We start from the raw sequence: 57,671 nt of genomic DNA on the forward strand, positions 1-57,671 counted from the left end.
ACCTGGCGGCGGACGGTTCCTGGCGGGTGCGTGCCGTTCCTGTCCGGTCCGGCGGCGCCGTCGCCGTCGCCCGGTCACTGGCCGTGGTCGACGTCCCGGTCGAACGTCTGATCCGGATCGAGCTCGCGGCCGGCGCGATCGTCCTCGTCCTGCTCGGTGTGGCGGCCGCCGCAGTAGTACGTGTCGGCCTGTCCTCCCTGAACCGGATGGAGAAGACCGCGACCGCCATCGCCGCCGGCGACCTGGACCGCCGGGTGACGGGCGCCGATTCGCGTACCGAGACCGGGCGCCTCGCGTACGCCCTCAACACCATGGTGGAACGGCTTTCCGCGGCGCTGGCGCAGCGTGAGGAGTCGGAGAGCCGCCTACGCCGGTTCGTCGCCGACGCGTCCCACGAGCTGCGTACTCCCCTGACTTCCATCCGTGGGTTCGCCGAGCTCTACCGCCGGGGCGGTATGCCCGAGCACACCGACGTCGCCGAGCTGATGCGACGGATGGAGGCCGAGGCGATCCGGATGGGCACCCTCGTCGAGGACCTCCTGCTCCTCGCCCGGCTCGACCGCGAACGTCCGCTCGACCTGGCAGGGCTCGACCTGTGCGTGCTCGCCAGGGACGCCGTTCACGATGTGCGGGTGCGTGATCCGGACCGTCAAGTCCGCCTTGACGGTGCCGTGGAGACGGTGCGGATCGTCGGTGACGAGCACCGGCTCCGGCAGGTGGTGACCAACCTCGTGACGAACGCCGTTCAACACACACCAGCCGGAACACCGATCCGGATGTTCGTGGGCACCGGTCCGTCCGGGTCCTTGTCGGATGCGGCGGCGCGGGTGGAGGTGCCGGCGGCAGCAGCGGGAGAGGCGCTGCCGGGCGGCGTACCGGTCGCGATCTTCGAGGTCCACGACGACGGGCCGGGCATCCCGCCGGACGAGGCGCCGTACGTCTTCGACCGGCTCTACCGCGGCGACTCCGCGCGCTCGCGCGGCCAGAACGGGTCTGGCCTCGGCCTCGCCATCACCGCGGCCATCGTCGCGGCACACCACGGCCGGGTGGAGCTGCACACCGCTCCCGGCCACGGCGCGCGATTCCGGGTAGTCCTCCCGGTCGATCCCCAGCGGGCCGCACCGCACCTAGCGGAGGCGAACCTGGAAGGCGTAGGAGCCTGATCCGATCCTGATCACGGATTCGTTGTCACGTTGCCGACCTGGTACATCGGGCGCATCTGGCACGTCGGGCGCATCCGACACATCCGCCGACGCGATCTCCGGCACGTCGACGAGCGCCCGCCCGCTCTCGGTGACGGTCGCGAGGTCGCTGGTCGGCAACCACACCTCGGCGGTGGCGTTCGGTGGGATCGTCACGTCGACGGCGAAAGCATCGTCGAGGACCCGCCAGTACGTCGAAACCCGGCCATGCACCGTCTCCAGGCTGGCCTGTGCCCACGTGACCCCACCGCCCGGCCTCGGCCGCACCACCACGTGACCGTAGCCCGGAGAGCCTGGCGCGATCGCGCCCAACGTCTGGTACATCCACTCGCCGACCGCGCCGTAGGCGTAGTGGTTGAACGACGTCATGCCGGGATCCTGGAAGCCGCGCGAGTCGCTCCAGGAGTCCCAGCGTTCCCACATGGTCGTCGCGTCACCGTGGACGACGGGATAGAGCCAGGACGGATAGGTGTCCTGGGTGAGCAACGTGAAGGCGACGTCCTCGTAGCCGAACCGGGCAAGGACCGGAAGAAGGTACGGCGTGCCAAGGAACCCGGTGGCGAGGTGCGAGTTGCGGCTGGCGATCTCGTCGACCAGTCGGGCGGCCGCCGCCGGCTCCTCGGCGGGTTCGAGCAGACCGAAGTGCAGCGCCAGTACGTACGACGTTTGAGTTCCCGACGCGACCTTGCCACCACCGCGTACGTAACGGTCGCGGAAGGCGGTCCGGACCTTCGCGTACAGCCCCTCGTACCGGGCGGCGTCGTCGGGCCGGTCGAGTGCCGCGGCGAGCCCGGCCGCGACCTTGGCCGCATAGGCGAAGAACGCCGTCGCCACCAGGTCCCTCGGCGTGTGCACCGGCGCGAGCCAGTCGGCGAACCCCTCGTCGGGGCGGATGAGGTCGGTGCTGTGCTCCTCGAGGTAGCGCAACCAGGCGTTGACAGCATCGAGGCTCTCGGCGACGAGGCGGCGATCGTCGTAGGCCCGAAGGACTTCCCACGGCACGATGGCGATCGCATCACCCCACCCGGCTGCGCCGGTCGTGGACCATCCGCCTCCGCCGAAGTTGTTCCTGGTCAGGATGTCGGGCGCGACGTGGGGCACGCCTCCGTCCGGCTGCTGCGCGTCTCGCAGGTCGCGGAGCCACTTGCGGAAGAACGTGCGTACGTCGTAGTTGAACGCCGCCGTCGAGGCGAAGACCTGAGCGTCGCCGGTCCAGCCCAGGCGTTCGTCCCGCTGCGGGCAGTCCGTCGGCACGGTGAGGAAGTTGCCCCGCTGGCCCCACACGATGTTGCGTTGCAGTTGGTTCAGCCGCGCGTCGGAGCACTGCAGGTCGCCCGCCTGTTCCATGTCGGCGTAGACCACCCGCGCGGTGACATCGGCGGCCTGCAGCTCACCGGGATACCCGACGATCTCGGCGAAGCGGAAACCGTGAACCGTGAAGCGGGGTTCGAAGATCTCACCGTCCGGGTCGCCGCGAAGGATGTACTCGTCGGTCGCCCGCGCTCCGCGCAGTGCCTCGACATAGAGCTCTCCCCTATGGTCGAGGACCTCCGCGTGCCGCAGCAGCAGCCGAGTACCCTGCCCGCCGCGCACCCTCAGGCGTACCCATCCGACGACGTTCTGGCCGAAGTCGATGACATAGCGGCCGGGTCGACGTTCCTCGATGCTCTTCGGCGTGAACTCCCGCTGGATCCGCATCGGTGGGGCGATCTGCGCTTCCAGGGGACCGTGCGCCGGACTGTCGACGCGGGCTTGCGCCCACGCGGAGTCGTCGAATCCGGGCGAGTCCCAACCGGGCTGGTCCGCCCGCGCGTCGACGACCTCGCCGTTCTGCAGGTCGGCGTACCGGATCGTGCCCTCACCCAACCGCCACGAGTCGTCGGTCGTGACCACGGTCCGGGTCCCGTCGGCGTGGTCGATCTCCAGCCGGGCCCGGAACAGCCGCTGGCGTCCATAGGTGTACGGCCCGAACCACCCGATGTTTCCCGCGTACCATCCGTCCGCCAGAACCGCGGCCACGACGTTGGCACCCTCGGTCACCAACGGGGTGACGTCGTAGGTCTGGTACGGAACCCTGCGTTCGTAGTCGGTCCAGCCAGGCGCCAGCCGATGATCGCCGACTCTCGTGCCGTTGATGCGCGCCTCGTAGATGCCGAGGGCGGTCGCGTAGAGCCGCGCCCTGGCGACGGGTGCCGCGAGTGAGAACTCCTTGCGCAGATGGGGACTCGGGCGGTGCGTCAGCGGTGAGCGGCCGTGCGGGGCGGTCCCGTGGGCACCGATCTCCTCGGCCAGCATCCAGGAGGAGTCGTCGAAGTCCGCGTCCTGCCAGCCTTCCTCGGCTGTGCCGCTGGACCGCCATGTTCCCTCGCTCACCACCGCAACCGTGGGTTGGTCGTCCATCTCGACCTGGAACGTCGCGGCCAGTCCCGCCGGCGTCGCGCCGTCGCCCGTACCCTCGCCCGAGGTATCGCCCGGTACGCCGTCCGGTGCGCCGACCGTCGCGGCATCGGACGCATCGACCTCGAACGCCAGGGTGTTCCGACCCGGGCGTGTCGCGGCCGTCGCCTGGTAGGACGTTCCGTCGACAGCGATGACCGCACCGTTGAGGTAGGCCACGACCGTCGCAGCACCCGCGTCGGCGAGCAACCGGGCCCGTGTGACGCGGGCGCCGTCAGGAATGTCGACCGGAGCCCGGAAGTACGCCCGGGAGTGCGCACGGTCGCCGGCACCGGAGAGCCAGACGCGTTCGATGTCTCGATGCGGTCCGAGGGAATCAAGAGACGGTTTGTCGGCAGTGCGGATGTCGTCGCCCGACCCGATCCATTCCGCCGGCACACTCTCGGACCAGTCGGCCGCAGACAAAAGGGCTGTCTCGAATTCAGCCGGCTCACTCCATGCCGATACGTTGCCGGACTCGTCGGTTACCTGAACGGACCAGGCATATCGGGAACGTGGCCGTAACCGTTGTCCGCCATAGGAAATGTCGTGACTCTGTCCGGAACTCACCGTGCCCGAATCCCATACGGGAGTGTCGTCATCGACCGCGACAACCCTGATCCGGTAGGCCGTCTGCGTACGCCCTCGACCGGAACCGGCCAGCTTCCAGGCCAATAGCGGCGACGGTTCGTCGAGTCCGAGCGGAGCGGGTACACGTTCGGTACGGAGGTCAAAGGGTCGAAGAGCCTCAGTGGTTTCTTCCATGGCGCAACCCGCCCATCACATACCGGAAGTGAAACCTTTCAAAAAGTCAGCCGTGACGCTATGGTCAGCGCAAGAGAGGTGTCAAGAGGCATATCCTGACCGCCCTCTCCCACGAAACTGACCGCCTCTCCCATCCGTCTCATTCGCGAGCCCATTCGTCCTTGTCCGGAGGTGCACCGTGGCGGCAACCATCCAGACAGCCGGTCGCCTTGCCCGGGCGGCGGGTCGCAGGCGGAGCATCAGGGATGTCGCCGAACTGGCGGGCGTCTCGGTGGGAACCGTCTCCAACGTGCTCAACAAGCCCTCCCTGGTGGCTCCGGAAACCAGATCCAAGGTCGAGGCTGCCATCACCACGCTCGGCTTCGTTCGCAACGGCTCCGCTCGCCAGCTGCGGGCAGGGACGAGTCGGACGATCGGCGCGATCGTGCTCGACATCTCCAACCCGTTCTTCACCGACGTCGCGCGGGGAATCGAGGACCGGCTCGCCGAGGACGACTTCATCCTCATCCTCGCCAGCTCCGACGAACGCGTCGACAAGGAGCGTCGATACCTCCGCCTGCTCGAAGAGCAAGGCGTTCAGGGCGTCCTGGTGAGCCCTGCGGAGGAAGACCTCGGCTGGCTCGACCAACCTCGCGCGCGCGGCACCGCCATCGTGCTTCTCGACCGTCCGGGTCCGGCCGAGACGATGTGCTCGGTCGCGGTCGACGATGTCCGGGGCGGTGAGCTGGCGGCAGCCCACCTGGTCGCGCTGGGGCACCGCAGGATCGGTTTCGTCAACGGCCCGACGAAGATCCGGCAGTGCGCCGACCGCCGCAAGGGAGTACGCAAGGCACTGCGTGCGGCCAGGCTTCCCGTCGCCCGCTCACTCGTCGAGGTGACGGTCAACTCGCTCAACGCCGACGGTGGTGAGGAAGCCCTCGAACGCCTGCTGCAGCTGGCCGATCCCGTCACGGCCATCGTCTGCGTCAACGACCTGGCCGCTCTTGGCGTCATGCGCGGGTTGCGCCGTGGTGGGGTGAAAGTTCCAGACGAGATGGCGGTGGTCGGTTATGACGACGTCGAATTCGCCGCCGTTCTCACCACCCCGCTGACCTCGATCCGACAGCCGCGCTATCAACTCGGTCGCGCCGCCGCTGAACTCCTGCTCGCCGAAGCGCATTCTCGCGGCCATCAACATGAGCAGATCCTTTTCCAACCCGAACTCATCGTGCGCGAATCCAGCGGCCCCCACCAGCTCGTACCCATGGGATAGATGATGGCTCTGCCATTCTGTGTACTCACGCGGGAGAACGAAAGAATTGCCTGAAGCTCGACCATAGCCTTGGGCGCATGTGGTTCTTCACATTCACCCTGGCGACACTGGTGGTCGGCGCCCTGCTCCACACCCTTCTCGACCGCGAACCCGCACGTCGTACCAGGCGGCGGATGGTCGAGCTGTGGCTACTGTGGTTCGTCGTCGGCGGCGGGGTCTGGGCAATTGTCGGAGGTATCAGCCATATCGGGCCGACATCGGACCAGATCGCGACGAGTATCGGTTATCGCCAGAGCATGTTCCAGTGGGAAGTCGGGTGGGCCGACATCACGGTGGGTGTGCTCGGCGTCATGTGCATTTGGAAACGGGACTCATGGTTGACCGCTGCGGTCGTCGCCATCGCGATTCTGTACTGGGGCGACGCCATCGGCCACATCATGGAGTGGATGGCGCACGACAACACCGCTCCGTCGAACATCGGCGCGATACCGAGTGACATTCTCCAACCGCTCGTCGCGGTCATCCTGCTCATCGCCTACCGTGCGCTTCCCGCCGGTCCGGGCGTACGTCCTCGTGCCACCGCTGAGACCACCTGACACATTGTCGTCCCGGCCGCGGGAGAAACCGTCCGTACGAGATATCTCCCGGAGGTGCGATGGGTCAGCGGCGCAGTGCGATGACCCGCCTGATCGGAATGGCGACCTCCACCCCGTCCGGCCGATTCCTCCCCCGGTCGGCAAGCCACTGCAAGGCAGCATTCCGGCGTTCGTCAGGGACGTCCGGAAGGTAGAGGGCGCGGAACAGCAACTCGGCGTCGCGGCGACCGTGTACACGGAAGACGAAGCGCTCGCGGGCGTCCTCCATCAGGTCGAACCCGGCCTCGGCCAACCCGTCGGTGAGGCCCGCGAGCTCGCCCCCACCCGGAAACTGCGGAGGCGTCCGCAGCCGCGCCGTCAACGGGCCGAGGATCACGAGGTCGCTGGGCCGCAACGGGACCGCCGACGCCACGGTCGCCGCGAGCATCCCGCCAGGCCGGAGCACCCGTGCACATTCGGTGAGAGTCGCCGCGAGCGGCTGCACCACCATCAGGCCCATCGAACACACGGCCGCGTCGAAACTTTCAGGGGCGAACGGAAGGGCGGTGGCGTCGGCGCACACGACCCGGGCTCCGTGCCGTTGGTGGGCGAGCGCCAACTCCGCCATCGACCGGTCGACACCCACCACCCGCGGCCCCGAGGTGCCCACGTCCTCGCGCCCGGACTCGGCGTCGAGGGCCGCCGTCACGGCCCCGCTCCCGCACGCCAGGTCGAGCACCTGCCGACCCCGGCCGGCGACTGGACGGATGATCCAGGCGTACGGCGTGAGTCGACCCGCGGTGCACCTCTTGAGAACCTGTTCGGTGTAGCCCGCGTAGCGTTGGTGAAACTCGTCGAGATAACCCGGCCAGTCCGCTGTCACCTGCGATGCCGGCTCAGATTCGCTTGACGAAGATGTGGCTGGCGAGATCGTCGGAGATCTCCGCGGTACCGCCGCCTTCTGTTGCGTCGACGGCGGTGAGCAGGGCGCCCGCCGGTGTCGGCGCCACGATTACGACATTGCCGGGAAGTGCCCGCGCCCGGTGCAGGACCTCCATCGGCTCCGGTACCACCTGGACGGGCTCGCCGATCCGACGGATGAGGACCTTGGCCTCCTCGTCGGTCCCGCGCAGGCTCGCGACCACGCGGTTGAGCCGCTCGACACCGTCGAGGAAATCCTCGACCGGCCCCTTGCCGCCGAGCTCGTCGAGTCCGGGGATCGGGTTGCCGTACGGGGAGATCAACGGCTGGCCCAGGATCTCCACCAGGCGGCGTTCGACCTCCTCGGAGATGACATGCTCCCACCGGCACGCCTCGATGTGGGCAAGTTCCCAGTCGAGCCCGATCACGTCGACCAGGAGGCGTTCGGCGAGCCGGTGCTTGCGCATCACCCGGGTGGCCATCTGCCGACCCTTCGGCGAGAGCTCGAGGTGCCGGTCACCCTCGACCGTGACCAGGCCGTCGCGCTCCATCCGGGCCACGGTCTGGCTGACGGTGGGGCCGGACTGGTGGAGCCGCTCAGCGATCCGGGCACGAAGAGGGACGATGCCCTCCTCCTCGAGCTCGAAGATGGTCTTGAGATACATCTCGGTGGTGTCGATGAGCTCGCTGTGGCTCACGGCGGCTGTCTCCTCTGCGTCGGTCCCCGCGCGTCCGGTCCGTCTCTCGCGGTCTGCTCGCTCCCGTCACGTGTGCGTACGCCGGGGGTTCGTCTCGTCGCGACGAGGCCCAGGCGTCCGGGGGATCCGCGGGGAGGCGGATCCTACTGGCCAGCCCGACCGGCTCGCCGACCCTGCCAAAAGAATACGCGGCAGCGACCGATGCCGGTCATGACCGAAACGGGCGAAGCTGGACGTTATCGCGCGAGTGGATCGTACGTCGACAGCCGGCCGCACATCCCCCAGCGTTCAGTGGGTGCCGACTTCGCGTGGACTCCCCCCGCCCGCAGATGGGAGGCATCGCTTCCCCGGAGTCCGGCGAGTTGGCGGCCGGTCTCGTGGGCGGCGGCGAGTGGGCCGTCGCTCCACCGCCGCTCCCACGCGTCCAGCCGGGGGCGGACCAGTTGGTGCGCGGCATCGTGGAACTCGGTGAGCGCGTCCGGGCCCTCGTCGGCGACGCGTTCGCGGAGGGCGAGGAACCCTTCGACGGCGAGGTCGCGGCGGCGGCGAGCGGCGTGCCCGTCAGCATCGTCGAGTCGGTCGGGCGCGGCGAGCGCCGTGGCGGCGGCGTAGCGCTCGGGATCAGCGAGGATCTCCGGCGGCAGGGTGAGCACGGCGTCGCCGGCCTCGGGCAGTCCGGCGTTCTGCATCACGACCAGGACCTCGAGTCCGCCGTCGTTGACGGCGCGGTGGATGACGCCTGGCGTGAACCACACGACGTCGCCGACCTGGAGGGGAACCTCGAGATATCCGTCAGGACCGAGCGTCTGCAACCGGCCGACCCCGGCCGCGACGATGTATCCCTCCGTGCACACGAGGTGGATGTGTGGGGACCCACCGCGCAGGCCGTCGAGGGTGGGCCAGTCGTAGATGCGTACGCGCGAGACGGCGGTGCCGCCGGGGAAGTGACCGAGGACAGCGGACGTGGGGGTGTCCACGGGGCGGTGCGGGGAGGACTCGATGGTCATACCTACGCGGCTCCCTTGCGCGCCACGCCCTTCTCCTCGGCCTTGCGCTTGTCGCGGAGACGCTTGCGCCTGGCGCGGTCCTTGTTCCAACGAACTTTCGCTCGAGATCCTCGTCCCATGTCGGCAGCTTAGTCCTGCGGCCGGCCGGGCGCGCAAGGCGCGCATGGCTGGCGGGCACATGGCGGGTGCAGGGCGCACACACTGGCGCCTCTTCCATTGCCGGGATAGCTCGTCAGCCGCGCCGCGAGCGCGGGCGGAGGCCGATGAGCTGGGCCAGCTGCCCCGTCGAGTGCTCGAACAGCGCCCGCTTGTCGTCGAACAGCCCCTCGAGGTGCCCGAAGAGCTCGAAGCTCACCATCCCGTAGAGCTGGGTCCATGCCGTCAGGACGGCGCCAAGCGCTGCCGGTGGGACCCCGCGAAGCTGCAGGTCCTCGACCGTGGTGACCAGCTGGTCGACCTGTCGCGCCGCGGCCCGCGGCAGCCAGGACGGCGGTTCGAGCGCGTCAGCCTCGGCGCAGTCGCGGACGACCGCGAGCAGGACGCGTGGCACCCGAGCGGCCGAGTCCACGGTGTCACGCGGTGCCTGATAGCCGACGATCGGCGAGCCGTAGATCAGTGCGTACTCCCGAGGATGGGCAAGCCCCCAGTCGCGGACGGCGTGGCAACAGGCGCGCCACCGGCCGAGGAAGTCGCCTCGCCTCCGCCGCGCGTCCGCGTCCTCGACCTGCTGACCGATGGCGTCGTACGCATCGATGATCAGCGCGGTCAGCAGGTCGTCACGGCTGGGGAAATAACGGTAGAGCGCCGAGGAGACGACGCCGAGCTCCCGGGCGACCGCTCGGAGCGAGAGGGCTTCGGCGCCGTGTGTCGCGAGCTGACGGCGCGCTTCGTCCTTGATCTCGCGGGTCAGCTCGGACCGGGCGCGCTCCCTCGCGGTTCGAACCTTCGGCATGCCAGCCATCCTGCCACATCTTTGAGAGCGCCGACCACAATCGAGAGCACCGCTCTTGACAGCCTTTCAGCGTGCGTGAACACTGACCTCATTCGAGAGCACTGCTCACACTTTCCTCTGGACTGAAGGGCCGCACCCATGAGTGACCAGCCGACCTTCCGCTATCTCGCTCCCAAGCCGGGAGGCAACTCCGTCCACCGGGCGGCGCGCTGGCTGACCGGCCACGGCGTCAGCCTGTTCGGCTCACGGCTTCTCCGCGTCCGTGGCCGGACCTCTGGCGAATGGCGTACGACGCTGGTCAATCTGCTCGAGGTGGACGGTGTGAGGTACCTCGTCGCGCCGCGCGGGCACACCCAGTGGGTACGCAATCTCCGCGCAGCCGGTTCGGGTGAGCTCGTCCTCGGCCGGCGGGTCACCCCGGTCCGCGCCGAGGAGCTACCGGACGGCGAGAAGATCCCGATCCTGCGGGCCTACCTGAAACGGTTCGGCTGGGAGGTCGGGATGTTCTTCGACAACCTCGACAAGAACTCACCCGATGAGGACCTCCGGGAGGCAGCTCCGGGCTTTCCCGCCTTCCGCCTGTCCGTTCCATGATCATGAAGGGAAAGTCGCGTGTACGCCGCAAATCTTTATGATCACGATCATGATCACGGGGAAGGGGCCGGTTGGCGGGGCAGGACGGCCGCGGCGCTACACGGCGCGACATCGTGAGCCGGCGATGCCACCATGTGTGGCGACGCGCCGACGAAGGGAGCCGACGATGACGGGCACACCGCAGCTCACCTTGGACACGCCGTACGCAGTGGATCCGGCCGACGTCAAGGCCTACGACGAGCAGGGGTTCGTCAAGCTCTCCGGCGTGGCGAGCCGGGGACTGGTCGAGGCGTACGAGCCAGAGGTCACCGCGAAGGTGATCGAGCTCAACACGATGCACCTGCCGCTCGCGGAGCGGTCGACGTACAAGAAGGCGTTCCTGCAGGTCACCAACCTGTGGCGGGAGAGTGCGGCGGTGCGGGAGCTGGTATTTGCGCGGCGGTTCGCCCAGATCGCGGCGGACCTGCTGGGCGTCGACGGCGTACGTCTCTACCACGACCAGGCGCTCTACAAGGAAGCCGGCGGCGGCCTCACGCCCTGGCACGCGGACCAGTACTACTGGCCGCTCTCCACCGACCGTTGCTGCACGCTCTGGCTGCCGCTACAGGAGACGCCGCTCGAGATGGGACCGCTCGCGTTCGCCGCCCGGAGCCACCACTTCTCCTACGGACGGGAGCTGGAGATCAGTGACGAGTCGGAGGCCGCGATCGGCCGAGCCGTTGCCGAGCAGGGGTTCCCGTTCGTGGAGGAGGCGTTCGCGCTCGGAGACGCCAGCTTCCACTCCGGCTGGACGTTCCACCACGCGGGCCCGAACACCACGCAGATCCCACGCCGGGTCATGACGGTCATCTACATCGACGCCGACATGATCATCAGCGAACCGACCAACCGGAACCAGGAGATCGACCTCGAAGCGTGGTTCCCGGGTGCGCGACCTGGCGAGGTTCCTGACACCGAGATGAACCCGGTTCTCTACCGGCGGACCGGTAAATGACCGCCCGCGAACCCGACCGTGCTGGACGATCCCGCCGAGCCGCGGGTCGCGATAGCGTCTGACCATGCTCGCGCGCGACCTCGTTGAGGAGTACCCATCCGTCACCAGCGACGCCGACGCCCTCGAGGCCGCCCAGCTCCTGGGCCACCACAGGTTGCCCGGCCTGCTCGTCACCACCCCGGACGGTCGGCCGATCGCGGTCCTGCCGGCCTCACAGGTGGTGCGGTTCGTCGTCCCGAAGTACATCCAGGACGACCCGTCATTGGCGCGGGTCCTCGGCGAGAAAGCCGCGGACAGCATCGTCAACCAGCTCAGCCCGCTCACCGTCGGTGACATGTTGCCGGAGCGACTGCCCGAACTCCCGATCCTCCACGGTGACGACACCGTGCTCGAGCTGGCCGCCCTGATGGCGCGCCTGCGCTGTCCGCTGGTGGCGATCGTCGACGACGACCACGTGCTCGGCGTCGTCACGGCGTCCCGGCTGCTGTCGCTGGCCCTCCACGCCTCATGAGGAGGTACGAAGGGCGGAGCCGCATCCTGGCCGAGCCGCCGAGGCGGGTCCCCTCGTGAGTCCGTGGATCGCGCTCGCGGTCTTCGTGGCGGCGTACGTCTTCATCGCCACCGAACGTATCCCCCGCCTCGCGGCCGCTCTCGGCGGCGCGGGCCTCGTGCTGGCGTTCGGCGTGGTCGGCGCCCACGACGTGTTCTACTCCGAGGACACCGGCATCGACTGGAACGTCATCTTCCTGCTGCTCGGCATGATGATCATCGTCGGCGTACTCCGGCAGACCGGCATCTTCGAGTTCCTGGCCATCTGGGCGGCGAAGCGGGCGCACGGCGACCCTTTCCGGGTGATGGTGCTGCTGTGCCTGCTCACCGCAGTCGCCTCGGCGTTCCTCGACAACGTCACGACGGTGCTGCTGATCGCTCCGGTGACCCTGCTCGTCTGCCAACGCATAGGCGTACGCCCAGAGCCCTACCTCATCGCCGAGGTGCTCGCCTCCAACATCGGCGGCACCGCCACCCTCATCGGCGATCCACCCAACATCATCATCGCCAGCCGGAGCGGCCTGACGTTCAACGACTTCCTCGTCCACCTCGCGCCGCTCATCGTGGTGCTCCTCGTCGTGTTCGTCGTGCTGTGCCGGGTGTTGTTCCGGCGTGAGTTCGAGGCCGATCCGCGTCAGGTGGCCGAGGTGATGGATCTGGACGAGCGGGAAGCGATCAATGACGTACGCCTGCTGCGGCGCAGCCTGATCGTCCTGGCGGCCGTGCTCGCGGGATTCGTCCTCCACTCGACCCTGCACGTCGAGCCGTCCATCGTGGCGCTGCTGGGGGCGGGCGTGCTGGTCGTGGTGAGCAGGCTCAGCGCCGGGTCCTACCTGGAGGAGGTGGAGTGGGAGACGCTCGTCTTCTTCATGGGGTTGTTCGTCATGGTGGGAGCGCTGGTGAAGGTCGGCGTCATCGACGCGATGGCGCACTGGCTGGCGGGAACGGTACGCGGGGAGGCCGGACTCGCCGTCGTCGTGGTGCTGTTCGGGTCGGCGGTGCTGTCCGCCCTCGTCGACAACATTCCGTACGTCGCGACGATGAGCCCCGTGGTGGCGCAGCTGGTCGCGCCTGACGGTCCGCTCGCCGGGCAGACCGTGCTGTGGTGGGCGCTCGCGCTCGGCGCCGACCTCGGCGGCAACGCGACCGCGGTCGGCGCGAGCGCCAACGTGGTCGTCATCGGGATCGCCCGGCGCAACGGGTACCCCATCAGCTTCTGGGAGTTCACGAAGTACGGTTCGGTGGTGGCCGCTGTGACCGTCGTACTCGCCCTGCCCTATCTCTGGTTGAGGTATCTGTGATGAGCGTCCACCAGGACGGTCGGCGCGCTGCCGGCTACGCCGGGATCATCTGCGACCTCGACGGCACCGTCTACCTGTCCGGGCGGCCGTTGCCCGGTGCGGTCGACGCGTTGAACGCCCTCCGCGCGGCAGGCGTACGGGTGGCGTTCGTGTCCAACAATCCGTTGCGTACCGCCGAGTCCTACGCCGAACGCCTGACCGGGCTCGGCGTCCCGACCGGACGCGAGTCCGTCGTCACCTCGGGTGGGGTGATGGCGTCCTGGCTGCGTACGCAGATGCCGGGCGCGCGGGTCCTCCTCCTCGGCGAGACCAGCCTGCGCGACGAGCTTCGCGCCGCCGGGGCGAAGGTCGTCGAGCGGGGTGGCGAGGCGGAGCTGGTGGTGGCGTCGTTCGACCGGACCTTCCGGTACGAGACGTGGCTGGAGGCGTTCCGGGCGCTGCGGGCGGGTGCGCGGTTCGTCGCGACCAACCCGGACCGGACGTGCCCGGTGGACGGCGGTGAGGTACCTGACGCCGGCGGCATCATCGCGGCACTCGAGACCAGCACCCGTCGCGAGGTGGAGGCGGTGATGGGCAAGCCGTCACCGCTGATGCTGGCCGCGGCGCTCGACTGCCTCGGGCTCGCCGCCGACCAGGTGCTCGTCGTCGGCGACCGGCTGGAGACCGACGTCGAGCTGGGTCACCGGGGCGGACTCGACACCGCGCTGGTGCTGACCGGTGTCACCGACGAGGCGGCGGCCGGGAGCGCCGAACCGCCGCCGACCTACGTACTCCCGTCGCTCGCCGACCTCCCCGCGCTCGCCTTGGGCCCTCGATGACGTGACCGCCGCACGTGATCGGTGCTTGGTGGTCGGTGTGCGGTGTCAGTCGCGGGCGAGTTCGGAGCCGAGGGGCCACGGGTTGGCCTTGCAGCTGCCGACACCCTTGGTCTGCTGCATCATGACCGGCGCCGGTTGCCCGGCCCCCGCGCAGTCCACGTGCCCCTTGCTCAGCCGGTGTCCGACCTCGTGGTTGACGACGTAGTTGCGGTAGTTCACCACGTCCTTGCCGAACGCCTCCGCACCGAACGCCCAGCGCTTCGCGTTGATCACGACCCGGTCCCCGGTGCGGCAGGACAGTTCGCCGTTGGTCTGCAGCGGCGCGCAGAGCCGGTCCACCGTCGCGGGCGTCGCCAGCAGGATGTGCAGGTCGACCGGACCGCTGTCGACGCGCTGGAAGGTCGCCCATCCGGCGGCCGCCCAGCTGCGCGGGTCGCCGAGGATCTTGTCGACGGTCGTCGCGATCTCGGCGGGAGGGTACGGAAGGTCCCTCTCGACATCGACCTGGTACTTGATCAGCGGGCCAGAACCGGTCCGTCCGGTACCTCCGGCCGCGACGCCGAAGTCGCCGGAGCCCTTGGTGACGATGGTCACCGCCTTCGGCGGCCGTGCCCTTGGCGTGGACGAAGCCGACGGCGGCGTGGCGGTGCTCGGGGCGGCAGGACTGGTCGATACCGGGAACGGCCCCCGATCCTTGTTCCTCGACACCGGCGCGTCGTCGGCCGGCGCGGTGACGTCAGGACCCTGCTCGACCTTCCGGTCCATGGCGGTCGGTACTCCGACCAGGGCCTCGGTAGGCAGCCACAGCCCGTACCAGTCGGCGAGAAGTCCGAATCCGAGAATGAACGTCGAGATCAGAGCCACACTCGCACGCCGGATCCTGCGGCGGCGGGTTTGGAGCTGGTGGTCGGTGAGTGTCTGGGTACGGCGTTTCGTGGTCCTCGGCCTTTTCGTCCCGGACGTCTTCGTCCTGGCTGACGTCGTGCGGCGTACCTTCCTGCGGGCGAACATCGGTGGCGAGCCCTCCCCTGGTCGATCCCCCTCACCCCGGGGTCACCCTAGCGGGACCCGAAAACCCCCCTAGTCGACCGGCGCGGCGCCAGTGATCCGATGCAGGGCGAAAGTCCGTGCCTCTCCCGCCGCATGGTCATACGCCGTGAGCCAGCCCCCGTCGATCCGAACCGGGTCAACGATGCGGTCGCGGGCACCCCCCTGCTGGTCTACGTACCCCATCCAGACCGACCATCCACCCGCCAGAGCGGCCCGAAGAACCTCGACAGCTTCGGCCGAGGCGGTACGCCGGAGTTGCCCCACTGCGGCCCCGGCGGGCCGGCTGGCCCGGGCCCGATCGCCGGCCCGGACGGCGCGTACGGCGGCCATCAGCACGTCCGGTTCGGGTTCTCGCGGACCTGTCGTGCCCGCCCGTGCCGGCGCCTCGGCGGTCCTCCCGGCCCGCGTACCGGTGAGCACCAGCGCGCCCTCCGGGGTTTCGGCGACCGGCGAATACCCAAGGGCCCGCAGCTCGTCGACGATCACCTTCACCGGCTGCCGGCCGATGACCACGGTCGGTGCGATCCGGCGCAGGCCGAGGGGTGTGGTCCGGCGGTCGGCCAGCAGCGCGTCGAGCGCGGCCGGGTCGTCGCAGCGGAGGTACGCCGTCGCGGTGCCCGCCCGGAGGTGGCCGTGCCGGCGGGCTATGTCGTCGATGAGGTACGACAGCGGCTGCGGCACCGGCGTGGCCGAGTGGCGGGACACCAGGTCGTGCAGCTCCGCCGCCGTCCGACCCCCGTCGAGGGCGCGACGGACCGACTCCGCACTGAACCGGTAGACGGTGGCACCTCCGTGGGACTCGGCATCGGCCATGCTCGCCAGGGCGCGGGCCAGCTCGGGCCGCAGCGGGCCGGGGGCGACGGCGGTGAGGTCGGCCTGCAGGAGTACGTGGTCGACGGGTTCGGGGAGCAGCGGTAGGAGCGTTGCGGCGGCGGCCTTCTCGCTCTCACGCAGGGCGGCGCCGTGGGCGGCGAGGGCACCGAGGCCGGTGACGCCCAGGACGGCGGCCTCGGTGAGGGTCCAGTCGAGGAGCTGGCGGACGAACGCGGTCATCCGCCGGGGCCGCAACCACTGCGCCCGGGCCGCGACCGCCTCGGCGTCCGGCGCGGTGTTCGCCGGCGCCTCCGCGAGAACCTGGAGTACCAGCTGGCGGACGTCCGGGGCGACGCTGCGTTCGACGTCCAGTGCCAACGCCGGCAGGAGCTTGTCGCGGTCGTCGCGGCTCCCGACGAGCCCCGGCACCCGGGTCGAGTACAGCCAGGCGCCCGCGATCCTGGCCCAGCGGTCGGCGGGTTCAAGCGCGAGCCAGGTGTCGTAGGCGGGGGTGGGAAGCCAGCCGTCGTCGTCGCCGACGGCGACGAGTCCGGCGGCGAACGCGGTCTCGATCACCAGTGCCGCGGTGGGCTCGTCGACGTCGAGACCCGAGGCGGTACGGCGCAGGTCGCGTACGCCCACACCGCCCGCGCGCAGGATCGTCGGAGGCTCGGCACCCCACGCGTCGAGGAGCTGCTCGACCAGGCGTACGACGTCCAGCGTGGTACCGGCGGCGGTCCGGTCGACGAGCGCCTGGTCGCGGGCGGTCCCCGCCAGCGCGGGCGGATCGAGCTCGCCGGCCGGGAGAAGCCGGCCGCCGCGGAGGTGGAGGCCGACCTCCCGGGGCAGCGTCACGGTCCGGGCGTCGCGGGCGACGAGGAGGCCGCGGGCGAGGAGCTGCTCGACCGGGCTGCGGGCGGACTCGACCGTGACGGTCCGGTTGGCGTCGGACACCAGCCCGATGGGTGGCCCGGCGGCCAGGCGTTCGGCGACGGATCGCGCCTCCGCGCCGGCCTCGTCGAGAAGTGCGGCCAGGTGTGCGCTGTCGGCGAGGCGCGGGTCGTCCGCCGGCGGTCCGAGGCCGGCGGGGTGCGGGCCGAGCAGATCGGGGACGACGGCGGCCACGTCCAACGCGTCGTCGGGGCCCCAGACGAGGGCAAGGGAACGCAGCCGGGCCAGGGTCGCGTCCAGTTGTTCGTTCGGGAGGTCGAGAAGTGTCCGAAGGGCGGCCCTGGAGACCTGTGGCGCGGCGACCACCACGGCCTCCACGACCGCGAGCTCGCGCCGGTCGAGACGGTCCAGCGCCCGTGCCAGCGAACTCCTGGTCGTCGCCCTGGCCGCGAGCGCCACGATGTCCGACGGCAACGGGGTGACGAGATCCGGTCGGGCGCGGAACAACCGCACCAGCGCGTCGTCAGCGAGGGTGCGGAGAGCTTCTGCGAGCGTGACCGGCTCGGCAGCCATTCTGGCCATCCCTTCCACGGTAGAGCCCACTCCACCGTAGAGCTCCAGGCCAAGCGCCGGGTGCCTGCGGACTTGTCGAAGGTATCTCGTCATCTATGGCGACATACCTCTGACAGGTGACCGGGGCCGAGCCCGACCGCACGACGACCCTGGCCGACCCTGAGGGGCTTGCCAGGGTGGGCGCGGGCCCTTCCCCGATGTGCGTGGAGGGTCCCGGACGGCACGGTGGATCCATGCCGTTCGCAGGAGAGTTCTGGGGGTACGCATGTCGGTGACGGGGACCCTCGCCGATCTCCATGCCATGGTGACCGCACTGCATCCTGGCGTGCTCGTCGCGCTCACCGTCCTGGCGGTCTCGCTCGAGACGTCGCTGTTCGTCGGGCTGCTGGTTCCCGGGGACGTCGTACTCCTCGTCGCCGGCGCCACCGTGACGACGCCCGGCGAGTTCGTGGCGGTGGTCGTCGCCGGCATCGCCGGTGCCCTCGTGGGGGAGGCGACCGGCTACGCGTTGGGCCGCCGCTACGGGACGCGTCTCCGGCACAGCCGGCTCGGCCAGCGCCTCGGCGAACGCCGCTGGATCCGTACCGGCCGCGCGCTGGACCGTTGGGGTGGACGCGCGATCGTGACCGCCAGGTTCACGCCGGTGGTCCACGCGATGCTGCCGGTCGTCGCGGGAACGCTCGGCTATCCGATCGGACGGTTCCTGCGCTGGTGCGGTGCCGCGGCGGTCATCTGGTCGCTCGTGTACGCCGGTGCCGGCGCGTTGGCGGGCAGCCAGCTCGCGCGGGTGAACGGCTCGCTCGGTCTGTTCGGCTACGGCGTACTCCTCGTTGTCGGCGTCTTGATCGCCCTCAAGTGTGGGAAGGCTGTCAAGACCGCCTTGCGTCGGCGGTCGGCGCCGGTCGCGCCGGTCGGGTCAGCTGCGTTGGCGGGGTCAGGTGGACCGGTCGCATCAGGTGGACCGGTCGGGTCAGGTGAACCGGTCGCGTCAGGTGAACCGGTCGGAATGGTGGACGCGTGCGATCGCGGGAGGTGACAACTGATGAGCCTGGCTCCTGAGGTGACGGCTCGGCTGGAAACGTCTGCCGGGACCACCCATGCGCCTGCTCTGGCGAATCCCCGCTCCCGACACGCATCGACTCCGCCCGTGGCGAAGAACCGCACCGGGCGCGGATCGAGAACCACAGCGGAGGTCGCACGTCGCGACGGGCGTGGGGCACGTCGCGACCGTGACTTCCGGCTGTCGTGGCGTGGCCGCCATGTACTCGTCCTCGCCGCCGTGGTCGGCCTTGTCGGCTGGCTCGCGTACGAGAACCGGGACGCCTTCGACCCCGGGCTGTGGCGCGCGAACCTGCACCTCGGCTGGGCGCTGCTCGCCGTCGCCGGCATGGGGCTCACGCTCGCCGGCAACGCATGGAACCTCTCCGGCGCGAGCCCGACCCGGTTGCGGTTCTGGCCGACGTTCGCCGCACAGGTCGCCGGGTCGCTGCTGCGCATCGTGTCGCCGGCAGCGGTGGGTGCCGCCGCCGTCAACGTGCAGTACCTCCGGCGGGCCGGCGTGAGTGGGACGGCCTCGCTCGGCGCCGTGTCGGTCGCGCAGTCCGTACAACTGCTGCTGGCGCTGTTGTTGCTCCCGCCCGTTGCCATCGCGGCCGGTGCCGAGGCCGAACTGTTGAGCGCCGACGGCCTGTGGATCGCGCTCGCCGCGGTGGCCGGGACAGCGGTGGCCGCGGGTGCCGTCGTCCTCGTCGTACGCAGGTCTCCCCTGGCGGAGGCTCGGGTCCGGATGCTGCTGGGTGAGCTGTCCCGGTCGCTGCGGGCGATGGCGGGCGAGCCGCGGCGGGCGGTCGTGAGCGTCGCCGGCGCGGTCTGCGTCTCGGGCGGGCTCATCCTCGCGCTGTGGTCGTCCGTGCATGCGTTCGGTGGGTCGCTGGCGTTGCTGACGGCGGCGGGCGTTCTCCTGCTCGGAAGTACGGCGGGCAACATCGTCCCGGTGCCTGGTGGACTCGGCTCGGTCGACGCGGCGCTCGTCGCCGCGTTGACGGCGACCGGCACCCCGCTCACCGTGGCGTTGCCGGCGGTGGCGTTGTTCCGGCTGGTGACGCTGTGGCTGCTGCTTCCGGCGGGCCTGGTGAGCCTCGGCCTGCTCCGCAGCCGCGGGCAGCTGTAGGGAGCCCGCGAGCGTGTAAGGCTGGAGCTGTCGGGTAGTCCGACCGACTGGCCCCGACCTCGAGAAGCGAAAGCGGGGAGAACCATGGCAAAGGTCGCATTTGTCGTCGACGAGATCTTCGAGGACTCCGAGTTCCAGGTCCCGTACGACGAGGTACGCAAGGCGGGACACGAGGCCGTCGTCGTCGGCAGGGAGAAGGGCAAGGAAGTCACCGGCAAGAAAGGGACGAAGGTCACGGTCGAGCTCGGATCCGACGACGCGCGGGCGGATGACTTCGATGCCGTCGTCGTGCCGGGTGGCTACTCACCGGACAAGGTGCGTACGGACGCGAAGCTGGTCGACCTGACCCGCCAGGCGTACGAACACGGCAAGCCGGTCGCGGCGATCTGCCACGCCGGCTGGGTACTCGCCGAGGCGGACATCGTGCGCGGCAAGACGGTGACGTCGTACCACTCCATCAGGACCGACCTGGTCAACGCCGGTGCCGAGTGGGTCGACAAGGAAGTCGTGGAGGACGGCAACCTCATCACGTCCCGTACGCCCGCCGACCTGCCGGCGTTCTGCGCCACCCTCCTCCGACAGCTCGGCTCGTAGACCCACCGCAGACCGCGGCGGGGCCGGTGTGGGCCGGAATCCCAGCGGCGCCGGGATCCCGCACACCGCGCCCGCCGCGCCTGCCGCGCCGGGCAACCTCCGGCGACGGCGAACCGTCTGAATGGCTATGAGATCTCGCAGACTGCTCGGATGCCTGGCCCTTCTCCTGGCTGCCGCAGGCACCGGTGGCTGCGGCGGAGGGGTGACAACAGTGGACCCAGGCGCCGGATCCGAGGCGGAGGACCAGCTACGCGGACGTACGTACCTCTCGACCGAGGTCACGGACTCCGGTGCCCCCCGCGCACTCGTCGACGGCACCCGGATCAGCCTGCAGTTCACCGACGACGGCCGGTTGCTCGCCAACGCCGGCTGCAACTCCATGTCCGGTGAGGTCAGCCTCGACGACAGCCGGCTCGACGTGGGCGGCGGCCTCGCGACGACCGAGATGGGCTGCGATCCCGCCCGGCACGAGCAGGACGAATGGCTGGCGAAGCTCTTCGACACCAGCCCGGAATGGCGCGTCGACGGCGACCGGCTGATCCTCACCTCGGGCGAGTCGAGAATCGTCCTCCTCGACCGCAAGGTCGCCCAACCCGACCGCCCGCTGACCGGCACCCGCTGGAAGCTCACGACGATCATCGACGGGGAGGTGGCGTCGTCGGTGCCGAAGCTGGACAAGACGCCGGACCTCACCTTCACCAAGGGCGGAGAGGTCAGGGGCTTCAGCGGTTGCAACGGTTTCGGTGGCGAGGCGACCGTCTCCGGTTCGACCATCGCGTTCGGGTCGTTGCAGGGCACCCTGATCGCCTGCCCGGGCGCTGCGGGCGAGGTCGAGCGGACGGTCCTCGACGTGCTGAAGGGCGACGTCCAGTTCACGATCGACGCGGACCAGCTGCGGCTGCGGCATCCGGACGGCAAGACCCTCGTCTACTCGGCCGCCACCGCCAAGGACCGCTGAGTCGTAGCCCTCACGGCAGCCGCCGCTACGGACAGTGTGCGCCGACCATCGCGTCCAGGACCTCCCGGCCCCAAGGTCGAGGACGCTGGTCCCGCCCTCCAACTCGCACCTCGTCGCACCTCGACGCCCGTCCCGGACCCCGACCGGGACAGGCACATTGCCACGCAACGTAGGGTCGATGCCGTGGCCCCAGATGCGTTAGTCGTCGGTTTCGACCTGGATATGACCCTCATCGACTCCCGTCCCGGCATCGCCGCGGTCTGGGACGCGGTCTCCGCGCGTACCGGCGTCCACGTCGACAGCGCCACCGTCGTGACCCGGCTCGGGCCACCGCTGGACCACGAGGCGGCACAGTGGTTCCCGCCCGCCCAGGTGCCGGCGGCCGTCGCGCTCTACCGCGAGCTCTATCCCGACCTGGCCGTCGAGGCCGCCGCGCTGCTGCCGGGTGCGGCCGAGGCGATCAAAGCCGTACGCCGGCACGGCGGCAAGGTGCTGGTCGTCACCGCCAAGAACGAGCCACACGCCCGCCTGCACCTCGAACACCTCGGGCTCGAGGTCGACGAGATCGCGGGCGACGTCTGGGCGGAGGAGAAGGGCACGGTCCTGCGCGCGCACAACGCCACGATCTACGTCGGTGACCACCACGGTGACATGCTCGGCGCGCGGACGGCGGGGGCCCTGGCGCTGGGCGTCCCGACCGGGCCGCTCTCGGCGGAGGAGCTGCGGGCCGCCGGGGCGGACGTCGTACTCACCGATCTTGCCGACTTTCCGTACTGGCTCGACGAACACATGCTCACCACCCGGCTGGCCGCACTCGAGACGCAGCTGACCGCCCTGGGTTCGCTCGTCGTCGCGTTCTCCGGCGGCGCGGACTCGGCGTTCCTGCTCGCGGCGGCCGTCCGCGCGTTGGGCTCGGACAACGTGGCCGCCGCCACCGCCGTCTCGCCGTCCCTGCCCGACGCCGAGCTGGCGCCGGCGCGCGAGTTCGCCGACTCGCTCGGGGTCCGCCATCTCACTCCGCGTACGGACGAGATGGCCCGGGAGGGTTACCGCGCCAACGACGGAGACCGGTGCTACTTCTGCAAGGCCGAACTGCTCGAGGTCGTCACGCCCATCGCGGCCGAGCTCGACATCGCCCACGTCGCGACCGGCACGAACGCCGACGACGCCCGAGCCGGGTTCCGCCCGGGCATCCGCGCGGCGGCCGAGCGCGGTGCGGTCACCCCGCTCAGGGACGCCGGCCTCACCAAGGAGCAGGTCCGCGAGGCGTCCCGCCGCTGGGGCCTGCCCACCTGGGACAAACCGGCCGCGGCCTGCCTGTCGAGCCGGATCGCGTACGGGCTCTCGATCACCCCGGCCCGCCTCGCCCGCGTCGAACAGGCCGAGGTCGCCCTTCGGGCGGTCCTCGCCGAGACCGGCGTACCCGTCCGCAACCTCCGGGTCCGCGACGTCGGCGACACTGCGCGGATCGAGGTCGACGCCGATCTCGTCGAGGCGGTCGAGGCGCTGCAGGAGGCACACGAGGCGGTGCTGGCGGCCGGGTTCGAGACAGCGGAGGTCGACCCGAAGGGCTTCCGGTCCGGCTCCATGAACGATCTGCTGCCCGAACCGTCCCGCTTCCGCTGATCCTGATCCTGGGTCTGCGTGGCGGCCGCCACGCGACGCGCGGCCCGCGGTCCGGGCCGAAGCCGGCACGTAGGTGGCGTGAGGCGTACTAAGAGGTAGAGGCCAGACGTCCAGACGTCTACCCTTGGAGCGGCCCCCGTCCTGCGGGGCCCAGTCATGAGAAGACGTGTCATGAGAGCGCGGGTCGCCCGGTTCCGCTGCTCTCCCATCCCAGACAGTGCATCCGAGCGAGGTCGATGTGCCGGCAGGCAAGGTGAAGTGGTACGACGCGGACAAGGGCTTTGGCTTCCTCACCAAAGACGACGGAGGGGATGTCTACGTCCGGGCCTCCGCCCTGCCCAGCGGCCTGACCTCACTCAAGGCGGGGCAGCGGGTCGAGTTCGGCATCGTCGCGGGCCGCAAGGGTGACCAGGCGTTGTCCGTACGCCTGCTCGAGCCACCGCCCAGCGTCTCCAAGGCGATGCGGAAGTCGCCGGACGAGATGGTGGTCATCGTCGAGGACCTCATCCGGCTGCTCGACGGCCTGGAGGGGACCTACCGGCGTGACCGGCACCCCGACGGCCGGACGGCCAAGCAGGTGTCGACCGTCCTCCGGGCGCTCGCCAACGAGCTGGAGCTCTGAGCCGCCGCTCCCTTGCTGTTCGCCGGTCCTCGGCGCGGGCGGCTCGCTGTCCACGCGTGGCCCCCTCGCCGGTTCCCACGCGTGGCCCCTTCGCGTGTTCCCGCGGGGGGCTCCTTCGCGTGTTCCCGTGCGTGGCGTCACCTGTTGCCCGCCTGGTCAGCCAGGCGTGTGGTCACCGGCGAGGCGTCGACACCTGGCCAACATTCCACAGGCATGCCCAGCGTGGTCATTTGCCGGCGCGAACGGCGGTGTCCGCCACCCGGCTTCGGCGTACCGTTGAGAGCGTGGCCAGTGGACACATCGGTGAGCTGTACGCAGACAACCTGACCGACGCCGACCTCGAGCTGTTGGCCGAGGCGGCCGCGCCGACACTCACCGCCGCCGAGCTGCGGCACGAGCCGGCGGCGATTCCCGGCCTCTTCGACCGGCCGGAGGTCTTCGAGGCCGTCTTCGGTCGTACGCAGGAACCTCACGACCGCTGGCTCGTCGGGGTGTCGCCGTTCCTGGCGTTCACGACCGCGGTGCACCGGTCGGCCGCGGACCTGTCCCACACGAGCTACCTCACCGAACGCACGGGAGCCCGCGAACGCGTCCCCGTCTTCGACGGCCCGGAGCTGGCCAGCTTTCTCGAACCCTTGGCGCGGCGGCTGTTCTTCGCCGAACTGCTGGCCTCGTTCGCCCGGGTGGCCAGCGGGCGGTATGTCGTGCGTACCGCCCGCGGTCTGCGTTCCCGTCGCTACAGCGAACTCGACCCCGTTCGCCTCGCCGGCCTCGTCGACACGGTGCCTCCCGCCGAACGGCCGGGCGCCTACCGCCGACTCGGTGACGTGGTGCTGTTCCTCGCCGGCGTGTTCCCCGACTACACGACCAGGCACGCCCTGGGCCCGATCGACGCGGCCCGCCTGCTGCGCGCGGCCGGCATCGTCCGCGAGGACCGCGACGCGCTCGCCGCGGCTCCGGCGATCGACCTCTTCGAGCATCTGGGTGCCCGCTGGTACCGCCAGGCGTCTCAGCTGGCGCCGCTGCGGACGGTGCGCCTGGAGGTCATCGCCGAGGTCGCGGAGAGTTTCCGGCAGGCGCGGCGGGTGCTCAACTTCGTCGCCGACCGGTACCTCTTCCCGGCCGGCGGCGGTTGGTTCACCCCTCCCGGCACCTGAGCGCGTCCCTCACCTGGCGGCGTACGCCAGGCTCCACGATCTGCTCGACACCCGTGGGCGGATGGCCCGCTCACTTCACCGCGTACGCCCTCTCGACCACCTGCTCGACGCCGTTGCCGAGGCTGTCGGTGGCGGCGACCTTCAGCGTCACGTAACCGCCGGCGCCCGGCCGGTTGTCGACGTGCGCCACCCACGCGGACCCTTCGCCCACCGTGACCGGTGCGGCGGACCACGTCTCGCCGTCGTCGTAGGACGCCCACGCCGACACCTCACCCACCGCGCCCGGCTCGTAGTCCGGCTGCCCTTCGAACGTCAGCCGCACTGGGAAGTCCGCCGTCGCGGGGGCCCGGTTGTACGCGTCGAGCGGCACGTCGTAGTCCGGCAGCAGGATCGGCAGCGCCACCGTGTCCTCACCCGGCGGCCGGCCCGACCGGAACGTGAAGGTCGTCTCGGTCCGCAGCGACAGTCGCCAGTCCGGATAGGAACTCGACCCCGCGAACGGCCGTGCGGTCGTGACCTCCAGCCGGTAGTCCGCCACCGGTTCCTCGACCGCCGCCTGCCCGAACGCCCCGAACGACGACTGCCCGACCAGGACGCCGTTGCGGTACAGCTTCAGTCCTCCGGTGTCGCCGAAACCGGCCCGCGGCCCCATGTGGTCGGGGTCGGCGTCCTGCCAGTGCGGGAACTCGAAGCCCACCAGATTGCCCTGCCGTTCCGCGACGTGCAGGTGGGTCCCGTCGTCGGCCACGCGGACACCGGTCTGCATCGGGTGTTTGAACCACGTCGTCCGCAGGGAATCCCCGCGGGTGAAGGTGCGTACCCGGTCGTAGACCACCGCGCCCCAGATGACGTTGGCTGTGACGATCTGCTCCCAGCCGGTGTCGCCGGGGGTGTAGTAGACGTCGCGCTCCTGCGGCGTGCGTACCTGGTTGACGTCGCCGACGTAGGCCACCGCGCCCCCGGTCCACGGCCGGTGCGCGATCGGCAGGTCGGCATAGCCGAGCGACCGGTCGCCCGGTGCGTACCACGTCTCGTGGACGCGACCGAGGTCACTGGCGTACACCGTGTGCGTCCGGTCGGAGCCGATCCGGTCCTTGTCGAAGTACGCCAGGTTGTAGACGTACGGGCTGTCGGCGACCGCCGACCACGACAGCCGCACCGGGCCGTCGGCCGCGGCGAGGCGCTCCCGCAGCAGCTGCTCGTCTTCGGGCGTGAGGGTCAGCCCGGGAGCCGCCGGAACCATCACGCCGTTCACGAAGCTCGGCCGCGCGGTCCAGCGCCAACGCCCCGGTGAGTCACGCCCGACGAGGACCGCCCGCGCGCCGGCGGCCGCCGCGTCCCGCAGGAGGGTGCTGATCCGTGTCGCCGTCGGCGTCGGCATGTGGATGAGGGCCACCTTGTCGCGCACGCCGGCGGCTTCGAGGTCCTCCGGCGTACCGTCGCCCACGTCGACGACCTCTGCCGTCGCCTCGCCGTCCAGCAGCTCACCCCAGGCCATGGGCGCCGGATCGATCCGCGCTCCACCGCGGCCTGCGATGCGCATGTCTACGTCGGGTGCGTACATCCGCAGGTACGTTCCCAGCTCGAAGTGACCCTTGCCGACCTGGTGCGGGTCGGGCACGGCGTAGAGGTCCTCCACCGAGGCGTTCGCCAGATAGCCGCCGGACACCACCCAGTCGCTGGCCCACCGGCCGTACAGCATCGCGCCGCCGCGCAACTCCAGCGGCCGGTCGCCGTCGACCTCGAGCCCCCGCCCCTCGCGCGCGTCCAGGACCAGGGTCATGTCACGGTCGACGGTGATCTCGGGACGGCCGGCGTAGGTCGCCGAGGCGACCAGCCCCGTGGCCGCTGTGCCGAGGTCGCGGGTGGTGATGAGCGCGGCGATGGAGTACGTACCTGCGCGGACGCGGAACGTGTCGTCCTTGCCGTCGGGATAGACCCGCCACCCTCCTGGCGCGTCGACGTTGAGGACGTCGAGGAACCCGGTCCCGGTGGCGCGGTTTCCCTGCCGGTCAAGGGTCCTGACGGTGAGGTCGACCGTCTCCGGTTCGAGCCAGAAGCCGACCGGTGTCGTCACAACGGTGCCGTCAGGCGCCCGGCCGACCAGCCGTCCGCCGAACTCGCCGTACGCCGCGTCGTCGACCCGTGTGCGGGGGTCGACGGTCACCGGCACAGCGGCGCTCCCGCGCGCCGGCACGGTGAGCGTGCGCGCGCCGAGTTCGACCATGCCGCGGGGGGCGGGACGTCCGTCCTGCCCGGCCACCTCGAGGGACAGATCAAGCGTCACTGGTCGGTCACCGATGTTGGTGAACGACAAGGACGTCGTGACGGGATCGCTGTCGGTGTGCGGCCAGGTGAACGACGCGAGACTCGTCGGCCCCGGACCCAGCACGGTCTGGCGCAACGCCCGCGGCACGTCGACGACTCCCGCGCCCTGGGCGTCGATGTCGTCCTTGGCGTTCGGTGCGGCCGCCGAAACCAGCAACGCCTTGCGCTGCTGGGCCGTGAGGTCGGGACGCCGCTGCGCGAGGATCGCGGCGGCACCGGCGACGTGTGGCGCGGCCATCGACGTCCCCGACATCGGCGTGTAGTGGTTGTCGCCACGGCTGTCGAGCGCGGCGGCCATGATGGCGACACCCGGTGCGGCGAGGTCGGGTTTCGGCGCGTGGTTGCCAAGGACCGGCCCGCGGGCGGAGAAGTTCGCCGTCTTCCCGTCGCGGTCGACCGCGCCGACGGTCAGGGCACCAGGCACACAGCCAGGCGACGTCACCCCCTCGCGCACGCCGGTGTTGCCCGCCGCGATGACGAACAACGTCGTGGTCTGTTCGGTCAGTCGCTTCGCCGCCGCCGCCACCGGGTCGGTGCAGTCGGCCGGTGCGCTCGAACCGAGGCTCATGTTCACGACGTCCGCGCCCTGGCCGACCGCCCATTCCATGCCGGCGATGACCCAGGACTCCTGGCCGCCGGCCCAGCCGAGCACCCGCCCGACGAGCAGCTCCGCACCCGGTGCGACGCCCTTGCGTACGCCCGCTGACGCCGTGCCGCTGCCGCCGACGATCGACGCCACGTGCGTGCCGTGCCCGTCCTCGTCGAAGGCGTCCGGGCGGTCGGTGAAGTTGGCCGTGGCGGCGATCCGCCCGGCGAGGTCCGGGTGGTTCGGGTCGTAGCCGCTGTCGAGCACCGCGACCTTCGTTCCGGTGCCGTCGAACCCCGCCGACCATGCTTCGGTCGCGCCGATCTGGCGCACGCTCCGGTCGAGCGTGGGCTGCACCTTCGCGTCGAGCCAGAGCCGGTGGATGCTCCGCGCCGAGCGGTCGCGCGGGTCTGCGAAGTCCCGCCAGAACCGCCGTGAGTCCTCCTTGTCGACGACGAGGGCGGATGCGGCGATGGACGGCAATGGTCGGGTACGACGCGAGCCGGCCGGCGCGGGTACCTCTCCGCCGGAGCGCGGGTCCGCGGCGGTCGCGATGAGCGGGATGCCGTCGCTGTGCGCGTCGTCGTATCCCTGCTCGACCAGGCCCGTCACGTTGAACAGCCGCTCGTCGAGGGTGCCGTCCGCGAGCAGGGGCGCGGCCGAGGCTGGCACGACGTACAGCTCGTCACCCACCTGCCGGGTGAGATAGCCGGCCGGGTCGGGATCCGGCGACGAGACGACGGCCGAGTGGCGACCAGCTTCGTCCGTACGCACGACAAGGCGGTCACCGGTCACCAGCGTCACCGTGGTCGCGTCCGGAGTGGCGGCGGAACCGACGAGAGCGGCGTTCCCGCCCGCGACCACACCTGGCCCCCGATCACCGGGTGCGGGTGTCGCGCTCGCCACCGTCATGGAACAGAGCAGCGCCACCGCTGTCGCGGCTGCCGCGACAGCGGTGCCGAACCGGAGTCCGGCACGACGGTTGATGGGCGTACGGCGAACCACAGCGTTCATGACCGTCACCCTCACAGAACCACCGACCACGCAGAACGATCGCGACGCGGCAGGTTCGCGCCATGACTGATACGCGTCACCGCCGGCCCGCAACTTTCGCCGCTCTCCTGTCATCGATCACGGCTACGCCTCCGGCCCGCAGGAGCACTAAGGTGCGGGGAAGCGTTTCCCAGACGGGAGGTGGGACGAGACGGTGAGCGGGACCACGAACGGGGGGACGACGCATCCGTTGCTGCGGCTCACCGGCATCGTCAAGGCGTTCCCCGGCGTACGCGCACTCGACGGCGTCGACCTCGAGGTCCAGGCCGGCGAGGTGCACTGCCTGCTCGGCCAGAACGGTGCCGGCAAGTCCACCCTCATCAAGGTCCTCTCCGGCGCACACCAGCCGGACGCCGGTGAGATCGAGTGGCGGGGCGACCACCTCACCCTTCCGACTCCGCAGGCGGCGATGAAACGCGGTGTCGCCGCGATCTACCAGGAACTCGACCTCGTAGACGGCCTGTCCGTCGCGGAGAACGTCTACCTCGGCCACGAACCCCGCACGTTCGGCGTACCCCACCGGCAGGCGATGTGGCGGCACACCACCGAGCTACTGGCTCGCCTCGGCCACGCCGAGATCCCGCCCACGCAGGAAGTCGGCACCCTGTCGTCGGCCGGCAAGCAGATCGTCTCGATCGCCCGGGCGCTCTCCCACGACGCCCGGCTGCTCATCATGGACGAGCCGTCCGCGGTACTCGCGGGCGACGAGACCACCAACCTGTTCCGGGTGATCCGCGACCTGTCCGCCGACGGCGTCGCGGTGGTCTACATCTCCCACCGGCTGGAGGAGATCCGCGAGATCGGCGACCGGATCACCGTGCTCAAGGACGGCCGAACGGTCGCCCGCAACCTTCCCGCCCGCACCACGCCGACCCCCGATCTCGTCCGGCTGATGACCGGCCGCCAGGTGGAGTACGTGTTTCCCCCGGCGACGAGCCGTGACTTCGGCGCAGAACTGCTGCGGGTCGAAGGGCTGACCCGGCGCGGCGAGTTCCGCGACGTGACGTTCAGCGTGCGTGCCGGCGAGGTCGTCGGCATCGCCGGCCTCGTGGGCGCCGGCCGGTCCGAGCTGCTCGAGACGGTCTACGGCCGACGACGCCCCGACGTGGGCCGTGTCCTCGTCGACGGCAGGCCGCTGCGGAGGGGGTCCGTCGGCGCCGCCGTGCGCGTCGGGCTCGGCCTCGCTCCGGAGGAACGCAAGAGCCAGGCGCTCATCCTCGACCAGCCGGTCTCCCACAACGTCACGCTGGCGACGCTGCGCCGGTTCTCGACGTTCGGGCTGCTCCGCCGCGGCCGCGAGCACGCCGAGGCGACCCGGGTGACGCGCTCGCTCGACGTACGGCCGGACGACGTACGCCGTCCGATGCGTACCCTCTCCGGCGGCAACCAGCAGAAGACCGTCGTCGGCCGCTGGCTCCTCGGCGGCAGCCGGTTGCTGCTGCTCGACGAGCCGACCCGTGGGGTCGACGTCGGCGCGCGGGCCGAGCTGTACGCACTGATCCGCAGGCTGGCGGCCGACGGCGTAGGCGTACTCCTGGTCTCCAGCGAAGTGCCGGAGGTGCTCGGCCTCGCCGACCGGGTCCTGCTGCTCAAGGACGGCGGCATCGTGCACGAGGGCCGGGCGGCCGACCTCGACGAGCACCAGGTGCTCGACACCCTCATGGAGGGCCGAGTCGCCACCAGCGGCACCGCGATCGGAGGAGGAGGAGGAGGAGGAGGAGCGGTGTGAGCGACCAGACCGGTACAGGAGCAGGCGCAGGCACGGACGCGGGCACCACGCGCGAACCCGGCGGAAGCACGCCGTCCGTGACCGCGCCACCCACCAGCGAGCAGTCGCGGGTGGAGGCGGCGGCCGCAGCGACCGGCGCGGCCACCGCGGGCACCGTGGGCGGGCTCGCCATGGGGACGCTCGTGCGGCACGCAGGTCTCGTCGTCGTCCTCGTCGTCCTCGCGATCGTCGGCATGATCACGTCGCCCGAGACGTTCGGCACCCAGTCCAACATCAACACGATCCTCACCAACGCCTCGGTGATCGGCGTCGTCACGGTCGGCATGACGTTCGTCATCATCGGCGGCGGGATCGACCTGTCCGTGGGCGCGATCATGGCGCTCGCCTCGGTGTGGTGCACGACCCTCGCCACCCAGTCCTACGGCCCCGGCGTCATGATCATGTGCGCGCTGCTCGTCGGCACGGGCACGGGAATCGTCAACGGCCTGCTGATCGCGTACGGCCGAATCGTGCCGTTCATCATGACCCTCGCGATGATGGCGAGCGCGCGGGGTCTCGCCGAGCAGCTGTCGTCGAAGCAGACGCAGGTGAGCCGGGTCGAGTTCGTCAACGACATCGCCCGCTCGGACGTGGTGGGGATCCCCGTCCTGGTGATCATCCTGGCGGTCGTCGTGGCCGCCGGATGGCTGCTGCTCGAGCGCACGACATTCGGCCGGCGCACGGTCGCGATCGGCGGCAACCCCGAGGCCTCGCGGCTTGCCGGCATCGACGTCCGCCGGCACACCGTCCTGCTCTACGCCCTGTCCGGCTTCTGCTGCGGCATCGCGGCCATCATGATCGTCTCGCAGACGACGGCCGGCTCCAGCACCCACGGGAACCTCTACGAGCTCGACGCCATCGCCGCCGCGATCATCGGCGGCACCCTGCTGACCGGTGGGCGGGGCACGATCATCGGCTCGCTGCTCGGCGTCCTCGTCTTCACCGTGATCACCAACCTCTTCATCCACAACAACCTGCCGACCGAGATCCAGAACATCGCCAAGGGCGCGATCATCGTCGGCGCCGCGCTGACCCAGGTCGTACGCCGGGGTTCCTGGTCCCCTGACCGGCCAGGCGTCCGTCCGTCCTCAGTGCTCCCCACCCACAGGAGATGGTCATGAACCGACAGCAGGATCCCGACCGGTCCGACCTCGGCCGCCGACAGCTCTTCCTCGGCGCGGCGGTCGTCGCCGGCGGTGCGGTGGTCGCCGGATGCACGTCGAACGAGCCGCAGGACGTCGGCACCGACAACCGGGCCGAGTCGGCCCCCAAGCCCGCCGCCGACAAGCCCGGCAAGCCGGTGACGATCGGCTTCTCCGCACCCGCCGCCGACCACGGCTGGATCGCGGCCATCACCGCCAACGCCGACAGCCAGGCCAAGTCCTACTCCGAGGTGACGCTGGAGAAGGTGGAGGCCACCAACGACATCGCGAAGCAGATCGCCGCCGTCGAGACGCTGATCAACAAGAAGGTCGACGCGCTCGTCATCCTCCCCAACGACGGCAAGCAGCTCACCGCGGTCGCGCAGAAGGCCACGGACGCGGGCATCCCGGTCATCAACCTCGACCGGATCTTCGACACTCCGCTGTCGTACCGCTGCTGGATCGGTGGCGACAACTACGGCATGGGCGTCGCCGCCGCCAACTTCATCGTCGAACGCCTCGAGGCCGACGGCACGTCCAACCCCGTCATCGCCGAGATCGCCGGCATCGACTCCCTGCCGCTCACCCAGGAGCGCAGCCAGGGCTTCAAGGACGCGCTCGCCAAGGCCGGCCTCGAGGTGAAGAACCGCGTCGCTGCCGACTTCACCGTCCCGGGCGGCCAGCGCGTCACGTCCAACCTCCTCCAGGCGGCACCGAAGATCGACGCCATCTGGAACCACGACGACGACCAGGGCATCGGTGTCCTCGCGGCGATCGACCAGGCCAACCGTGACGAGTTCTTCATGGTCGGTGGCGCCGGCTCCACCGACATGATGGAACGCATCAAGGCCGACGACACCGTGGTCAAGTGCACCGTGACCTACAACCCCTCGATGGCGTCGTCGGCGGTGTCACTGGCCCGGCTGGTCGCCCAGGGCAAGGGCATGAGTGACCTGGTGGAGAACGAGATCCCGAAGATGATCACCCTGGCGTCGGCGACCATCACCAAGGAGAACGTCGACGACTACCTCGAGCTCGGCTTCCGTTCCTGACCGGGTTCCGTACCTGACCGGCATGTCCAGCCGGCCCGCGAGTTGTTGGAGGTTGGTCGGCTTCTATGCCGACCAACCTCCAGCAACTCGGGCGGGGAAGGGTCCGGCGGTGATCAGCGGGCGGGTGGTTCGGCGGGCTGCGGCACCCGTTCAGGTTCCCGCTTGGATGCCGGACCCCACGCCACGACCAGACCGACAGCGAGCCCGAACGCACACAACCCCAGCCCCAGCCCGGGAATGAGCGGAAGGACGATTCCCAGGCCGCCGCCGATCACCCAGGACAGCTGGAGCAACGTCTCCGACCGGGCGAACACGCTCGTCCTTACATGTTCGGGCACCTCGCTCTGGATCAACGCGTCGAGTGAGAGCTTGCCCACCTGTTGGGCGAAGCCCGCCACGAACGCCAGGACCGCGACGGTCGCCAGTCCGTACACGATCGCCGTGAGGCAGGCCGCGAGCGCAGCGGTCCCCAACAGCACGCGGATGACGATCTCGGACCGCCGCGCCCTCGCCAGCGCGCCCAGCGCCGTGCCACAGAGGTTTCCCGCCCCCGCCGCACCGGCGATCACCGCCACCTGCAGGGTCACCGGATACCCCACCAGCGGGAACTCGCGGAGCAGGAACGCCATGAAGATCAACAAGAAGCCGGTGAACGCACGGAACGCGGCGTTCGCCCGCAACGCCAGGACAACGACGGTGGGGACCCTACGGCTGCGCAGCATCCGGCCGATCTCAGCGAACCGCAGGTGACCCTCACCCTCCGCCGAGTCGACCCGCGGTGGCAGCAGGATCGCCATCAGCGTGCCCACGGTGAAGATCAGGAACGCCAGCCGTAACGGCCACGCGGGCCCGAAGAACGCAAGACCGCCCGCACCCGCGGCCGCGATCCCGGCGAAGATCGCGCCGCCGAGGGAGATCCGGGAGTTGGCGGTCACCAACGCGACGTCGGGTGGCAGCAGGCGGGGTACGGCTGCCGCCCGGCTGACATTGTGTGCCTTCGAGGCGACCAGACAGCCGAAGACGAGGGGATAGAGCCACAGCTCTCCCGTCGCCACCCCACCGGCCATCACCCAGCAGAAGAACGCCCGGATCGCCATCGTCGACCCGAGCGCCCAGCGCCGTCCGCGACGGAACCGGTCGAGGAACGGACCGATCAGCGGGGCGATCAGGACGAACGGTGCCATCGTGACAAGGAGGTAGAGCGCGACCCGGCCCCTGGCCTCGCCGACGGGTACGGCGAAGAAGAGTGTGCCGGCGAGGCCGATCGCCATGGCCGCGTCGCCGCCGGCGTGGACGGAGTTGAGCTCGATCAACTTGGCGAGCCCGGACTCGCCCATGCCCTGCGCGTGGGTCACCCTGCGTACGCCACCGACGACGGCGCTCGCGCCGCGGGACACCACCCGGCCGACGCCGCTGGTGCCGGTGGCGACGGAGTGGCCGGCCTGCGCGAACCAGCCGGTGGGTCCGACAGCCGTCCGGACGACAGTGGGGTCGTCTGGCCGGGCGCGGGCGCGGTACTCGGTCGGCGCGTCCGGATCGCCCCGGCTCCCAGGATGCCGCTCGGTCGGCGCGTCCGGATCGCCTGCCGAGAGCCGGCTCGTCCGGCGCTGGGCGGGCGCATCCGACCCTCCTGCCGCGGACCGCCTTGACCGCCGCTCGGTGGGCGCGTCGGGATCACCTCTGCCGGGTCGGGGTCTGCGTACCGTCGGCGCGTCCGCGTGGACAACCTGCCGCGTCGGGTCGTTGGCAGTCGACCCGCCGGACAGAAGTGGACCTCTGCCCGCATTCCGCCGTGCCGCCGCCCTGCGCCCAGGCGGCCCGAGCGGGCGGCCCGGGTGGGCGTCGCCGCCGACGGGATCGCCCCCTGGGCGTCGCTGGCGGTCGTCAGGCTCCACCCTCATATCCTGCCTGGGCCCATGTACCGGCGTCTCGCCCTCTCCGCTGCCCGGGCCAACGCCATGCTGCCCGGGCCAACGCCATGCTGCCCGGGCCAACGCCATGCTGCCCGGGCCAACGCCATCCACGCCCGATCGAAACACCTGCACGACATGCCATGCGACGGCCGGCGGGCCCGGCGCGACGCCGGGCGCCCGCGTGGGAGAATCGGCACTTGTGAGGGCAACCACGCGGCGCACCAGCCGACCGACGCGCACCGATGCCGTCTGTGCGGCAGCCGTGGACGAGGCGCGCGCAGCTGCAGCGGAAGTGGCGGACACCGAGACACTCGGCGCCTACCTCGGCTGTGATGCCGACGACGAGCGGGTCGTCACCCATTACTTCGCATGCGGCAACCCCGGCTACATCGGCTGGCGCTGGGCGGTGACCGTGACGCGGGCACCCCGCAGCCGGACCGTCACCGTCGACGAGGTTGTCCTGCTTCCCGGGCCCGACGCGGTGCTGGCTCCCGCCTGGGTGCCCTGGACCGAACGGATCGAAGCCGGCGACCTCGGACCCGGTGACCTGCTCCCGACTGCGCCCGACGACCCACGCCTCGCCCCTGGCTACACCGGCGCCGACGAGACGCCGGAGGCAGAGGCACTGCGGAGGATCAGCGACGAGCTGGGGTTGGGCCGGATCCGTGTCCTCTCCCTCGAGGGTCGCGACGACGCGGCCGAACGGTGGTACGAAGGTGCGCCCGGGCCGAGCAACCCGATCGCGCAGGCCGCACCCGCCCAGTGTGCGACGTGCGGCTTCCTCGTACGCCTCGCTGGTCCGCTCGGCAAGGCGTTCGGCGTCTGCGCCAACGAGTTCTCACCGAGCGACGGCGAGGTCGTCGCCTTCGACCACGGGTGTGGCGCCCACTCCGAGGCGGTGTCGCCGGCCGCTGCTGCCGCGCTGACACCGGCTGAAGGTCCGGAGCACGTGCTCGACACGCTGACCTACGACGACACCGACCTCGATCTCGACCGCGGCTGACCGTTGGCACCGGCTCGCCGCAGCCTTGCCCTGCGGTAGACGCAGTAGCCGACGCCGAGTAGACCGAGGATCACGCCGGTGAGGCAGGTCCAGAGCCACCAGTCGGCGCCCGCCTCCCGTAGCCGGTCGGTGAAGGGCAGGAGGGCGAGCAGACCCACCGCCCAGGCAACCGTCCCCACGATGACCGCGCGGACGCCGTCGACATCGACCGGCTCGATGTCGGCCTGCTCCAACAGAGAGCGGTGATGCCGGGCGTTCCGGATCATCCGTTCCTGGCGATCCACGTCCCGGTTCACGGTTCCGAGCGTAACGCGCACATTGCCGGCATCGGTCCTCCTGCCGGAGGACATCGCCGCTCTCGCGCTCGTCCTGTTCGCCAGAAACGTTGCGACGGTGAACCTGTCCGTCATCCGTGGCATGATCCGACACGCCGGGCGCACGGCCGGCGCTGCGGGCAGTCCCGCAGCCCGGGCATGGCGCGGCCCCGGCGCCCATCGAGACTCGAGGAAGGAACCCGCGATGGTCGGTTCGGACACGCGGACCGTGGCCCGGGGGCGCAGCACCCGGATGCTCGACGGCTACTTCAAGATCTCCGCGCGCGGTTCGACGGTGGGCCGCGAGGTGCGCGGCGGGATCGTGACGTTCTTCGCGATGGCGTACATCATCGCCCTCAACCCCCTGATCATCGGCACCGCGCAGGACGCCGACGGGCAGTTCCTCGGCGGTGGCGACCAGCCGAACATCGCGATGGTCGCGGCGGCGACCGCCCTGGTCGCCGGCGTCGTCACGATCCTCATGGGCGCCGTGGCCAACTACCCACTCGCGCTGGCCACCGGGCTGGGCCTGAACGCGTTCGTGGCGTTCGGGATCGCGAGCCAGATGACCTGGGCCGACGCGATGGGTCTCATCGTCCTGGAGGGCCTGATCATCCTGGTCCTCGTCCTCACCGGGTTCCGCAAGGCCGTCTTCAACGCCGTACCCCGGGAGCTCAAGACCGCCATCAGCGTCGGCATCGGTCTCTTCATCGCCCTGATCGGCTTCGTCGACGCCGGGTTCGTACGCCGAACCGCCAACCCACCGGTGCCGGTGCAGTTCGGAGTGGACGGATTCCTCGACGGCTGGCCGGTGCTCGTCTTCGTCGTCGGGCTGATCGCGACCATGGTGCTCGTCATGCGGAAGGTCAGGGGCGCGATCCTCTTCGGCATCATCGGCGCCACCATCCTCGCCATCGTGATCGAGGCAATCGCCAAGGTCGGTCCGGCCGGGCCGGGTTACGAGACCAACCCGACGGGCTGGGGCCTGAACGTCCCGCGCCTGCCGGAGACCTGGTTCCAGGTGCCGGACTTCTCGTTGCTGGGTTCGTTCAGCCTGCTGGGTTCGTTCGAGCGGGTGGGGATCGTCGCCGCACTCCTGCTCGTCTTCACGCTGATGCTTGCCGACTTCTTCGACACGATGGGCACGATGACGGCCATCGGCGCCGAGGCGGGGCTCCTGGACGCCAAGGGCACGCCGCCACAGAGCCAGCGCATTCTCGCCGTCGACTCCATCGCCGCCGCGGCGGGCGGTGCGGCCGGTGTGTCGTCCAACACGTCGTACATCGAATCCGCCGCCGGCGTCGGCGAAGGTGCCCGCACCGGACTCGCGAGCATCGTCACGGGCGTGTGCTTCCTGCTGGCCACGGTGCTCGCGCCTCTTGTCGAGGTCATCCCCTACGAAGCGGCGACGCCGGCGCTGGTGGTCGTCGGGTTCCTGATGATGGTGCGGGTCACCGAGATCTCCTGGAACCAGTTGGACATCGCCATTCCGGCATTCCTCACCATCGTGTTGATGCCGTTCACCTATTCGATCAGTGTCGGAATCGGCGCCGGGTTCGTGACGTACGTCATCCTCCGCGCGGCGCGCGGGAAGGCCCGCGACATCCATCCGTTGCTGTGGATCGTGGCAGCGTTGTTCGTGGTGTACTTCGCGATCGACCCGATCCGCCAGCTCCTCGGCCTTTCCTGACCGAGCGCTGATCACCGGATCGTCCACCGCACGAACGGCGACCCGTCGACCGAGCCGAGGCCCTCCGAGCCCCGATCGTGCCTGCGCCGCACTCTGTGATCATGATCGTGATCACGAAAGCTTGGCGTACGCCTAGCCCCGTTTCGCTTCATGATCCGGTTTCCCTTCATGATCTCTGGCTGGATGATCTCGCCATCTGGTGATCATGAAGCTGGTCCGTGCGCCAATGACACCGTGCGGAGTATCACCGTGCGGCAACGCCAACAGCGCGGGGCAGTCCCAGCGCGGGGCAGTCCAGTGCCAACGCGCGACAGTGCCAACGCGCGACAGTGCCAACGCGCGACAGTGCCAACGCGCGACAGTGCCAACGCGCGACAGTGCCAACGCGGGGCAGTGCCAACGCGGGGCAGTGCCAACGCGGGGCGAACGTGGTTCGAGGTTGGACCGTGCGGCGACGCCACGATCCCGCAACCCCGCAGCGATGTCCGCGCGGAGAGGACGGGGTACGGCAACGACGGCGGGCGCCGAGAGCGGCGGGTGGCCACGACGACGCGCCGTGCGGCAAGGGCGACGGGCAGCAAGTGCGGTGCGCCGTGCCGCAAGGGCGACGCGGCGGGCGGCAAGGGGAGCGCGGCTGGAGGCTACTGGCGAGTGGCGACTGCGCGGGGCCTGACCGTGCCACGACCCGCTCAGTTCCACCATGTCGGCGGCCTCCGACCCTGAAATTCGTGAAGCCAAACCGGACCATGAAGCGAAACGGGGCTATGCGTACGCCAAGCTTTCATGATCACGATCATGATCACGGGGAGGCGCGAGGAGATGACGTTCGTTGGTCGTTAGCAAGGGTAATGAGGTACGCTAACGGTATGCCGTCATCAACCATGCCCGTCCGATCTGAGGCGGGCCTCGCAAGTGCGCTCCGAATATCCGTGATGCGGCTGTCCCGTCGCCTCCGCAACCAGCGGGCGGCAGATCACCAGCTCTCGGCCAACCAGCTCGGTGTCATGGCGACGCTGAATCGTCATGGTGTGTTGACGATTGGCGAGATCGCCGGATTCGAGAAGGTGCGTCCCCCGTCGACGACACGCACTGTGACCTCACTCGAGGAGCTGGGACTGGTGGTGCGCGAGCCGCACCCCACCGATCGCCGTCAAGTGCTCGTACGCCTGGCCGACGAAGGACGCCGCATCCTCGCCGAAGACCGCAAACGCCGCGACGCGTGGCTCGCCCGCCGGTTACACGAACTGCCCCCTGAAGAAAAAGAGATCCTGCGCTCGGCGGCGCCGATCTTGGAGAGGCTGGCTGCGTCGTGAGAGCGATGTTCCGCTCACTACGGAACCGCAACTATCGCTACTTCGCAGCAGGGTCACTCGTCGCCAACGTCGGCACTTGGCTGCAGCGTGTCGCTCAGGACTGGCTCGTCCTGCAGCTGACCGCGGGCAGCGGTGTCGCCCTGGGCATCACGACCGGGTTGCAGTTCCTTCCGTTCCTTCTCCTCGCCCCGTTCGGTGGACTGATCGCCGACCGGTTCGCCAAACGCAAGGTGCTCCAGTGCACCCAGCTCGGCATGGCGCTCGCCGCTGCCGCACTCGCCGTCCTCGATCTCACCGGCGTCGTCGAGGTCTGGCACGTCTACCTGCTGTCGTTCCTCTTCGGCGTCGCGGGGGCGATCGACCATCCGGCCCGCCAGGCGTTCGTGGTCGAGATGGTCGGCAAGGACGACCTGCCCAACGCTGTCGGGCTCAACTCGGCATCGTTCAACGCCGCCCGGGTCATCGGCCCGGCGATGGCCGGTCTGCTGATCATGTTCGTCGGTACCGGCTGGGTCATCCTGCTCAACGCGCTCAGCTACGGCGCGACGATCTTCGCATTGGCCAAGATGCGGGCGGGCGAGTTGCACAGTCCCACACCGGTACCCCGGAAGCCGGGGATGCTGGTCGACGGCCTGCGGTACGTACGAAACCGTCCGGACCTCGTTCTCGTCCTCGCGGTCGTCTTCTTCGTCGGCTGCTTCGGGCTCAACTTCCAGCTGACCAGTGCCCTGATGGCGACCGAGACCTTCGGCAAGGGTGCGGGCGAGTACGGCATCCTCGGCTCGGCGATGGCCATCGGCGCCGTCATCGGAGCCCTGGGCGCTGCCCGGCGGGGAAGCCCGCGGATGCGGCTCGTCATCTACTCGGCGGTGATCTTCGGGGCGATGGAGATCATCGCCGGCCTGCTTCCGACGTACATCAGTTTCGCGGTGTCCATGCCCCTGCTCGGCTTCGTCCAACTCACCCTGATCACCGCGACCAACGCGATGATGCAGCTGACCGTGGCGCCGGAGATGCGGGGCCGGGTGCTCGCGCTCTACGGCATGGTCTTCATCGGCAGCAAGCCGCTCGGGTCACCCGTCCTCGGATGGCTCGGTGAGGTCCTGGGTGCCCGGTGGACGCTGATCGGTGGCGGGGTCGCGAGCCTGCTCGGCACACTGCTCGCCGGCTACGTCGTACTCCGCTGGCAGCGGATGAAGCTCCGGCCGCACCTGCGGCCCCGCCCGTACATCGAGGTGGTGACTGCCGCGCGACCGTCGGCGAGTGAGCCGGTACGCATCCCTACGCCGGACGCCGCCGATGCGTCAACGGAGACCGCGTCAACGGAGACCGGGGTCCCGGACGTCTCAGCGCCAGACGTTCCCACACCGGACGTCTCAGCGCCAGACGTTCCCACACCGGACGTCACGACGCCGGAGATCCCCGCGCAGGTCCGGGCAGCAGATGCCGGGGCGACCACCTGGTCGGTCTCTCTCCCGCCGACTCGCGAAGGGACCGACCGGGACACAGTCGTCCGGTCGGCTCCCCGGCCGGTCCCGCACCGGCCACCGGCTGCAGCCGAGGGTCGGATGCGACTGGACGGCAGCACCCGGGACCACGACCCGAAACCAGGCGACGTGTCGACGCCTGGTGAGAAGGTGTCGACATGCAACCAGCCCGCTATCTCGCGGCACTCGAAGCCGACGCCACACGACTCCTCGACGTGGCGGACAAGGGACTTGCCGCGCCGGTTCCGTCGTGCCCGGCCTGGACGGTCGAAGACGTCGTAAACCACCTGACCGACGGCTACCCGCACAAGGTGGAGTACAACGCGGAGTCGGCTCATGACGTCGCCACACCGGCCGACCCCGTGCTCGCCACCGATGGCGTGGACGAGGTGCTCACGCTCGCCGGGGATCAGGGGGCGGTGGCGGCCTCGCGGAGGCGGCTCGCCCTGGCCACCCCGTAGGCAGTGTCGGCATGAGACTGTTCGTCGCCGTGGTCCTGCCCGAGCCCGTCCTCGACGATCTCGGCGTCGCCATGGACCATGCCCGTGCCCTGGCAGGTGCGGACACGAGACTGCGATGGACGATCCGCGCCCAGTGGCATCTGACCCTCGCGTTCCTGGGGGAGGTCGATGCCGGCGTCCTACCGGAGTTGGAGCGTCGGCTCGCCCGCGCGTCGGCTCGGTACGAACCGATGCGCCTCGCGGTCGAGGGGGGCGGCGCGTTCGGCTCGGTGCGAAAGGCACGGGTGCTGTGGGCTGGCATCAACGGTGACGTCGAACGCCTGCGACAGCTCGCCGGGTCGGTCTCGGCGGCCGCGCGGCGCGCCGGCATCGACGTCGCGGAGGGCAGGTTCCGCCCGCACGTCACGCTGGCGAGGCTGCGTGAGCCCATCGACGTCGGCGACCAGGTGCGATGGTGGTCGACCTATGCGGGTCCGCCCTGGCTGGCCACCCGGATCGATCTCGTCCGTTCCCACCCCGAGGTCGGCGCGGGAGAGCGACCGCGGTACGAATCCCTGCGGGCATGGCCACTCGGACGGCCCGCTGGGGCCGCGGAGTAGCCTCCTTCGCGTGCATCCCAAATACCGGCGGCTCATCATTCCGGGGGTGCTGGTTCTGCTGATCGTGATCGTCGTCATCGCGGCGTTGAGCAACCGCTGAGACCCTCACGCTCCCAGCATCGCTTGACCTACCCCACCGGCCGCAAAGGGACAGAACGGCCGCGTGGTCATGACGGATCTGTGACGACTGGCGTCCAGGCGTACCGCTTCTTGTGACGCGCGAGCGATGATGCAGACGTGCAGACGCCGACACCTCGCTCCCGTGGCGCGCTCGCGGGCGTCCTCGCGGCGATGGCCGGACTCGCAGCCGCCGAGTTGGTCTCCGGCGCCCTCGGCATCCCCGACACACCTGTGGTCGCCGTCGGTGCGACGTTCATCGACGTGATCCCCACGCCGGTCCGGGAGTTCGGCATCGAACTTCTCGGCACGGCGGACAAGCCGGTCCTGATCGCCGGCATCGTCGCCGTACTCGCCGGTCTGGCCGCCTGGGCAGGGATCCTCGCCACGCGCTCGCGGGCAAAGGGAGTCGCGCTGCTCGGCGCCCTTGCACTGCTGGGCATCCTGGCCAGTGCGACGCGGCCGGGGTTCTCACCAGCGACCCTGATCCCGTCCGTCGTCGCCGGACTGGTCGCGGTCGCCGTCCTGGGCTGGTTGTTGAAGGTGTACGCCCGGACAGCCAACCGCTTCGCCCCGGCGACCACCGCCCCACCACCAGACAGCGCAGCCTCACCCCCGCCAGACTCCACAGCGCCTCCGACGGGCGCACCCGCTGAGGGCACCGTCACGACGTCGGCAAGCGGGAGGACACCCGAGTACGCACGCCAGGCTCGGCGCGATCTGTTGCGTACCGGCGGTCTCGTCGTCCTGGGATCAGTGGCCGCCACGGCCATCGGACGCGGGGTCGGCGGCGTCGCCAGCAACCGGGTGGCTGCCGAGGACGCGCGGACGGCCCTGCCGCTGCCGAAGATCCCGCCAGCGACGACACCAGCCGGTGCCGACCTGCGAGTGAGCGGCCTCACGCCGTGGCAGACGGCCAACGACACCTTCTACCGGATCGACACCGCCCTGAGCGTTCCCGTCATCGAGCCGGCGAACTGGCGGCTGCGCATCCACGGCATGGTCGACAGCCCGCTCGACCTCACCTTCCGCGACCTTCTGCGGCGCCGGATCGTGCACAGGTACGTCACCCTGACCTGTGTCAGCAACGAGGTGGGGGGCGACCTGGCGGGCAACGCCATGTGGACCGGCGTACCGCTGGCCGACATCCTCGCCGAAGTGGGCGTCAGTCCACGCGCGGACGCGGTGAAGTCGACCTCGGAGGACGGCTGGACCTGCGGCACACCGCTGGAGGCACTCACCGACGGCCGCGACTCGCTGCTGGCGTTCGCGATGAATGGCGCCGCGCTGCCGTTCGAGCATGGCTTCCCGGTACGTATGGTGGTGCCCGGCCTCTACGGCTTCGTGTCGGCGACGAAGTGGGTCGTCGACATCGAGGTGACCCGGTTCGACGAGTTCCGTGCGTACTGGACCGACCGTGGCTGGTCCGCGCAGGCCCCGATCAAGACGGCCTCACGGATCGACGTGCCACGTCCTGGCGCCACGGCCCAGGCGGGCGACGTCGTCGTCGCCGGTGTGGCGTGGGCACAGCACCGCGGGATCTCGAAGGTCGAGGTCCGGGTCGACGAGGGCCGCTGGGAGCGGGCGCGGCTGGCGGGCGAGCCGACGAACGACTCCTGGCGACAGTGGACCTGGACCTGGGACGCCGCGCCTGGCCGGCATCGGCTGCAGGTCCGCGCGACGGACGCGGCCGGCGAGACGCAGACCGCACAGGTCGCCCCGCCCGCGCCCGACGGCGCGACCGGTTGGCACACGGTCGACGTGGACGTCAGCTGAGGTGGGCCACCGGGGTCAAAGCTCGGTGAGCACCAGCGGCCCGTCCTCGGTGATGGCGACACTGTGTTCGACATGTGCGGCCTGGCTACCGTCGATGGTGGACAGGGCCCACCCGTCGGGGCCGATCCGGTACTCGTCCTGACCCCCGGCCATGAACATCGGCTCCAGCGCGAGCACGAGCCCCGGGTTGAGCCGGAAGCCACGTCCGGGTTTTCCGTCGTTCGGCACGGACGGGTCCTCGTGCATGCGACGGCCGATGCCGTGTCCCCCGAAGTCGCGCGGCATCCCGTAGCCCGCTCTGCGGCCGATCGTGCCGATCGCATGGCCGATGTCGCCGAGCCGGTTGCCCGGGAGGGCGGCCGCGATGCCGGCGGCGAGGGCTTCCTGGGCGCTCGCGATCAGTGTCTCGTCGGCGGACGTGCCGGTGCCGACGATGAGGCTGATCGCCGCATCGCCGTGGAAGCCGTCGAGTTCGGCGCCAAAGTCCACGCTGAGCAGGTCGCCGTCGCGGAGGCGGTAGTTGTCGGGGATGCCGTGGACCACGACATCGTTGACCGACGCACAGATCACCCCAGGGAACGGCGTCGGCGCGAACCGCGGCCGGTAGTTGAGGAATGACGACCGGGCACCGGCCTCCTCGAGGACAGTGCGAGCCACCTCATCGAGCTCGAGCAGGGAGGTGCCCACCTGCGCGGCCTCGCGGCAGGCGGCGAGGGCGCGAGCCACCACTCTGCCGGCCTCGCGCATCGTCGCGATCTCGGTCGCGGTCTTGATCTCGACCACAGTCGTCGTGCTCCTTGGCATCGCTGTTTCGTACGTACTCGTGTCGCGGCGGGGCACCGGATCTCCCGACTGGCCCCACCCGCGGACACTTCCTCCAATAGTTATACCGGTATTAGTATCACGGGCATGGTACGACCACCATTGGGGCCGATCGACCGCCAGCGCGGCCTGGCCCTCGGCACCGCACTGCGCGCCGCCCGGGGCCAGCGGAGCATGGTCGAGGTCGCCGCGCTGGCCGGTGTGTCGGTCGAGACCGTCCGCAAGATCGAACGTGGCCGCGTCCCCACACCCGCGTTCTTCACCGTCGTCGCGCTCGCCGAGGCGGTCGGCCTCTCCCTCGCCGACCTGTGCCAGAACGTCGCGGACGGTACGCAGACCGCCGCCGCTCCCCACGACACCAGGGCCGCCAGCTGACCATGCCTGCCGGGCGCGACGGTGCCTGCCGGGCGTGACGATGCCTGCCGGCACGAGACGTGACGGCACGAGGCGTGACGGGGCCATGAAGATCGATGGTCAGCGGACGGCGAGCGCAGCCTGGAGCAGGGCCACGTTGTGGGGAGCGGCCGAGCCGTCGGGGAGGTCGAGGGTGTCCTCGAACCCGATCCGCATCCCGAGTCCGAGCTGACGGGCCCGGCGGAGTACCGGCCACGTGTTCACGCCGTCGCCGTGCAGGATTCGAGGCAGGTCGACGCTGTACCGGTCCAGCAGCCGCAGGATCTTCCCCGCGTCGTCCACCGCGAGGTCGGTCGGCCGGTCGACCGGCTCGATCAGCACCCTGGTCGCGAGCTTGGCCAGGGGACTCCGGATGAAAAGCTCGGCGGCGGTGGGTGTCATCAGGCCGACCTCCACGCCGACCCCGCGTTCCCTCAGCAGCTGCGCGACCTCGAGGGCGCCGTCCTCGTGGGCATTGACCGAGGCGTACGTAGGAAAGACCCGCCAGTGGGAGACCAGCGCCAACCGGCGGCGGGGATCGGCCTCGATCCAGGCGCCCGTCGTGACGCTCACCGGTATCCCCGGCACCGCGGCCGTGACGGCCTCCACCGCGGCGGCGACGTCGTCCGGATCGAGCGACTCGCACCCGCTGGATCGGCGCGGGTGGATGTGCACCTCGGTCGCGCCGGCCGCGACCACGCTCGCGGCGTCGGCCGCCAGCTCGTCAGGCGCCTGCGGAACCCCGACGTAGGCGTTGCGTCCGCCGTTCAACGCGGCGACCAGGAGGCGTTTCACCAGCGTCACCGATCCCCGTCACTCACGAGCCCCGACCTCCCGGTGACCGCTCGTCAGTTCCATCCATGCCCGGCAGGAGGCCTGCCACCGCTGCGGCAAGGCCATGATCCCTTCGGATCGTACGTGGTGGAAGGCGCGCCGACAGCGCCCTCCCACGTCATGGGCGGGCGGAGCGGGTCGGTAGGGCGGCGATCATCACGGCGACGAGGGTGAGCAACGTGCCGATGAGGGTGACGGTGGTGAGGTGTGCGTCGCCTGCGGGAATCAGACCGTCGAGGACGAGCGCGCCAACCAACTGCCCGGCGACCGCTCCGAGGCCGAGGAGCAGCACCCCCGTGAAGCGCACGATGAAGGCGGCCCCGGTGATGAACGCGACCCCGCACAGTCCGCCGAGGTAGAGCTGCGGTGCGGCCGGCCATTCGGACGGAAGCCCGCGCAGGATGATGTCGACCCCGGCCGCGATCCCCAGTGCCGCCGTACCCACCGTGAAGTTGATCAAGGCGGCGACGAGTGCGCCGGTCACGCCGTTCCCGTCGACCGTGGCGGTTGCACTGACGCGGCCGTTGACGGCCTGCTGCCAGGCGGTGCCGACGCCGGCGAGCGCGGGCGCGACGGCGAGGAGGAGCAGGGCGGGCGTCCGCACCTCGTCCGACACCGCGAGGGCGACAGCGCCCAGGGCGAGAGAAGCACCGAGGACCCGGTTGCGGGTCACCAGAGTACGACCCGCAGGACCCAGGCCGAGCCGGTCGACGACGAGGCTGGTCGCGGCCTGCCCGGCCACGACGGCCACCGTGAAGACCGCGACACCGACGAGCCCGACCGTCGTCGACTGGACGACGACGAGGTACGCACCGCAGACGCCGCCGAGGCACTGCCACCACCGGAGCCGGTACGCGGGGCGCGAAGCAGTACCGGCGTCGCGGTCGAGCGCCGAGTCGCCGCGGAGGCTCGGTAGCCGGACGGTCGACAGGAGCTGACGCACGCCGCGCCGGACCCCCGGGAGCAGGGCCATCAGGATCAGCAGGACGACCCAGCCGGAGCCGAACGACCACAACGCGGCGAGTACGCCGTCGTCCAACCGCTGCCCGAGCTCGCCGTTGATCCGGGACTGGCAGGCGAGGATGACACCCATGCCGAACGCGGCGGCGATACCGAAGGCGACCTCGCGCGGGTGGGCGGGAACCAGTCCGGCGAGCGAGGGCCTCCGCGTGTCGGTCACCGACACATCATCGGATGACTGCGGGATGCGTCCCTTCACCCCTCACCGCTAGGTGCGTGGGTACCAGCGTGTTGTCCCGGAGCCACTGCTTCGGCGCGAGCCTGCTGCCGGGCGAGGAACCGGTCGAAGACCCGCCGGGCAAGCCGGGTGACGAGCCATCCGCAGACTCCCGCCACGACCGGCAGCAGAGCGGGTACGACCGTCACGGCCAGAGCGCCGAGCGCGACGGAACCGATGCAGAGGAGAGTCGAGAGGGGGTACGCGGCCGCGAACAGCGCACTGTTGCGGACGACCCGGCGCCACGGTGCGGGGTAGCGGACCATCACGGGGAACGCGAAGACCAACGTGCCGCCAAGCGCCAGGATGCCGAGCACCGCCGCACCCAGCACCACGGCGCGCAAGGGTGCGTCCTCGGCGCGCAGGCCGTAGAGCAGGTCGATCGACAGGAACGTGCCGACCACCGTCGCGAGGAAACCCAGCCACAGGCTCTGCCGGAGGTGCCGCCGGAATCCTCCCCAGTACGTCGACCAGACCGGGGGCGGGCCGTGTTCGTCCCATTCGTTCATGACGCTGCAGACACCCGCCGTCGCCGGGCCGAGCGTCACGATCGGGAAGCTTGCGAGCACCCACAGTAGTCCTGCGAAGCCAACCGCGAGAACAGCGTCCATGACCCGGGTCAGAGCGGTCATCGTCCAGCTTTCTGTGCGGCGGAGCCCCGTCGAACGGACCTCAGCGTAATCTCCCGCCCGCCCTCCTCCACGGGCCCGTCCCACGGCGAAAACCGGACGCGCTCGACGGAACCCGACCTCTACGGTTCCGGCAGAGGGAGCAACTCCACGGAAGCACCGAAGGGGGTGATCCGCCTGATGACAAACTCGCACGTCCGCGCGCTCGTCGTACTCGCCTGACAGGGGACGACGCCGACGCCGGTGCGACCGGACCCACACCGACCGGTGGCAGTTGGGCACTCGAAACTGGAACTCGCCTGGCTGACAGTGGCCGGGACAATCCCCGCGGCCAGCCGCCAGGTGCGACACCCGAGCACCCGGTCCGCCGCGGGGCAAACCAGGTCGTGGTCCTGATCCGTCGACCAGAACGGCCGACGGTGACGCCGGAACCGGAAGTAATCGCCACTCGCGGAAGCGCGAGGCGGTGAACAGGTCCCTGACCGGTCCAGCCCGGGAGCCCTGGCGCGCACCGCCGCCAGGGTGAGAACGAACGGAACCCTGCGCCCTCGAGTCATCCACTCCCCGCCATTCGCGGGACGGACTCGAGGAGGCAGGTACGCCGAATCAGCGCGCGTCCAGAAACTCCGCGTTCACCTGCCTGTTCTGCGCCGCTCCGGTACTCGCCTGCACCAACGGAAGCTTCCGCAACCACTGCCCGTACTGCCTGTGGTCGTGTCATGTCGACGTCCACCCGGGCGACCGGGCCAGTCGGTGCGGTGGCCCGATGGAGCCGGTCGGGCTGACCAGACCACGCGGCAAGGGCTGGGCGCTGGTGCATCGCTGCGTGGTCTGTGGGGAGCGGCGGACCAACCGCCTCGCTCTCGACACGGTCGCGCCGGACGACATCGACGCGGTCGTACGCCTGCCACCGGGTTAGACGGCGGTCCAGCCGGGCGACGACCGGCTGGGCGTCCAGATGCACGGGACGCGGCGATCCCCACTCGGTGGCCCCCCGGTAGCGGTCGGGGGGCCACCGACAGCGCTGTCGGTGGACCGCCAGCAGCCGGAACGTCGGCCGATCCCACGCCGGCAGGAGACGCCCGAGGACGGGAGATCCCGCTTCGCGGGACCCGCATGCTGGGACGGTCGCCGCCTCCGGCCTGTCCCCTCCCGCCCGAAAGCGCATTCTTCGTGAGAAGCTGACCGATGTGCTCACCGAGGGTCTTCACGTAGCGAAGCCACGGCTTGTGGGTTGCGGGGTCGATGTGATGGAGTTCGTCGATTCGGAGCACATGCCGCGCAACCTGCTCCGCGGGTTCGCTACCGGCGCGGACGCCTCCGCCGAGATGGTCAGCGACCACCGGCGCATCGGCTCCGCGTGGGGGGTGTCACCCGCGCTTGCGCGGTCCCTGGAGCCCGACCCCGCGGAGGTGCTGCGGTCGTGATCTCGAAGCTGACAGGCCAGCGTCAACATCGTCCAACGGCAGCTGCCGCCCTCGTGGCGGGGCTGGTCGGAGCGTCGGTACTCCTCGGCACTCCGGCACTCGCCGAGGATCCGCCGGCACCGAAGGAAGCGTTCACCATCGGCGATGAGCGGATCACGGAGTCGAGCGGCCTCACGGTCGGTACGAAGCACCCCGACCTCTTCTACACGATGAACGACTCCGGCGGCGAAGCGATGGTCTTCGGCCTCGACGGCTCCGGCGCCGTCGTCGCCACGGTCTCCCTCGGCGAGGTGACACCCGAGGACTGGGAGGCGATCTCCACCGGGCCGGAGGGACGCATCTGGGTGGGGGACATCGGCGACAACGACAGCGCGCGGGAGACCATCACGCTCTACCGCTTCCGCGAACCGGAGGAGCTCGGTGACACGAGCGAACAGTGGAGCAGGTACCCCTTCGCCTACGAAGACGGTCCGCATGACGCCGAGGCCATCCTCGTCCATCCAGAGACCGGACAGATCTACGTCGTCACCAAGTCACCCGACGGCGGCGGCATCTACGCCGCGCCGGAAGAACCCGTCCCCGGCGAGACCGGCACCCTCACCAAGGTCGGCGACGCGCCACCGGTGGTGACCGACGGTGCCTTTCTGCCGGACGGCTCCGGTGCGGTCCTTCGTACGTACGACAAGGCGTACGTGATCGAACTCCCCAGCGGCAAGGTCACCCGCACGGTCGGGCTCCCGCGGCAGAAGCAGGGCGAGTCGATCGCGGTCAGCCCCGACGGAAAGCAGTTCTTCGCCGGCAGCGAAGGCGCGGGATCGGCCGTCTACACGGTGTCGTCGACGGCGCCGCCGCCCCCGAAGCCGAGCGCCACGGCGACCAAGGACCCCGCCGGCGAAAATGCTGGCGACGAAGGTGCGGGCGAAGGCACCGAGGCGGGTAGTGGGTCCGGTGTGAAGGGTTTGCTGGGAGGGATCCCGTGGTGGATCCCCGCACTTGTGCTCGGGGCCGCGCTCCTGGCCGGCATCGTGGCTTTCCCGCGTGCGCGGCGGCGGCCCGTCGCCCCGGGTGGCGTGCGGGATCGCCAGGCCCCGGTGAGCCACGACCTCGACGAATTCGACGACGTCGCTCGAGCGGACCGGCTCCGCTACGCCGACGACCCGCGGGAGGCACCGTGGGCGGCTGAGGACGACGGCGTGCCCGGGCGCTGGCCCGACGACGACCGCGCACCCGCGTGGCGCGACGAGGCTGACGGCCCGCCGTGGCGCGACGACGACCGGGAGCCGGTCCCGTCATGGGAGGCGCCTGACGACAGACCCGGCCGCTGGGGCGATCACGGTGACGGTCCGCCGGCCGCGGCACCCTGGCCGCCGGACCAGGCGGGGGCTGGCGCCGTTGCCGGCGCTGTTGCCGGTCCCGAGCCGGACCCGTCCTGGTCCGCGGGAGGGCAGCAGGGCAACGATCTGCAGGACTATCCGGATCAGCCTCCCGGCTTTCGCGACATGCCGGCGTACGCGGACTACTCCGACCAGCCGCCGGCGTACAACGACCCGCCGCCCGGCTTCCAGGACGCGCCACCGGCATACGCCGACCAACCCGCCGGTCGCCACGACCAGCCTCCCGGCTACCGCGACGTGCCGGCGTACAGCGAACCCCCCGCCTACGGCGATCGCCCTCCCTACGGCGAACCCCCGGCCCATGGCGACAACGCACCCGCGTACTCCGACCCGCCGGGCGGCTTCCGCGACCAACCCGCCTACGCCGATTCGCCCCCGGTCCCGGGCTACCAGGACCAACCGCCGGCCTACGCGGACCCGCCGACGCCCTACGGCGGACAGTCACCGGCCTACAACGACCCGCCACCGGGTTACCAGGACACGCCGCCGGCGTACGCGGACCCGCCGCCGTTCCAGAGCGACTCCCCCGGATACCAGGACGCTTCGCCCTATCAGGACCCATCGCGCTACCAGGACGCTTCGCCCTTTCAGGACCCGTCGCGCTACCAGGACGGGTCCCCGGGCCAACAGGACCAGCAACCGGCCTACGTCGACCAGCCGACTGCGGCATACGCGCGTGACAGCATCCCCGCGCCCCCGGCGTGGGAGGACGGTGGCTGGCACAGTCCGCCGCGGCCGGACAACGACATGAGCTGGGACAACGGCCCGGCCCCCTCCGGACAGCCCGGCTCTCAGGCCTCACCTCCCGGTTGGGATCCCGCGCCCGAGCCGAGCCTGCCGTGGCGGCAGTCCAGAGCCCTGCCCTGGGAGCAGGGACCGCCGCAGGGTGGACGGCCCCGCGACGACGGGCCATCGGACGCCGGCCCACCTCCCTGGGCCGAACCGCAGCGCCCCGATACCCCGTGGGGGGAGGATCCGGCCGAGGCGGCGTCACGCCGGCCGAGTTGGCGAGACGACTACCGGAAACCACCGACGCCGAGGCGGCTCTTCCGCGACGACGATCCCGCCGAGTGACCCGTTTGGGCGCCACCGGTACCAAGCCCGCCCCGACCGCACAAAGCCGCGAGGGTACAACTCACTCGGAACACCTGACGATCGCCGCGGGTAGAGTGAGTACGTCGCCTGAGCAATAACAGGCACTCGCTTTCCACTTGCGTGGTCGCCGTGGTGCTGGATGACGAACCGCAGGGCGCTCTCGGCTGGGATGGCCATCTCCTGCTCCTGCACAGGACAGAGCCAGAGCGGAAGACCTTCCTGGTCGCCTGGATCCGCCATGGTCTCGTCCAGGGCGAGAAGGTCATCTACGGCCAGGTCGAGATGTCCCTTCCGCCGGACATCGCCGAAACCCTGACAGAGCAGGGGATCGACGTGTCCGCCGCGCTCGACGACGGCCAGCTGAGCATTGAGTCACCGCAGGATCTCGGTCGTCCCGGTCGAACGCGGGAGATCATCGAAAAGGCATTGGCAGAGGGTTATCGCGCCGCCCGAATATCCGTCGACTCTCCCCCGGTCGGCGATGTCCTCGACGGCGCCCAAGCAGATCTCGAGAAGATGCTCGACGATCATTGTCGCCATTATCCGTTCTCGGCGTTGTGTCAATATCGCGCGAACATTCTGGATGCGTCCGTCTTGGAGATTGCCGTCAAACTGCACGCCGGTGAGATCCGAACAGCGCATCTGATCACCGGGATGGATGCCGGCCGAATGGTCGTCGCCGGCGAACTCGACGTCACCAACGACACGTTGCTGACACTCCTGCTGAAGGTCGTTTCCGCCAGCGCATCAGAGCGCCTGGTGGTCAACCTGAGTTCGGTGAACTTCATGGGAGTCGCGGCCGCCCGCGCCTTGGTGGAGGGCACCGCCGATTTTCGGGACGCGGGCGGGCGGGTCATGCTCAGGGCACCGACCGGTGACACCGAGTGGTTCCTGCGCGTGCTCGGTATCGACGAGATCGAACATTTCGAGCTGAGCGGAGCGGCGTGATGGTGGAGCCAGGATCGGGAGGATATGTCCACGACATCCTCTTCTACAGCTCCGACGACGAACTGCTGCCGGTGGCGTTGCCCTTCCTGTCCGAGGCTCTTGACCACGACGAGTCCGTCATCCTTGCCTGCCGTACGCACCACAACAGGCTGCTGACCGGGGCGCTCGGCGACCACCCACGCCTCCAGGTCGTCCCCCGCGTCGGCACTGCCGGCCGTCCAGCCGAGGCGATCGCCCAGTCGGCGGCCGTGTTCCGCCGCGAACTCCGGTCCGGTGCCCGGCGGATCCGGCTGATGGGCGAGATCAACTTCGGCGCGACACCGAGGGAGTGGGCCTGGTGGAGCACCTGGGAGGCGGTCGCCAACCTGGCACTCGCGAACTATCCGCTGTGGAACGTGTGCCTCTACCACATCGAACGCCAACCCGAAGGGGTACTCCAGCTCGCGAGGCTCACCCATCCCCATGTCGTCACGCCCGATCGGGAACGCACCGCCAACCCGCACTACGTCGAACCAGCGGAGTTCCTCCGGCAGCTGCCGTCGATCGGTCCACATGTGCTGGAACAGACCACTCCCAGCTTCTCCACGGACGACCTCACCGACCTGGCCGAGCTACGCCGCGTCGCCTACGGGACCGCCCTGGCGAGTACGACGTTCCCGGAGCGACAGGTCGAGGGTTTCGTCCACGCCCTCAGCGAGGTCGCGAGCAACGCCCTCGTGCACGGCCGACCACCGGTCGAGGTGCGCCTCTGGGCCGCCCATGACCAACTCCTCAGCACGGTCGTCGACCACGGTGGCGGATTCGACGATCCGCTCGCGGGCTATGTGCCTCTCGAGGACCGGCGGATGGCTCCCGGCCACGGACTGTGGCTCGCCCGGCGGATGTGCGACCACATCGAGACCGCGCCGACAGCCGACGCCTTCACCGTCCGACTCCTGACCTCACGCTGAAGGCGACAGCAGGACCCGGATCTGGTGCGTTCACGGTTGTCGCCGGACGACGCGGTTCCTGACGGGGGAAAGCCCCGAGGGGGATCGGGCGATCGTTTTACGTTTCGTACGTGATTAACTACTCTTGGTCATACCTGACATAGGGAACAGATCGGCATCAGCAACACCTCTCGCCTTGCGCGGTGGTGTGCATTCCGGCGCTTGCCGGGGGCGGGGAGGGTAACAATGCGTCGCCACCAGACAGGGTCCCCCAAGCATCGACGGAGCCGGGTGCGGCGGATCAGCACGAACCGGCACCCTCGTCGCCGCTTCTCCCTTGCCGCCGCCATCGTCGTGGTCACTGCCGGCCTCGTGGCCGGGACACCCGAGACCGCCGCCGCCCAGGTTGCCGGACAACCAGATCGTCGCCTGGGTGACAACCACCGAGGCGAACTCGACGCCGGCGCGGGCGGCACATGGGGAGCACCTGCCCCAGCACCGACGTTCACTCGGTGAGCGCCCGGTTGAGCCGGTAGGCCTCCGCCCGTTGAGCTCAGCCGAGGCGTTCGACCACGTGGTCGATGCAGACCGTCAACGCCTCCACATCGGCCGGGTCCACCGCCGGGAACATCCCCACCCGCAGCTGGTTGCGGCCGAGCTTGCGGTAGGGCTCGACGTCGACGATGCCGTTGGCGCGGAGGACCTTCGCGATCGCCGCCGCGTCGACTGCCGCCTCGAAGTCGACGGTCCCCACCACGAGCGAGCGGGCATCGGGGTCGGCGACGAACGGCGTCGCATACTCCGACTTCTCCGCCCAGGTGTAGAGCCGGCTCGACGAGTCGGACGTACGATCGACCGCGCCCTCCAGCCCGCCGAGCGCCAGCAACCAGTCCAGCTGCTCGGCGAACAGGATCAGCGTCGCCACGGCAGGCGTGTTGTACGTCTGGTCCTTGCGGGAGTTGTCGATCGCCGTCGGCAGGTCCAGGAACGTCGGGACGTAGCGGCCGGAGGCGGCGATCTCGTCGACCCTGGCCAGCGCCCGCGGCGACAGGACGGCGACCCAGAGTCCGCCGTCGGCGGCGAAGCACTTCTGCGGCGCGAAGTAGTACGCGTCCGTCGCGGCGATGTCGACCGGCAGGCCCCCCGCCCCCGACGTCGCGTCGATGAGCAGCAAGGCGTCATCGGCGGCGCCATCGACCCGGTGGACGGGTGACATCACGCCCGTCGACGTCTCGTTGTGCGGCCAGGCGTACGCGTCGACACCCTCTTCGGCGTAGGGCGTCGGCAGTGTCCCCGGCTCGGTCCTGACGATCGTGGGGGTGTCGAGGAACGGTGCGCCCGACACCACGGCCGCGAACTTCGACCCGAACTCGCCATGGGAGAGCAGCTGGGTTCGCGAGCGCAGCAGGTTGTGCGCCGCGATGTCCCAGAACGCGGTCGTCCCGCCGTTGCCGAGCACGACCTCGTAGCCGTCGGGCAGCCCGAACAGCGCGCCGACCCCTTCGCGGATCCGGCGGACGAGCTGCTTGACCGGTGCCTGGCGGTGGGACGTGCCGAGCAGGGAGGTCGCCGCCGCGGACAGGGCGTCCACCGCCTCGGGACGGACCTTCGACGGTCCCGAGCCGAACCGGCCATCAGCCGGCTTCAGGTCAGCGGGGATCACGATGCGATCAACTGCGTCGGTCACGAGCCACCTCTCGGAACGGAAGAAACGAGCGTTCATTGTCTCAGGCGGCTCCATCGCTCCCGGTGCCCCGCCCCCGTCCGGTGCCTGATCACCAAGGGGTCCGGACATGGCGCTCGGCGACGTTTCATGATCACCCGAACGGGTCGCGCTAGGGTCGTGGCTCGTGGAACAGGGATCAGGCAGTGAGTCGCCACTGGCCGCGATGCGCCGCCGGTACGCCGACCGGCCACTGAACGAAGCCGACCTGGCGTCCGACCCGCTCGTACAGTTCCAGCAGTGGCTCGCCGACGCGGTCGAAGCCGACATCGCCGAACCCAACGCCATGGTGCTCGCGACCGCGACCGCCGACGGCATCCCGTCCGCGCGGACCGTCCTGCTCAAGGGTCTCGACGAACGCGGCTTCGCCTTCTACACCAACCTCGAGTCGGCCAAGGCCGCCGACCTCACGACCAACCCGCGCGCCGCGCTCGTCTTCCCGTGGCACGCCATTCAGCGGCAGGTCCGGGTCAGCGGTACGACCAGCATCGTGAGCCGGGACGAGTCCGCCCGCTACTTCGCGTCCCGGCCGCGCGACAGCCAGCTCGGAGCGTGGGCGAGCCGGCAGTCCAGCGTGGTCCCTGATCGGGCGACCCTCGACCGGGAGTACGCCAACCTCGAGGCGCGCTGGCCGGAAGGAACAGAGATCCCCCTGCCGGACTTCTGGGGCGGCCACCGCATCCGACCCGAGTCCTACGAGTTCTGGCAGGGACGCCAGGGCCGGCTTCATGATCGGGTGCGGTACCGGCGGGAGAGTTCCGGCGGCGGCTGGCGGATCGAGCGCCTGGCCCCGTGAGATCTGCGTACGACCGGATCTCGGAACCCCATGCGGGTAAGAAGAATCCGGGCATGAGGCGACCCGCGGGCTTTGTGTGCTGGGGGGACTAGTTCCAGCGCCCGCGGGTCGGGTGGCTGCCTTGGTTTCGCCGGCCGCCGTCCGGCACTCGTTGTTCCGGGTCCCCTGACATAAGGGAACCCGCCCACCAGGGTGCGGGTATGAACACGGTGCCATCGGGACGCGCCGGTAGTCGGCAGTCGGTCCTCAAATGGAACGGCGGCTAGCGGACAGCCACCTCACGAGTCCCAGAGCTATGCATGCGCTGGACCACCTCCTTTCCCGTGTACGCCCGACCGTACGCGGGAGCCGCCCATCTGACAACGAGGTATTGCGGCGGATTCCTGTGTCGGCCGAACCATTGGCGGCATGTCCGGCGGACGTGACAAGTGCGAAGAGTGCCGTTCACATCCGCGTCACATTCGCACAAGCGGGGTTGCCGGTCACCGAGGAGCCAGCCGCGGTCTTGGGGCAAGCCTGGCAGGACCGTCAGACGGGCATCCGTCAGACCGGCGTTCCGTCAGACCGGCGTTCCGTCAGACCGGCGTTCCGTCAGACCGGCGTTCCGTCAGACCCGCATCACCTTGACGCCGGCTTCCTCGAACAGCCGGATCGACTCCTCGGGTCCGCCGAAGTCGGTGATCAGCAGATCGATCTCCTCCGTACGCCGGATCCTGGCGAACGCCTGCGCACCGATCTTGGAGCTGTCGGCGACGACCACGACCTGGCGGGAGCGGGCCGCCATCAACTGGTTGATCATGGCCTCGCCCTCGTGATGGGCGCTCGCGCCGTGCTCCGGGCTGATCCCGTCCGCGCCGAGGATCGCCATGTCGAGGCTGACCCCTTCGAGGATGTGGGTCGCGAGCGGCCCGGCGAGTTCGTAGGACTGCGGGCGGGCGACGCCTCCGGTCACGACGATCTTGACGTGCGGCCGGACGGTGAGCTCGTTGGCGATGTTGACGGCGTTGGTGACGATCGTGACGGCGCGGCGGCCGCCGTTGGGCGAGCGCAGGTCGCTGCGGGTGGCGATGGCGCGGGCCACCTCGGTCGCGGTCGTACCACCGTTGATCCCGATCACCATCCCGGCGGTCACGAGGTCTGCGGCGGCCTTGCCGATGCGTTGTTTCTCGCTGGCGAGGCGCGCGGTCTTGTAGCGCAGCGGCAGATCGTAGGCGACGCTGTGCGCGACCGCACCGCCACGGGTGCGGGTGAGGAACTGTTGCTGCGCCAGATGATCGAGGTCGCGGCGAATGGTCGCCGTCGAGACGTCGAGTTCCTCCGCGAGAGTTTCGACGTCGATCTGGCTGCGTTCGGCGACCAGTTCAAGAATCGCATTCAACCGTTCGTAACGGTTCATGGTCACCGCCCCATGCCTGAAACTGCGCGTATTTCCGGGCAACCGATCATAAGGTGCGTAGACGCGCCCGGAGGCGCGCAGGAAGCTGCAGATAGTTTCGGAACCACGACACAAACGCGTGGGTTTCCCCACGAAGCGGCACATCCCCGGCGCCCAGGCGTCGACACGTCAGGCCCCCGTTTCGAATCTCGTGTCGATTCTTTCGTCCAGCAAATACTGGCAGTTGATCGCCACTGACAGTGTCACCGACGCGGGATCATCTACACTCCGCGACAAATCTGCACAACACTGATCGCTTATCGTCCCTAACATGCACAAACGAGCGAGCTGATGCCCTATGCTCGGGCGAGCCGAAAAACTCGAGCTTTGGGGTGCTCATGCCGTTTGTGACCGACGAGATCGCCAGCCAGCCCGACTGCTGGCGACAGGCCGTCATGCTCGCCGACAAAACCGGGACCATGCTCCCCCGTCCCGGCGAGCGGGTCGCGATTCTCGGGTGCGGCACCTCGTTGTTCATCGGTCAGTCGTACGCCGCCCTGCGTGAGGCCGCCGGCCACGGCGAGACCGATGCGTACGCCGCCACCGAGTTCCCGCAGGGACGCCGCTACGACCGGGTGGTCGCGCTCTCCCGCTCGGGCACCACGACCGAGGTCCTGAGCCAGTTGACGAGGCTCCGCGGGAACGTCCCCACCGTCGCCCTCACCGCTGATCCAGTGGCGCCGATGGTGGATCTCGCCGACGAGACCGTCGTCCTGAACTTCGCCGAGGAACACGCCGTCGTGCAGACCCGCTTCGCGACGTCGGCGCTGACCCTGCTGCGCGCGCACCTCGGCATCGACCTCGAGGGGGCGATCGCCGACGCGGAGACCACCGTCGCCGCCCCGCTCCCGGCCGGCGCCGTCGAACGCCGGCAGTTCACCTTCCTCGG

At 70.1% G+C, this 57,671-nt stretch carries 49 protein-coding genes and 1 pseudogene (2 of these 50 cut by a window edge); 34 read left to right on the forward strand and 16 right to left on the reverse strand.

Translation table 11 applies throughout. From position 1 onward, the window contains the following. Positions 1-1,163, forward strand: partial view of a sensor histidine kinase gene (locus tag ABNF93_RS19905; protein WP_349329604.1) — the 3' portion only. Its footprint begins 391 nt before the window's first position; only the last 1,163 of its 1,554 coding nucleotides appear in the window; the start codon falls outside the window, past its left edge; it ends in the stop codon at positions 1,161-1,163. On the opposite strand, the gene ABNF93_RS19910 is transcribed toward ABNF93_RS19905, so the two are convergent. Then, positions 1,128-4,403 carry a family 78 glycoside hydrolase catalytic domain gene (locus tag ABNF93_RS19910; RefSeq protein WP_349329606.1) on the reverse strand — a complete coding sequence of 1,092 codons (3,276 nt, stop codon included), beginning with the start codon at positions 4,401-4,403 and terminating at the stop codon, positions 1,128-1,130. The genes ABNF93_RS19905 and ABNF93_RS19910 overlap by 36 nt on opposite strands. Positions 4,404-4,581: 178 nt before the next feature. Between ABNF93_RS19910 and ABNF93_RS19915 the strand changes: the two genes are divergently transcribed. Further along, complete coding sequence (locus tag ABNF93_RS19915; protein WP_349329607.1) at positions 4,582-5,655, forward strand: LacI family DNA-binding transcriptional regulator; 1,074 nt, start codon at positions 4,582-4,584, stop codon at positions 5,653-5,655. Between the two features lie 77 nt (positions 5,656-5,732). After that, positions 5,733-6,251 carry a DUF6790 family protein gene (locus tag ABNF93_RS19920; protein WP_349329608.1) on the forward strand — a complete coding sequence of 173 codons (519 nt, stop codon included), beginning with the start codon at positions 5,733-5,735 and terminating at the stop codon, positions 6,249-6,251. Between the two features lie 64 nt (positions 6,252-6,315). Here the strand turns inward: ABNF93_RS19920 and ABNF93_RS19925 are convergent, their stop codons facing one another. From ABNF93_RS19925 to ABNF93_RS19940, 4 genes are all read right to left on the reverse strand, one after another. Then, complete coding sequence (locus ABNF93_RS19925; RefSeq protein WP_349329609.1) at positions 6,316-7,113, reverse strand: class I SAM-dependent methyltransferase; 798 nt, start codon at positions 7,111-7,113, stop codon at positions 6,316-6,318. A gap of 13 nt (positions 7,114-7,126) precedes the next feature. Continuing rightward, on the reverse strand, positions 7,127-7,849 hold the full coding sequence (locus ABNF93_RS19930; RefSeq protein WP_349329610.1) for an iron-dependent transcriptional repressor DtxR: 723 nt from the start codon (positions 7,847-7,849) through the stop codon (positions 7,127-7,129). A 236-nt stretch (positions 7,850-8,085) separates the two neighbouring features. Then, positions 8,086-8,856: a cupin domain-containing protein gene (locus tag ABNF93_RS19935; RefSeq protein ID WP_349329611.1), complete on the reverse strand. Its 771-nt coding sequence runs from the start codon at positions 8,854-8,856 to the stop codon at positions 8,086-8,088. A 232-nt stretch (positions 8,857-9,088) separates the two neighbouring features. Beyond that, positions 9,089-9,808: a TetR/AcrR family transcriptional regulator gene (locus ABNF93_RS19940; protein ID WP_349329612.1), complete on the reverse strand. Its 720-nt coding sequence runs from the start codon at positions 9,806-9,808 to the stop codon at positions 9,089-9,091. 138 nt (positions 9,809-9,946) lie between these two features. On the opposite strand from ABNF93_RS19940, the gene ABNF93_RS19945 reads away from it, so the two are divergent. From ABNF93_RS19945 to ABNF93_RS19965, 5 genes are all read left to right on the forward strand, one after another. Next, complete coding sequence (locus tag ABNF93_RS19945; RefSeq protein ID WP_349329613.1) at positions 9,947-10,402, forward strand: nitroreductase/quinone reductase family protein; 456 nt, start codon at positions 9,947-9,949, stop codon at positions 10,400-10,402. 166 nt (positions 10,403-10,568) lie between these two features. Next, entirely contained in the window at positions 10,569-11,396 is an 828-nt protein-coding gene (locus tag ABNF93_RS19950) for a phytanoyl-CoA dioxygenase family protein (RefSeq protein WP_349329614.1), read from the forward strand. 64 nt (positions 11,397-11,460) lie between these two features. Beyond that, positions 11,461-11,907: a CBS domain-containing protein gene (locus ABNF93_RS19955; protein WP_349329615.1), complete on the forward strand. Its 447-nt coding sequence runs from the start codon at positions 11,461-11,463 to the stop codon at positions 11,905-11,907. Positions 11,908-11,962: 55 nt separating this feature from the next. Then, positions 11,963-13,246 (forward strand): ArsB/NhaD family transporter, encoded by a 1,284-nt coding sequence (locus tag ABNF93_RS19960; RefSeq protein ID WP_349329616.1) that lies wholly within the window; start codon positions 11,963-11,965, stop codon positions 13,244-13,246. Then, a complete protein-coding gene (locus ABNF93_RS19965; RefSeq protein ID WP_349329617.1) occupies positions 13,246-14,064 on the forward strand; it encodes an HAD-IIA family hydrolase in 819 nt (272 codons plus the stop codon). Before ABNF93_RS19960 ends, ABNF93_RS19965 begins: the two co-directional genes overlap by 1 nt. Positions 14,065-14,109: 45 nt before the next feature. On the opposite strand, the gene ABNF93_RS19970 is transcribed toward ABNF93_RS19965, so the two are convergent. Beyond that, a complete protein-coding gene (locus ABNF93_RS19970) occupies positions 14,110-15,075 on the reverse strand; it encodes a DUF3152 domain-containing protein (protein WP_349329618.1) in 966 nt (321 codons plus the stop codon). A 69-nt stretch (positions 15,076-15,144) separates the two neighbouring features. Next, the gene (locus tag ABNF93_RS19975) at positions 15,145-17,391 is read right to left on the reverse strand and encodes a helicase-associated domain-containing protein (protein WP_349329619.1); all 2,247 of its coding nucleotides are present in this window, start codon (positions 17,389-17,391) and stop codon (positions 15,145-15,147) included. A 265-nt stretch (positions 17,392-17,656) separates the two neighbouring features. Between ABNF93_RS19975 and ABNF93_RS19980 the strand changes: the two genes are divergently transcribed. The 7 genes from ABNF93_RS19980 (at position 17,657) to ABNF93_RS20010 (ending at position 24,518) form a co-directional block, all read left to right on the forward strand. Further along, positions 17,657-18,427, forward strand: a complete 771-nt coding sequence (locus ABNF93_RS19980) for a DedA family protein (protein WP_349329620.1) — start codon at positions 17,657-17,659, stop codon at positions 18,425-18,427. Positions 18,428-18,538: 111 nt separating this feature from the next. Beyond that, positions 18,539-19,561 carry a lysylphosphatidylglycerol synthase transmembrane domain-containing protein gene (locus ABNF93_RS19985; protein WP_349329621.1) on the forward strand — a complete coding sequence of 341 codons (1,023 nt, stop codon included), beginning with the start codon at positions 18,539-18,541 and terminating at the stop codon, positions 19,559-19,561. Between the two features lie 84 nt (positions 19,562-19,645). Then, positions 19,646-20,155: a type 1 glutamine amidotransferase domain-containing protein gene (locus ABNF93_RS19990; RefSeq protein WP_349329622.1), complete on the forward strand. Its 510-nt coding sequence runs from the start codon at positions 19,646-19,648 to the stop codon at positions 20,153-20,155. A 211-nt stretch (positions 20,156-20,366) separates the two neighbouring features. Next, the gene (locus ABNF93_RS19995) at positions 20,367-21,113 is read left to right on the forward strand and encodes an META domain-containing protein (RefSeq protein ID WP_349329623.1); all 747 of its coding nucleotides are present in this window, start codon (positions 20,367-20,369) and stop codon (positions 21,111-21,113) included. Positions 21,114-21,296: 183 nt separating this feature from the next. Continuing rightward, complete coding sequence (larE, locus tag ABNF93_RS20000; protein WP_349329624.1) at positions 21,297-22,739, forward strand: ATP-dependent sacrificial sulfur transferase LarE; 1,443 nt, start codon at positions 21,297-21,299, stop codon at positions 22,737-22,739. A gap of 238 nt (positions 22,740-22,977) precedes the next feature. Beyond that, complete coding sequence (locus tag ABNF93_RS20005; protein WP_349329738.1) at positions 22,978-23,361, forward strand: cold-shock protein; 384 nt, start codon at positions 22,978-22,980, stop codon at positions 23,359-23,361. Positions 23,362-23,645: 284 nt separating this feature from the next. Continuing rightward, complete coding sequence (locus tag ABNF93_RS20010; RefSeq protein ID WP_349329625.1) at positions 23,646-24,518, forward strand: hypothetical protein; 873 nt, start codon at positions 23,646-23,648, stop codon at positions 24,516-24,518. Between the two features lie 70 nt (positions 24,519-24,588). Here the strand turns inward: ABNF93_RS20010 and ABNF93_RS20015 are convergent, their stop codons facing one another. Next, positions 24,589-28,446, reverse strand: a complete 3,858-nt coding sequence (locus ABNF93_RS20015) for a S8 family serine peptidase (protein ID WP_349329626.1) — start codon at positions 28,444-28,446, stop codon at positions 24,589-24,591. 193 nt (positions 28,447-28,639) lie between these two features. On the opposite strand from ABNF93_RS20015, the gene ABNF93_RS20020 reads away from it, so the two are divergent. Genes ABNF93_RS20020 through ABNF93_RS20030 form a run of 3 tightly spaced genes read left to right on the forward strand, consistent with a single transcriptional unit; the run spans position 28,640 to position 32,447 of the window. Next, positions 28,640-30,214 carry a sugar ABC transporter ATP-binding protein gene (locus ABNF93_RS20020; protein WP_349329627.1) on the forward strand — a complete coding sequence of 525 codons (1,575 nt, stop codon included), beginning with the start codon at positions 28,640-28,642 and terminating at the stop codon, positions 30,212-30,214. Next, entirely contained in the window at positions 30,211-31,374 is a 1,164-nt protein-coding gene (locus ABNF93_RS20025; protein WP_349329628.1) for an ABC transporter permease, read from the forward strand. The genes ABNF93_RS20020 and ABNF93_RS20025 overlap by 4 nt, the downstream gene beginning before the upstream one ends. Continuing rightward, positions 31,371-32,447 (forward strand): substrate-binding domain-containing protein, encoded by a 1,077-nt coding sequence (locus ABNF93_RS20030; protein WP_349329629.1) that lies wholly within the window; start codon positions 31,371-31,373, stop codon positions 32,445-32,447. Before ABNF93_RS20025 ends, ABNF93_RS20030 begins: the two co-directional genes overlap by 4 nt. 113 nt (positions 32,448-32,560) lie before the next feature. Here the strand turns inward: ABNF93_RS20030 and ABNF93_RS20035 are convergent, their stop codons facing one another. Beyond that, a complete protein-coding gene (locus ABNF93_RS20035) occupies positions 32,561-34,342 on the reverse strand; it encodes an MFS transporter (RefSeq protein ID WP_349329630.1) in 1,782 nt (593 codons plus the stop codon). Between the two features lie 217 nt (positions 34,343-34,559). On the opposite strand from ABNF93_RS20035, the gene ABNF93_RS20040 reads away from it, so the two are divergent. After that, on the forward strand, positions 34,560-35,363 hold the full coding sequence (locus ABNF93_RS20040) for a DUF3027 domain-containing protein (RefSeq protein ID WP_349329631.1): 804 nt from the start codon (positions 34,560-34,562) through the stop codon (positions 35,361-35,363). Here ABNF93_RS20040 and ABNF93_RS20045 read toward each other — a convergent pair. Further along, a complete protein-coding gene (locus ABNF93_RS20045; protein WP_502877596.1) occupies positions 35,327-35,659 on the reverse strand; it encodes a DUF2530 domain-containing protein in 333 nt (110 codons plus the stop codon). The genes ABNF93_RS20040 and ABNF93_RS20045 overlap by 37 nt on opposite strands. A 223-nt stretch (positions 35,660-35,882) precedes the next feature. Here ABNF93_RS20045 and ABNF93_RS20050 point away from each other — a divergent pair, with 223 nt between their 5' ends. From ABNF93_RS20050 to ABNF93_RS20075, 6 genes are all read left to right on the forward strand, one after another. Continuing rightward, positions 35,883-37,367, forward strand: coding sequence for an NCS2 family permease (locus ABNF93_RS20050; RefSeq protein ID WP_349329632.1), 1,485 nt, complete (start codon positions 35,883-35,885; stop codon positions 37,365-37,367). A gap of 932 nt (positions 37,368-38,299) precedes the next feature. Further along, positions 38,300-38,680, forward strand: coding sequence for a MarR family winged helix-turn-helix transcriptional regulator (locus ABNF93_RS20055; RefSeq protein WP_349329633.1), 381 nt, complete (start codon positions 38,300-38,302; stop codon positions 38,678-38,680). A gap of 5 nt (positions 38,681-38,685) precedes the next feature. Beyond that, positions 38,686-40,449, forward strand: a complete 1,764-nt coding sequence (locus ABNF93_RS20060) for an MFS transporter (RefSeq protein WP_349329740.1) — start codon at positions 38,686-38,688, stop codon at positions 40,447-40,449. Continuing rightward, positions 40,383-40,628 (forward strand): maleylpyruvate isomerase N-terminal domain-containing protein, encoded by a 246-nt coding sequence (locus ABNF93_RS20065; protein ID WP_349329634.1) that lies wholly within the window; start codon positions 40,383-40,385, stop codon positions 40,626-40,628. The genes ABNF93_RS20060 and ABNF93_RS20065 overlap by 67 nt, the downstream gene beginning before the upstream one ends. Before the next feature lie 11 nt (positions 40,629-40,639). Next, positions 40,640-41,227, forward strand: coding sequence for an RNA 2',3'-cyclic phosphodiesterase (gene thpR, locus ABNF93_RS20070; RefSeq protein ID WP_349329636.1), 588 nt, complete (start codon positions 40,640-40,642; stop codon positions 41,225-41,227). 237 nt (positions 41,228-41,464) lie between these two features. Further along, positions 41,465-43,120, forward strand: coding sequence for a molybdopterin-dependent oxidoreductase (locus ABNF93_RS20075; protein WP_349329637.1), 1,656 nt, complete (start codon positions 41,465-41,467; stop codon positions 43,118-43,120). 15 nt (positions 43,121-43,135) lie between these two features. On the opposite strand, the gene map is transcribed toward ABNF93_RS20075, so the two are convergent. Next, on the reverse strand, positions 43,136-43,924 hold the full coding sequence (map, locus tag ABNF93_RS20080; RefSeq protein WP_349329638.1) for a type I methionyl aminopeptidase: 789 nt from the start codon (positions 43,922-43,924) through the stop codon (positions 43,136-43,138). Positions 43,925-44,029: 105 nt separating this feature from the next. Here map and ABNF93_RS20085 point away from each other — a divergent pair, with 105 nt between their 5' ends. Continuing rightward, a complete protein-coding gene (locus ABNF93_RS20085; protein ID WP_349329639.1) occupies positions 44,030-44,317 on the forward strand; it encodes a helix-turn-helix domain-containing protein in 288 nt (95 codons plus the stop codon). Between the two features lie 99 nt (positions 44,318-44,416). On the opposite strand, the gene ABNF93_RS20090 is transcribed toward ABNF93_RS20085, so the two are convergent. From ABNF93_RS20090 to ABNF93_RS20100, 3 genes are all read right to left on the reverse strand, one after another. Further along, positions 44,417-45,130 (reverse strand): 3-keto-5-aminohexanoate cleavage protein, encoded by a 714-nt coding sequence (locus ABNF93_RS20090; protein WP_349329640.1) that lies wholly within the window; start codon positions 45,128-45,130, stop codon positions 44,417-44,419. Between the two features lie 157 nt (positions 45,131-45,287). Next, on the reverse strand, positions 45,288-46,349 hold the full coding sequence (locus ABNF93_RS20095; protein ID WP_349329641.1) for a DMT family transporter: 1,062 nt from the start codon (positions 46,347-46,349) through the stop codon (positions 45,288-45,290). Between the two features lie 35 nt (positions 46,350-46,384). Next, a complete protein-coding gene (locus ABNF93_RS20100; protein ID WP_349329642.1) occupies positions 46,385-47,038 on the reverse strand; it encodes a YesL family protein in 654 nt (217 codons plus the stop codon). 634 nt (positions 47,039-47,672) lie between these two features. On the opposite strand from ABNF93_RS20100, the pseudogene ABNF93_RS20105 reads away from it, so the two are divergent. The 6 genes and pseudogenes from ABNF93_RS20105 to ABNF93_RS20130 all read left to right on the forward strand — a co-directional run. After that, a pseudogene (locus ABNF93_RS20105) lies at positions 47,673-47,954 on the forward strand (RNHCP domain-containing protein); the annotation flags it as partial. A 331-nt stretch (positions 47,955-48,285) separates the two neighbouring features. Further along, positions 48,286-48,462, forward strand: coding sequence for a hypothetical protein (locus ABNF93_RS20110; RefSeq protein ID WP_349329643.1), 177 nt, complete (start codon positions 48,286-48,288; stop codon positions 48,460-48,462). After that, positions 48,459-50,930, forward strand: a complete 2,472-nt coding sequence (locus ABNF93_RS20115; protein ID WP_349329644.1) for a YncE family protein — start codon at positions 48,459-48,461, stop codon at positions 50,928-50,930. Before ABNF93_RS20110 ends, ABNF93_RS20115 begins: the two co-directional genes overlap by 4 nt. Positions 50,931-51,071: 141 nt before the next feature. Beyond that, the gene (locus ABNF93_RS20120) at positions 51,072-51,899 is read left to right on the forward strand and encodes an MEDS domain-containing protein (RefSeq protein ID WP_349329645.1); all 828 of its coding nucleotides are present in this window, start codon (positions 51,072-51,074) and stop codon (positions 51,897-51,899) included. After that, positions 51,899-52,849, forward strand: coding sequence for an anti-sigma factor RsbA family regulatory protein (locus ABNF93_RS20125; protein ID WP_349329646.1), 951 nt, complete (start codon positions 51,899-51,901; stop codon positions 52,847-52,849). Before ABNF93_RS20120 ends, ABNF93_RS20125 begins: the two co-directional genes overlap by 1 nt. A gap of 270 nt (positions 52,850-53,119) precedes the next feature. Then, positions 53,120-53,344 (forward strand): hypothetical protein, encoded by a 225-nt coding sequence (locus ABNF93_RS20130; protein WP_349329647.1) that lies wholly within the window; start codon positions 53,120-53,122, stop codon positions 53,342-53,344. 37 nt (positions 53,345-53,381) lie between these two features. Here the strand turns inward: ABNF93_RS20130 and serC are convergent, their stop codons facing one another. Then, positions 53,382-54,515: a phosphoserine transaminase gene (gene serC / locus ABNF93_RS20135; protein ID WP_349329648.1), complete on the reverse strand. Its 1,134-nt coding sequence runs from the start codon at positions 54,513-54,515 to the stop codon at positions 53,382-53,384. 163 nt (positions 54,516-54,678) lie between these two features. Here serC and pdxH point away from each other — a divergent pair, with 163 nt between their 5' ends. Then, a complete protein-coding gene (gene pdxH / locus ABNF93_RS20140; protein WP_349329649.1) occupies positions 54,679-55,347 on the forward strand; it encodes a pyridoxamine 5'-phosphate oxidase in 669 nt (222 codons plus the stop codon). Positions 55,348-55,954: 607 nt separating this feature from the next. On the opposite strand, the gene ABNF93_RS20145 is transcribed toward pdxH, so the two are convergent. Beyond that, positions 55,955-56,743, reverse strand: a complete 789-nt coding sequence (locus ABNF93_RS20145; protein WP_349329741.1) for a DeoR/GlpR family DNA-binding transcription regulator — start codon at positions 56,741-56,743, stop codon at positions 55,955-55,957. 377 nt (positions 56,744-57,120) lie between these two features. On the opposite strand from ABNF93_RS20145, the gene ABNF93_RS20150 reads away from it, so the two are divergent. After that, positions 57,121-57,671, forward strand: the 5' portion of a protein-coding gene (locus ABNF93_RS20150; protein WP_349329650.1) for an SIS domain-containing protein. The gene runs 355 nt beyond the window's last position; the window shows 551 of its 906 coding nt (coding positions 1-551); its start codon is at positions 57,121-57,123; its stop codon lies beyond the right edge, outside the window.

Origin of the sequence: Actinopolymorpha sp. B9G3, assembly GCF_040120725.1 — a bacterium.
GTDB lineage: Bacteria > Actinomycetota > Actinomycetes > Propionibacteriales > Actinopolymorphaceae > Thermasporomyces.

Coding starts and splice junctions, on each gene's coding strand:
- ABNF93_RS19910 (WP_349329606.1), bottom strand. CDS start 4,403: ATGGAAGAAACCACTGAGGCTCTTCGACCCTTTGACCTCCGTACCGAA.
- ABNF93_RS19920 (WP_349329608.1), top strand. CDS start 5,733: ATGTGGTTCTTCACATTCACCCTGGCGACACTGGTGGTCGGCGCCCTG.
- ABNF93_RS19935 (WP_349329611.1), bottom strand. CDS start 8,856: ATGACCATCGAGTCCTCCCCGCACCGCCCCGTGGACACCCCCACGTCC.
- ABNF93_RS19940 (WP_349329612.1), bottom strand. CDS start 9,808: ATGCCGAAGGTTCGAACCGCGAGGGAGCGCGCCCGGTCCGAGCTGACC.
- ABNF93_RS19945 (WP_349329613.1), top strand. CDS start 9,947: ATGAGTGACCAGCCGACCTTCCGCTATCTCGCTCCCAAGCCGGGAGGC.
- ABNF93_RS19950 (WP_349329614.1), top strand. CDS start 10,569: ATGACGGGCACACCGCAGCTCACCTTGGACACGCCGTACGCAGTGGAT.
- ABNF93_RS19955 (WP_349329615.1), top strand. CDS start 11,461: ATGCTCGCGCGCGACCTCGTTGAGGAGTACCCATCCGTCACCAGCGAC.
- ABNF93_RS19965 (WP_349329617.1), top strand. CDS start 13,246: ATGAGCGTCCACCAGGACGGTCGGCGCGCTGCCGGCTACGCCGGGATC.
- ABNF93_RS19970 (WP_349329618.1), bottom strand. CDS start 15,075: ATGTTCGCCCGCAGGAAGGTACGCCGCACGACGTCAGCCAGGACGAAG.
- ABNF93_RS19975 (WP_349329619.1), bottom strand. CDS start 17,391: ATGGCTGCCGAGCCGGTCACGCTCGCAGAAGCTCTCCGCACCCTCGCT.
- ABNF93_RS19980 (WP_349329620.1), top strand. CDS start 17,657: ATGTCGGTGACGGGGACCCTCGCCGATCTCCATGCCATGGTGACCGCA.
- ABNF93_RS19990 (WP_349329622.1), top strand. CDS start 19,646: ATGGCAAAGGTCGCATTTGTCGTCGACGAGATCTTCGAGGACTCCGAG.
- ABNF93_RS20015 (WP_349329626.1), bottom strand. CDS start 28,446: ATGAACGCTGTGGTTCGCCGTACGCCCATCAACCGTCGTGCCGGACTC.
- ABNF93_RS20030 (WP_349329629.1), top strand. CDS start 31,371: ATGAACCGACAGCAGGATCCCGACCGGTCCGACCTCGGCCGCCGACAG.
- ABNF93_RS20050 (WP_349329632.1), top strand. CDS start 35,883: ATGGTCGGTTCGGACACGCGGACCGTGGCCCGGGGGCGCAGCACCCGG.
- ABNF93_RS20055 (WP_349329633.1), top strand. CDS start 38,300: ATGCGGCTGTCCCGTCGCCTCCGCAACCAGCGGGCGGCAGATCACCAG.
- ABNF93_RS20060 (WP_349329740.1), top strand. CDS start 38,686: ATGTTCCGCTCACTACGGAACCGCAACTATCGCTACTTCGCAGCAGGG.
- thpR (WP_349329636.1), top strand. CDS start 40,640: ATGAGACTGTTCGTCGCCGTGGTCCTGCCCGAGCCCGTCCTCGACGAT.
- map (WP_349329638.1), bottom strand. CDS start 43,924: ATGCCAAGGAGCACGACGACTGTGGTCGAGATCAAGACCGCGACCGAG.
- ABNF93_RS20085 (WP_349329639.1), top strand. CDS start 44,030: ATGGTACGACCACCATTGGGGCCGATCGACCGCCAGCGCGGCCTGGCC.
- ABNF93_RS20100 (WP_349329642.1), bottom strand. CDS start 47,038: ATGACCGCTCTGACCCGGGTCATGGACGCTGTTCTCGCGGTTGGCTTC.
- ABNF93_RS20110 (WP_349329643.1), top strand. CDS start 48,286: ATGGAGTTCGTCGATTCGGAGCACATGCCGCGCAACCTGCTCCGCGGG.
- ABNF93_RS20125 (WP_349329646.1), top strand. CDS start 51,899: ATGGTGGAGCCAGGATCGGGAGGATATGTCCACGACATCCTCTTCTAC.
- ABNF93_RS20145 (WP_349329741.1), bottom strand. CDS start 56,743: ATGAACCGTTACGAACGGTTGAATGCGATTCTTGAACTGGTCGCCGAA.